Origin of the sequence: Maribacter litoralis (genome assembly GCF_003075045.1) — a bacterium.
In the GTDB taxonomy this organism is placed as follows: Bacteria; Bacteroidota; Bacteroidia; order Flavobacteriales; family Flavobacteriaceae; genus Maribacter; species Maribacter litoralis.
Window position 1 is genome coordinate 288356 of record NZ_QCZD01000002.1, and the last position, 57671, is coordinate 346026.

The 57671-nt window shown below is 36.0% G+C and carries 39 protein-coding genes and 1 pseudogene (2 of these 40 running past the window's edge); 19 read left to right on the forward strand and 21 right to left on the reverse strand.

The genetic code is table 11. The features are described 5' to 3' along the window. From DCS95_RS08530 to DCS95_RS08545, 4 genes are all read right to left on the reverse strand, one after another. A protein-coding gene (locus DCS95_RS08530; RefSeq protein ID WP_116770384.1) for a PAS domain-containing sensor histidine kinase crosses the window boundary here: on the reverse strand, window positions 1-2215 show its 5' portion. 1952 nt of this gene lie to the left of the window's left edge; 2215 of the gene's 4167 nt are visible here — the first part of the coding sequence; its start codon is at window positions 2213-2215; its stop codon lies beyond the left edge, outside the window. A 609-nt stretch (window positions 2216-2824) separates the two neighbouring features. Further along, entirely contained in the window at window positions 2825-4846 is a 2022-nt protein-coding gene (locus DCS95_RS08535; protein ID WP_116770385.1) for a M3 family metallopeptidase, read from the reverse strand. A 51-nt stretch (window positions 4847-4897) separates the two neighbouring features. Then, window positions 4898-5386, reverse strand: coding sequence for a 5-(carboxyamino)imidazole ribonucleotide mutase (gene purE / locus DCS95_RS08540; RefSeq protein ID WP_076547358.1), 489 nt, complete (start codon window positions 5384-5386; stop codon window positions 4898-4900). 5 nt (window positions 5387-5391) lie between these two features. Further along, window positions 5392-6546 (reverse strand): 5-(carboxyamino)imidazole ribonucleotide synthase, encoded by a 1155-nt coding sequence (locus DCS95_RS08545; protein ID WP_116770386.1) that lies wholly within the window; start codon window positions 6544-6546, stop codon window positions 5392-5394. A 136-nt stretch (window positions 6547-6682) separates the two neighbouring features. Here DCS95_RS08545 and DCS95_RS08550 point away from each other — a divergent pair, with 136 nt between their 5' ends. From DCS95_RS08550 to DCS95_RS08560, 3 genes are all read left to right on the forward strand, one after another. Beyond that, window positions 6683-7792: an adenylate kinase gene (locus DCS95_RS08550; RefSeq protein WP_116770387.1), complete on the forward strand. Its 1110-nt coding sequence runs from the start codon at window positions 6683-6685 to the stop codon at window positions 7790-7792. 55 nt (window positions 7793-7847) lie between these two features. Next, window positions 7848-8849, forward strand: a complete 1002-nt coding sequence (obgE, locus tag DCS95_RS08555) for a GTPase ObgE (RefSeq protein WP_116770388.1) — start codon at window positions 7848-7850, stop codon at window positions 8847-8849. Window positions 8850-8915: 66 nt separating this feature from the next. Further along, a complete protein-coding gene (locus DCS95_RS08560; RefSeq protein ID WP_116770389.1) occupies window positions 8916-9434 on the forward strand; it encodes a DUF4136 domain-containing protein in 519 nt (172 codons plus the stop codon). Window positions 9435-9436: 2 nt separating this feature from the next. Here the strand turns inward: DCS95_RS08560 and DCS95_RS08565 are convergent, their stop codons facing one another. Both DCS95_RS08565 and DCS95_RS08570 read right to left on the reverse strand, forming a co-directional pair. Continuing rightward, complete coding sequence (locus DCS95_RS08565; protein WP_116770390.1) at window positions 9437-10441, reverse strand: transglutaminase domain-containing protein; 1005 nt, start codon at window positions 10439-10441, stop codon at window positions 9437-9439. Further along, window positions 10438-11169, reverse strand: coding sequence for a carboxypeptidase-like regulatory domain-containing protein (locus DCS95_RS08570; protein WP_116770391.1), 732 nt, complete (start codon window positions 11167-11169; stop codon window positions 10438-10440). Before DCS95_RS08570 ends, DCS95_RS08565 begins: the two co-directional genes overlap by 4 nt. A 269-nt stretch (window positions 11170-11438) precedes the next feature. Here DCS95_RS08570 and DCS95_RS08575 point away from each other — a divergent pair, with 269 nt between their 5' ends. Then, the gene (locus DCS95_RS08575; RefSeq protein WP_116770392.1) at window positions 11439-13487 is read left to right on the forward strand and encodes a M13 family metallopeptidase; all 2049 of its coding nucleotides are present in this window, start codon (window positions 11439-11441) and stop codon (window positions 13485-13487) included. A 166-nt stretch (window positions 13488-13653) separates the two neighbouring features. Here DCS95_RS08575 and DCS95_RS08580 read toward each other — a convergent pair whose 3' ends face one another. Continuing rightward, entirely contained in the window at window positions 13654-19737 is a 6084-nt protein-coding gene (locus DCS95_RS08580; RefSeq protein ID WP_116770393.1) for an alpha-2-macroglobulin family protein, read from the reverse strand. Window positions 19738-19951: 214 nt separating this feature from the next. On the opposite strand from DCS95_RS08580, the gene DCS95_RS08585 reads away from it, so the two are divergent. Further along, window positions 19952-20881 carry a sensor histidine kinase gene (locus DCS95_RS08585; RefSeq protein ID WP_116770394.1) on the forward strand — a complete coding sequence of 310 codons (930 nt, stop codon included), beginning with the start codon at window positions 19952-19954 and terminating at the stop codon, window positions 20879-20881. A 191-nt stretch (window positions 20882-21072) separates the two neighbouring features. On the opposite strand, the gene DCS95_RS08590 is transcribed toward DCS95_RS08585, so the two are convergent. The 4 genes from DCS95_RS08590 to DCS95_RS08605 form a co-directional block, all read right to left on the reverse strand. Next, complete coding sequence (locus DCS95_RS08590) at window positions 21073-21933, reverse strand: SDR family oxidoreductase (protein ID WP_116770395.1); 861 nt, start codon at window positions 21931-21933, stop codon at window positions 21073-21075. Between the two features lie 55 nt (window positions 21934-21988). Further along, window positions 21989-22549, reverse strand: coding sequence for a TetR/AcrR family transcriptional regulator (locus DCS95_RS08595; protein ID WP_244178424.1), 561 nt, complete (start codon window positions 22547-22549; stop codon window positions 21989-21991). Window positions 22550-22697: 148 nt separating this feature from the next. After that, complete coding sequence (locus DCS95_RS08600) at window positions 22698-23834, reverse strand: esterase-like activity of phytase family protein (RefSeq protein ID WP_116770396.1); 1137 nt, start codon at window positions 23832-23834, stop codon at window positions 22698-22700. Between the two features lie 256 nt (window positions 23835-24090). Then, complete coding sequence (locus DCS95_RS08605) at window positions 24091-25239, reverse strand: histidine decarboxylase (RefSeq protein WP_116770397.1); 1149 nt, start codon at window positions 25237-25239, stop codon at window positions 24091-24093. A gap of 163 nt (window positions 25240-25402) precedes the next feature. Here DCS95_RS08605 and DCS95_RS08610 point away from each other — a divergent pair, with 163 nt between their 5' ends. From DCS95_RS08610 to DCS95_RS08625, 3 genes are all read left to right on the forward strand, one after another. Then, on the forward strand, window positions 25403-25855 hold the full coding sequence (locus DCS95_RS08610; protein WP_116770398.1) for an Lrp/AsnC family transcriptional regulator: 453 nt from the start codon (window positions 25403-25405) through the stop codon (window positions 25853-25855). A 251-nt stretch (window positions 25856-26106) separates the two neighbouring features. Continuing rightward, on the forward strand, window positions 26107-29670 hold the full coding sequence (locus DCS95_RS08615; protein ID WP_164674153.1) for a BamA/TamA family outer membrane protein: 3564 nt from the start codon (window positions 26107-26109) through the stop codon (window positions 29668-29670). A gap of 143 nt (window positions 29671-29813) precedes the next feature. After that, on the forward strand, window positions 29814-31427 hold the full coding sequence (locus DCS95_RS08625; RefSeq protein WP_164674154.1) for a choice-of-anchor I family protein: 1614 nt from the start codon (window positions 29814-29816) through the stop codon (window positions 31425-31427). A 131-nt stretch (window positions 31428-31558) separates the two neighbouring features. Here the strand turns inward: DCS95_RS08625 and DCS95_RS08630 are convergent, their stop codons facing one another. After that, window positions 31559-32044: a hypothetical protein gene (locus DCS95_RS08630; protein WP_116770402.1), complete on the reverse strand. Its 486-nt coding sequence runs from the start codon at window positions 32042-32044 to the stop codon at window positions 31559-31561. A 27-nt stretch (window positions 32045-32071) separates the two neighbouring features. Further along, complete coding sequence (locus DCS95_RS08635; protein WP_116770403.1) at window positions 32072-32833, reverse strand: DeoR/GlpR family DNA-binding transcription regulator; 762 nt, start codon at window positions 32831-32833, stop codon at window positions 32072-32074. 301 nt (window positions 32834-33134) lie between these two features. Between DCS95_RS08635 and DCS95_RS08640 the strand changes: the two genes are divergently transcribed. Genes DCS95_RS08640 through DCS95_RS08650 form a run of 3 tightly spaced genes read left to right on the forward strand, consistent with a single transcriptional unit; the run spans window position 33135 to window position 37005 of the window. Continuing rightward, entirely contained in the window at window positions 33135-34694 is a 1560-nt protein-coding gene (locus tag DCS95_RS08640; RefSeq protein WP_116770404.1) for a glycerol-3-phosphate dehydrogenase/oxidase, read from the forward strand. A gap of 56 nt (window positions 34695-34750) precedes the next feature. After that, window positions 34751-36247, forward strand: a complete 1497-nt coding sequence (gene glpK / locus DCS95_RS08645) for a glycerol kinase GlpK (RefSeq protein ID WP_116770405.1) — start codon at window positions 34751-34753, stop codon at window positions 36245-36247. 23 nt (window positions 36248-36270) lie between these two features. Next, a complete protein-coding gene (locus DCS95_RS08650; RefSeq protein ID WP_116770406.1) occupies window positions 36271-37005 on the forward strand; it encodes an MIP/aquaporin family protein in 735 nt (244 codons plus the stop codon). Window positions 37006-38119: 1114 nt separating this feature from the next. Here DCS95_RS08650 and DCS95_RS08660 read toward each other — a convergent pair. The 6 genes from DCS95_RS08660 to DCS95_RS08690 all read right to left on the reverse strand — a co-directional run bounded on the left by DCS95_RS08660 (window position 38120) and on the right by DCS95_RS08690 (window position 47936). After that, a complete protein-coding gene (locus DCS95_RS08660) occupies window positions 38120-40441 on the reverse strand; it encodes an alpha/beta hydrolase family protein (protein ID WP_164674155.1) in 2322 nt (773 codons plus the stop codon). A 250-nt stretch (window positions 40442-40691) separates the two neighbouring features. Continuing rightward, entirely contained in the window at window positions 40692-41477 is a 786-nt protein-coding gene (locus DCS95_RS08670) for an SDR family oxidoreductase (protein WP_116770409.1), read from the reverse strand. Window positions 41478-41531: 54 nt separating this feature from the next. After that, on the reverse strand, window positions 41532-41849 hold the full coding sequence (locus DCS95_RS08675; RefSeq protein WP_116770410.1) for a cupin domain-containing protein: 318 nt from the start codon (window positions 41847-41849) through the stop codon (window positions 41532-41534). Window positions 41850-41947: 98 nt separating this feature from the next. Further along, on the reverse strand, window positions 41948-44125 hold the full coding sequence (locus tag DCS95_RS08680; RefSeq protein ID WP_116770923.1) for an OmpA family protein: 2178 nt from the start codon (window positions 44123-44125) through the stop codon (window positions 41948-41950). 1 nt (window position 44126) lies between these two features. Next, entirely contained in the window at window positions 44127-45080 is a 954-nt protein-coding gene (locus tag DCS95_RS08685) for a PorP/SprF family type IX secretion system membrane protein (protein ID WP_116770411.1), read from the reverse strand. Between the two features lie 3 nt (window positions 45081-45083). Further along, entirely contained in the window at window positions 45084-47936 is a 2853-nt protein-coding gene (locus DCS95_RS08690) for a T9SS type B sorting domain-containing protein (RefSeq protein WP_116770412.1), read from the reverse strand. 252 nt (window positions 47937-48188) lie between these two features. On the opposite strand from DCS95_RS08690, the gene DCS95_RS08695 reads away from it, so the two are divergent. Continuing rightward, window positions 48189-49544, forward strand: coding sequence for a UDP-N-acetylmuramate--L-alanine ligase (locus tag DCS95_RS08695; RefSeq protein ID WP_116770413.1), 1356 nt, complete (start codon window positions 48189-48191; stop codon window positions 49542-49544). A 166-nt stretch (window positions 49545-49710) separates the two neighbouring features. Here the strand turns inward: DCS95_RS08695 and DCS95_RS08700 are convergent, their stop codons facing one another. Next, entirely contained in the window at window positions 49711-50154 is a 444-nt protein-coding gene (locus DCS95_RS08700; protein ID WP_116770414.1) for a DUF1569 domain-containing protein, read from the reverse strand. 57 nt (window positions 50155-50211) lie between these two features. Here DCS95_RS08700 and radC point away from each other — a divergent pair, with 57 nt between their 5' ends. From radC to DCS95_RS08730, 6 genes and pseudogenes are all read left to right on the forward strand, one after another. Further along, window positions 50212-50910 (forward strand): RadC family protein, encoded by a 699-nt coding sequence (gene radC, locus DCS95_RS08705; protein ID WP_116770415.1) that lies wholly within the window; start codon window positions 50212-50214, stop codon window positions 50908-50910. Beyond that, entirely contained in the window at window positions 50911-52206 is a 1296-nt protein-coding gene (locus DCS95_RS08710) for a polysaccharide deacetylase family protein (RefSeq protein ID WP_116770416.1), read from the forward strand. Continuing rightward, a pseudogene (locus DCS95_RS08715) lies at window positions 52199-52887 on the forward strand (YjjG family noncanonical pyrimidine nucleotidase). Before DCS95_RS08710 ends, DCS95_RS08715 begins: the two are co-directional and overlap by 8 nt. A gap of 50 nt (window positions 52888-52937) precedes the next feature. After that, on the forward strand, window positions 52938-53483 hold the full coding sequence (locus tag DCS95_RS08720) for a hypothetical protein (protein ID WP_116770417.1): 546 nt from the start codon (window positions 52938-52940) through the stop codon (window positions 53481-53483). Next, window positions 53480-54925 carry a DUF5723 family protein gene (locus DCS95_RS08725; protein WP_116770418.1) on the forward strand — a complete coding sequence of 482 codons (1446 nt, stop codon included), beginning with the start codon at window positions 53480-53482 and terminating at the stop codon, window positions 54923-54925. The genes DCS95_RS08720 and DCS95_RS08725 overlap by 4 nt, the downstream gene beginning before the upstream one ends. Window positions 54926-55002: 77 nt before the next feature. Then, window positions 55003-55908 (forward strand): hypothetical protein, encoded by a 906-nt coding sequence (locus tag DCS95_RS08730; protein ID WP_116770419.1) that lies wholly within the window; start codon window positions 55003-55005, stop codon window positions 55906-55908. On the opposite strand, the gene DCS95_RS08735 is transcribed toward DCS95_RS08730, so the two are convergent. Beyond that, the gene (locus DCS95_RS08735) at window positions 55905-57182 is read right to left on the reverse strand and encodes a replication-associated recombination protein A (protein WP_116770420.1); all 1278 of its coding nucleotides are present in this window, start codon (window positions 57180-57182) and stop codon (window positions 55905-55907) included. The genes DCS95_RS08730 and DCS95_RS08735 overlap by 4 nt on opposite strands. 139 nt (window positions 57183-57321) lie before the next feature. On the opposite strand from DCS95_RS08735, the gene DCS95_RS08740 reads away from it, so the two are divergent. Next, window positions 57322-57671, forward strand: partial view of a rhomboid family intramembrane serine protease gene (locus DCS95_RS08740; RefSeq protein ID WP_116770421.1) — the start only. The gene runs 397 nt beyond the window's last position; 350 of the gene's 747 nt are visible here — the first part of the coding sequence; the start codon lies at window positions 57322-57324; its stop codon lies off the right edge, out of view.

Sequence of the window (57671 nt, forward strand, 5' to 3'; positions counted from 1 at the left end):
CTCTAACCTCTAATGTCTTAATAGTATCTTTGTCTAATTGAATGCGATAATTTAAATGGTTGTGTTCTATTCCTTCTACTATTTCACTTGAAACTTGTTTAACTTTTTCTAAATCGGGTGGATAAATCTTTGCCAAAGATTTTTCTAAATCAATATGTTCCCCGGGTTCATAGCCATATATTCTGTAATGGTTATCAGACCATTTGAAAATTTCATTTTTGGGTTGCCATTGAAAAGAACCTAAATTGGCCATTTTTTCGGCTAAACTTAATTGATGGTTTTTGTGTATGAGCTCTAGTTCCCTATGTCTGGCTTCTGTGATATCTTGGCAAGTACCCGACATTTCAACAACTTCCCCTTTGCTGTTTCTTACAATTTTACCGATGGATTTTATTATCTTAATTGTACCGTCATCCAATTGAATTTTATACGTGGAACTAGGAAAATCACCCTCTTGCATAGCATTAGAGAGTTTTGTGGTAATTGTCTGGCGGTCGTCTTCGTGAATATAATTTATGTACGTCTCAAAAGTTAGCGGTTTGTTTTTGTCATGACCATATATGGCACGTAAATTATCTGACCAAAAAACTTCATTGGTCGCGGTATTCCACTGCCAATAACCGATCATCGCCATTTTTTCGGCGCTGTTCAATTGATGGTTTTTTTGCTCAAGTTCTAACTCTTTGGTTTGGTTTTCGGTAATGTCTAAACAGGTGCCTAAAAGTTCTTGTAGACCATCCTCATTGTTATACGTGACCTTTCCGATAATTTGAATGATTTTTATAACATTATTGTCCGTAATAATTCTGTGTGTAAAATTGTAGGGCTTGTGGTCGTTTCTAAATTGATCTATTTTTAATTTTGTGACCTCCCTGTCTTCTGGGTGAATTTTTTGAAAGTAAGTGTCAAAAGTTATCTTTTTGTGTTTTGGGTGGTCAAAAATGATATAAACGTTATCTGACCAAAACACTTCATCTGTGGCAGGTTTGTACCTCCAATACCCCATTGTGGTTAAATGTTCCGCAAAATTTAAAAGTTGATTTTTCCTCGTTAATTCTATTTCAATATCCAGTTTTTTAGTAATATCTTGAGTCGTACCAATTAACTCAATAACGTTACCGTTTAAATCTGTTATGGCATCGGAGACGACTCTTACCGTTTTAGTAGTGTTATTTTCTAACAGGACGCGATGTGTAAAAGTGTGAGATTTCTTTTCTCTCTTTATTTCTTCAAGTTTTTTATTTACGAGCTCAACATCGGCTGGATGAATGATTTTTTTGAATTTTTCAAAATTCATTGGAACACCTACTTCTAAGTCGAAAATGGTATAAAGATTATTTGACCATTTGAATTCTCCATTTACAAGTGAAAATTGCCATGAACCTGCTTGATTAATGCTTTCAGATAATTCTAATTGTTGTTTTTTTTCAAACAGCTCTTGTTCTTTTGCTACTTGCTCTGTAATATCTTGGCAAGTTCCCATTAGTGAAACAATATCATCTTCATCATTAATAATAACCTTGCCCGAAGATCTTAGGGTTTTAATAGTGCCGTTGGATAATTGAATACGGTAAACGGATTCTGGAAATATTTTATCTTTTAATGCACGTTCAAATTTTGCGGCAATTTTTTCTTTATCCTCTTGGTGAACATAATTTAAATAAACTTCAAAAGAGATTGGACTATTTGGGTCATGATCAAAAATGTTATAGAAATTATCGGACCATATTAATTTGTCGGTAATAAGATTCCATTTCCATGATCCGGAATTTGCCAGAATTTCTGCGGCATTTAATTGCTCTAGTTGCTGTACTGTTTCAACTTGTGAATTGTTAAACTGCGAAATTTCTATAGTGGCGCCATGAAGCCTAGTACAATATCCGTTTTTTAAAGCAGGTTGCACCGTAGTTCTTACTATACGTTTTTCACCTTTTTGGGTTAGAATACCGTAAGTTAGCTCAAATGGAATGCCTTCTTTTATTGCTTTCTTATGAGCTTTAGTAATTAAATCTTTCTGATTTAAGTTGTCGCAATTGCCATATAAATCTTCTGTTCGTGGTGTGAAATTCAAAGGTGCTTGGTGAATTTCTTTTAAATCGCTATTCCAATAAATATGGTTGGATTTGATATCTAGTTGAAATATACCAATGCATGGAACCTTATTGCTTGTTACTAATAGTTGATCATGATGTAAAAGAGTATTCCCTTTTTCCATAGTCAAAAGTGTTTAATGATTGACGCCAAAGGCAGAAAGAATAAACTACTAGTTGTAATGGTTTGTGCTGTAGTTATATTACTACAATATAATTAATAAATATTTGATTAGCAGAAGGTTTGTGAGTTAAATGAATTCTCAAGTCAGTTATTACAACGTTTATGCATTAAATCAACGTTGTACGTCAATGGACAATTCGAAGATGTTACCTTGGGTTTGTTGATGATTAGATTTTTATCCATTCTCCATTTGTTTTATGCCACCTAATTTTCAGTGCTTTAAGAATTTGTTTATGAAAATGGTCTTGATTGGTTACATCTATTACATGTAGTGCCTAATCATTTATATAGAGGCGAGTTAAAATTAATTCAAGAAAGATGATGAGCAGCCGTATAGAGATTGAAATTGTTATTTGCCACTTTATTTCTAAAAGGAATAAGTCCTGATAGTACGGTAATGGGGGTAGAGTTATAATATTATAATAAGTAAGTAGTTTCTTGAGCTTTGTACTAAATTAACCTGATATTGATTCTGAATCATATTCATAAATCAATATCAGGTTGTTTTTAATATTTATGTAGAATTACTAGGTTTTTTTTTGAAATTGAACTAGTTCAATAATCCTGCTCTTTCCAATAAAGCCTCTACTTTAGGTTCAGCACCTCTAAATCTTTTATAAAGTACCATAGGATTTTCAGTGCCACCTTGTGAAAGGACGTTGTCCTTGAACTTGGTTGCTACTTCTTTATTGAAAATTCCTTTTTCTTTAAAATAAGCAAATGCATCTGCATCCAACACTTCTGCCCATTTATAACTGTAGTACCCCGAAGAATAACCTCCTTGAAAGATATGTGAGAATGCCGTACTCATACAGGTTTCTGGAGTTTCTGGGTATAAACTTGTGTCTTTGAACGCTTCATCTTCATGGGCTTTTACATTGGTGATGCTCGTTGGGTCAATTCCGTGCCAAGACATATCCAATAATCCAAAACTCAACTGACGTAGCGTTTGCATTCCTTCTTGGAAAGTGGCGGATTCCTTTATTTTTTTAACCAATTCCATTGGTATGATTTCACCGGTTTCGTAATGTTTGGCAAATAGTTCCAATGCTTCTTTTTCATAACACCAGTTTTCTAAAACCTGACTAGGTAATTCTACGAAGTCCCAAAATACAGATGTACCAGATAGGCTAGGGTAAGTGGTGTTTGCCAGCATACCGTGCAAACCGTGTCCAAATTCATGGAATAGGGTCGTAACTTCATTAAAAGTCAATAATGAAGGTTTGCTTTTAGTGGACGGAGTAAAATTGCACACGTTTGATATATGCGGACGCACATTCTCGCCATTTCTTTTCCATTGACTTTTAAAAGAGGTCATCCAAGCGCCACCACGCTTGCCTGCTCTTGGGTGAAAATCAGCATAAAAGAGAGATATAAAATTCTTGTCGGTATCGTAAACTTTATAGGTTTTTACCTCGTCATGATATTTTTCGACATCGGTTACTTCTTCAAAATTTAAGTCGAATAAGTTTTCTGCTACTTTAAAAACTCCATTGATTACATTTTCAAGCTTGAAATATGGCTTCAGTTTTTCATCATCTAAATTAAAAAGTTCTTGCTTTAATTTTTCAGAGTAATAACTACTATCCCATTTTTCTAATTGGTCAATGCCATCAAGTTTTTTGGCAAAATCTTCTAGTTGTTTAAACTCACGTTCTGCGGCTGGTTTCGCTTTTTCTAGCAATTCACTTAAGAAAGAATGTACTTTTTCTGGCGTCTCTGCCATACGCTCTTCCAATACAAAATCGGCATGCGTTTTATAACCCAATAAGTTGGCTCTTTCAAAACGTAGTTTAGCAATTTCAAGAACATTTTCTTGATTGTCCAACTCATCATTATGAAACCCTTTGCTTCCAAAAGCCAATGAAAGCTTTTTTCGTAATGCTCTGTTTTTAGCATACTTCATAAAGGGTATATAGCTTGGGTAATCTAAGGTAATCATCCAACCATCTTCTTTCCCTTTTGAAATCGCCAATTGTGCGGCAGCTTCTTTTTCACCTTCAGGTAATCCGTCTAAATCTGCTTCATCCGTAAGGTGTAGTTGAAATTTATTGGTTTCGGCAAGTACGTTTTCGCCAAATGTTAGTTTTAACTTTGCCAGTTTAGCATCGATTTCACGTAAACGTGTCTTTTTCTCTTCGGATAAATTAGCTCCGTTTCTGCTAAAGCTCTTATATTTCTTATCTAAAAGGGTATTTTGCTCTACGGTAAGGTCTAAATCATCTTTTTGGTCATATACTGCTTTTACCCTCTTGAACAAATCTTCATTTAGGGTAATGTCATTACCAAATTCTGATAATAACGGAGAAATTTCTTGTGCAATTTTCTGAATCTCCTCATTGGTTTCGGCAGAATTCAAGTTAAAAAACACACTTGAAATTCGGTCTAATTGCTGACCTGAAAATTCTAATGCTTCAATGGTATTTTCAAAAGTAGGTGCTTCCGTATTATTCGTAATAGAATCTATTTCTGCTCTTGCATCTTCTATAGATTGTAAAAAAGCGGGTTTAAAATGCTCGTTTTTAATTTGTGAAAATGGAGCAGTATCAAAAGGGGATAACAATGGATTCATATTTCTAGTATTGAGAAATTAGATTTGAGAATTGAAATTTCTTGTAGATGACTATTTGCCATTTACAGCTTTAGCGCCATCGATAACTTTTTGCTTTAGACCTTCTTTATACAAAATCACCTTGTCTAAAACACATTTATCTGAGCTACCTATAATTTGAGCAGCCAAAATTCCTGCGTTTTTTGCTCCGTTCAATGCTACGGTAGCTACCGGTACACCACCTGGCATTTGAAGTATAGAGAGTACAGAGTCCCATCCGTCAATAGAATTGCTACTTTTTACAGGAACCCCAATAACGGGTAACGGAGACATTGATGCTACCATACCTGGCAAATGGGCTGCCCCACCGGCACCGGCAATAATGACCGAATAACCGTTGGTGTGTGCATTTTTACTGAAATCAAAAAGTTTTTCAGGTGTTCTGTGGGCAGATACAATATCTACATCTACCTCTATGTCAAAACCTTTTAAAATATCTATGGCGTCTTGCATTACGGGCATATCACTAGTGCTGCCCATTACTACGGCTACTTTACTCATGTTTATTATTTTGAAATCACTTGAATTGTTTCTTTTACTTTTTCGGCAATGGCTCTTGCCTTGCCTAAGTCATCGTTAACTATGGTTACATGACCCATTTTACGAAATGGTCTTGTTTGAGCTTTTCCATAAATATGCGGGGTAACACCTTCCATCGCTAAAATTTCATTAATGTTCTTGTAGACGACATTACCTGTATGTCCTTCGGCACCCACCAAGTTTACCATTACACCGGCAACCTTGCTATCTGTTCTTCCTAAAGGTAAGCCTAGAATACTACGTATGTGCTGTTCAAACTGGTTGGTGTAACTAGCTTCAATACTGTAGTGACCGCTATTGTGTGGTCTTGGCGCTACTTCGTTCACTAAAATTTGATCGTCTTCGGTTTGGAACATTTCAACGGCTAACAACCCGGTCAGTCCTATTTTATTCGCTACTTTTAATGCGAGTGCTCTTGCTTTTTCAGCCACTTTATCATCTATACGTGCCGGGCAAATTACATATTCCACTTGGTTGGCTTCTGGGTGAAATTCCATTTCTACAACGGGGTAGGTCTTAATTTCTCCTTCCGCATTTCTAGAAACAATTACGGCTAATTCGTTCTTGAACGGAATCATGGTTTCTGCAATACATTCGCCGGTAGGTAATCCTTCTAAATCGGCTAAATTACGAACCACTTTGACTCCTTGCCCGTCATACCCGAATTGTGCTACTTTCCAAACAAAAGGAAATTTTAATCCGCCGTTCGCAACACTATCCTCAATTTCGCTCAAATAGGCAAACCGCTGAAAATCTGCGGTAGGTATATCGTTATCAACATAAAACAATTTTTGCTTTGCCTTATTTTGAATAATGCGTAGCGCTTTAGGCTGCGGATACACTTTTACCCCTTCGTCTTCTAATTTTTCTAACGCATCTAAATTTACATTTTCAATCTCTATCGTTAGTATGTCTACATCTTTACCAAACTTATAGACCGTATCATAATCTAAAAGACTGCCCTGTACAAATTCATTGCATGACATGCTACTTGGTGCATCTGGTGATGCATCTAAAACTTTGGTGTAGACATCCCATTTTCGGGTTTCGTAAAGCATCATTTTGCCTAATTGACCACCTCCTAAGATGCCTAATTTAAAATCTGAAGAAAAATAATCCATATAATTGTTGCTTTTGGCAGTTGAAAAAATGCCTTAAGTGTTACAAAAATACGGTTAAATCTTAGAAACCAATTCCTTTCTATTCAAAAACACAAGGCAATACCTTATCTTTGCAAACCTTGATAATCCATGACAATTGATACAAATTCACGATAAGTTTTTTAAACCTTTTTTAAGCGAGTCTGAAATTCTACAGGCCGTAAAATCGGTTGCCGATAAAATAGCGGCAGACTATAAAGACGAGACACCTATTTTTGTTGGTGTATTGAACGGGTCTTTTATGTTTGTTTCAGATTTGTTAAAAGCTTATCAGCACCCTTGCGAAGTGTCATTTGTAAGATTGAGTTCATACCAAGGCCTTACATCAACGGGCATTGTTGAAACCTTGTTAGATGTACCAGAAAATATTGAAGGTCGCAGTGTTATTATTCTAGAGGATATCATTGATACTGGGCGTACCTTGCAACAACTTGTGCATCTATTCTCGAAGACGAAGGTGAAGGAGTTTAAAATAGCCAGTCTTTTTTATAAGCCAGATGTTTACAAAGGGGAATATGCCATAGATTATTTTGGACTTGCAATACCCGATAATTTTATTGTGGGTTACGGACTGGATTACAACGAACAGGGAAGAAATTTAAAAGAAGTATACCAATTAAACCAAAAACATATGATCAATCTTGTACTCTTTGGTAAGCCAGGAGCCGGCAAGGGCACGCAAGCACAATTCCTAAAGGAAAAATATAATTTAAAGCATATTTCTACTGGAGATGTCTTTAGATTCAACATCAAGAACGGTACGGAGCTAGGTACGCTAGCTAAGTCGTATATTGATAAAGGGGAGTTGGTTCCAGATGAGGTAACCATAAAAATGTTACAAGAAGAGGTGGAGAAGAATCCTGATGCGGACGGATTCATTTTTGACGGTTTTCCAAGAACGGCTGCACAGGCAGAAGCTCTAGATAATTTCTTGGAATCTAAGGATATGGGCGTTAATGCTACGATCGCTTTAGAGGCAAACGATGAAATTTTAATAGAACGTCTTTTGGAAAGAGGAAAAGTTAGTGGTAGAACAGATGATCAAGACGTAGCCAAAATCAGAAATCGTTTTGATGAGTACAATGAGAAAACTACTCCTGTTAAAGAATTTTATGAGGCTCAAAATAAGTTTTATAGTGTAAACGGTATCGGTACTATTGCCGAAATTACCGAACGCCTAACCGAAGTAATCGAAGGCTTAAAATAATATAAAGTTTGCTTCAACTAGTTTTGATGTAAATTTTTGAACTGAATAGAAAATAATGACCGAAGGGAATTTTGTAGACTACGTTAAGGTAAGTTTGGCTTCTGGTAAAGGAGGCAAGGGATCTGTGCATTTGCACCGTGAAAAATTTATTACCAAAGGTGGTCCTGATGGTGGAGATGGTGGTCGTGGAGGTCATATTATAGTTCGTGGTAATGAAAATCTGTGGACATTAGTAAACTTCAAATACAAGAAACATTTTAAGGCCGGTCATGGTGCGCACGGTAGTAAGAGCCGAAGTACCGGGGCAGATGGTGAAGATGTTTATTTAGATGTGCCGTTAGGTACCGTTGTAAAAGATTTTGAAACGAAAGAGGTTCTTTTTGAAATCACCGAACATGGTGAGGAAAAAATACTGCTTAAAGGTGGTATGGGCGGTAGAGGTAACTGGCATTTTAGAACGGCCACAAACCAAACACCACGATACGCACAACCTGGTATGGACGGTCTGGAAGGAGAGTTTCTTTTAGAACTTAAAGTACTGGCAGATGTTGGTCTTGTAGGTTTTCCAAATGCAGGTAAGTCCACGTTGCTAAGTGTAATTACTTCTGCAAAACCTAAAATTGCCGATTATGAATTTACAACCTTAAAACCGAACTTAGGTATTGTAGAATACCGAGATTTTAAGAGTTTTGTTATGGCAGATATTCCTGGTATTATAGAAGGTGCTGCAGAAGGTAAAGGTTTAGGTCATTATTTTTTAAGACATATTGAGCGTAATGCCAATTTGTTGTTTTTAATTCCTGCGGATAGTAAGGATATCAGTAAAGAATATGAGATTTTGTTAGATGAACTACGCCGTTATAACCCCGAATTGTTAGATAAGGAACGACTTATTTGTATATCAAAAAGTGATATGCTAGACGAGGAACTTATGGATGAAATGAAGGCAGAGCTCAATAGTGAGTTTGGCGATACTCCGTTTATGTTCATATCTTCAGTTGCCCAAATGGGTATAGTAGAACTAAAAGATAAACTTTGGGCTATGCTAAACGCTTAGTCGAATACCTTTGTAAAAACATAGTTTACTCTTATATTTTCTTTAATTTTAAGAAAATACGTTGTTATGAGAACATTTTTAATTGGTGCTTTGTTGGTTGTATTGTCTTCTTGCGGTGTGGCAAGGGTCAATTATGATTATGATAGCAAAACCGATTTCTCTTCTTACTCCACTTTTAATTATTATGCCGATATGGAAACCGGTCTAAGTGAATTGGACGAGAAAAGACTTATGGATGCCCTAGATGCCACTCTTGGAGAGAAGGGATATATGTTTGCCGAAGAGCCCGATCTTTTCATTAATATTAAAAGCACGGTTTTTCAATCTCAAGGAGGTAATAATGTTGGAGTAGGACTCGGTGGTGGCGGAGGTAATGTTGGTGGCGGAGTATCAATTGGTATTCCTGTTGGCGGACCTAAATTGACTCGTGAACTCCAAATTGATTTTGTAGATGCCAATAAAGACATGCTTATATGGCAAGCCATAAGCGAAAGCCCATTTCGTGAAGGGGATACTCCACAAGAAAAATCGGAAAAGCTAAGAGCTGTAGTTGATAAAATTTTTAGTAAATACCCACCTGAATAGTTTTACTTTACTTTAATGACATAAGTGGCTATAAGATGGTCTTTGGTTGAAATATGAACATCATAAAGTCCTTTTTTAGTAAACTTTTGCGCTAAGCTAATCTCGTTCTTTTTTCTACTATTTTTAGGGGTAACCACTTTTTGACCGCCTCCCTTATTTAGTAATAAATAAATTTCATCATTGAACGAATCAGGGACTTTTAATTTGAACGTTACCGCAATTCCTTTTGTAATTTGATGATGCATGCGCTCTGGGGCTATAGGAACAATAGGCGCTAAAAATGCTTCCTTATAAACTACCGGTGCATTGATAAACGTTTTAAATGCATCATCGTTAGCGCTATGGGTGGTATCTTTCTCAGTTGGAAAATGGTTCTTTGCAAATAGTGCGGGATCCGCAAGAAAATAGCCATCAAAGTAATCTGCATTGAACATGGGCTCACCGTTTAAGATGACAGTTTCTCCTGCAGACCAAGTTGCATCGCACCAGTACCAAGTATCGTTTATTTTTATTCTGTTCCAAGAATGATTGGGTGCACTATCTTCTTTTAAACGTAATGTAGGTGTTCGTCCGTAACCATCTACAATATCACACTCAAATCCTGCTAAATTTATCATTTCCTTTACCAAGTAGGCATAGCCTGTACAAGCCGTTTTTTTATTTTCCAGTAAAGCTTTAAATACCTTCGGAGTTCTGGCTGTATTCCAATTCAAAAAAGCTTGCCGGTCTTTAGCAAGCCTTTTTCTTTTGTGGCTTATTTTTTGGTAAGACGAATAATCATTTTCAATGTTAGTGCCGATCCAAGTATAAATAGCCCTTATTTTTTCAACATCGGTTGGTAACGATGCTGTTAGATTATAGGTAAGCACAGGTAAGTTTGTTAGGCTTGCACCTGTATAATACTGTGCAATACTATCCGCTTTTTTAAAATCTATTTCAGAGAAATCTGATCGTTGGGCAAAACAGGAAATTGAAAGTAATAATGTTGCTAAGAGAACAATTTTCATTTTTTAAAAATGTCTGCGATTTTTTGAAAAATGTTTCTTTTGCTGGTGTAAGCTCCTGTAATTACAACTTCGCCCATTAACTCCACATCGTAAGTGTCAAAGGAAATATTGATATCAATGTTTGAATTTCCACTTGCTTCTACCTTGTATGTTTTGGTTTCGTAACCAATGAAGCTAAAGACTAAAATGTCATTTTCTGCCAATTGTTGGGGAAATTCAAACTTACCATCAAAATCGGTTTGGGTACCAACGGCTGTTCCTTTTAAAACAACATTTACACCGGGTAAGGGTTCGTTCGCCTCATCTACAATGCTACCTGTTACAGTGTATTTTTCCTGTACGGTTTCAACATACGAGATATCACCCATAATATTAGAAGAGGTTATCTCAATCGGTGTTTCAGTGTTTACTATTTCTTGTGCTGTTACATAAGTCGCGCAAAGTGCCAATAATGAAAAGCCCATCATTGCTATTCCTTTGTGTAGTATAGAATTGTTCATAGTGTGTAATGCGTTAGTTTCATACGTTTTAAGTTGTGATGCCTTGAACATGCCACATGTATTTTTATTAGAGCTCAAATGCTTTATAAGCCCAGGGTCAGATAACTTGGAGAAATCTATAACTTCCTTTTCACAGCTTTGGCAAAAGCCTCCTTTTTCGGTTTTACTAAAATTACTAAATTTTTCTTTGCATGGTTCTTTTACGGCAAGGGTGAATGTACTTTTCATAATATTATGGTTTTATATCTATACCTCTAAAGTATGTTGGAACCCGGTCTTTTAAAATGAACAATGAGTGTAGGAGTAGTTTCAGTGAGTTAACAACATATAGTGCTGTTTTATTAATCAATTATTTTGGATACAAATGATTAAATATCAGAGGTTAAGAATGGTGGTAAATAGTGAAATAAATATGTTTAGAATTAAATCATGTTATTTTTGTAACAAAACTCAAAACGAGCGTCATATAGACCGACACGTTTAAAATTAACTCACAAATGAAAAAAGTTTATTTATTGGCTGCCGGTTTGGTAGCCTTGGCTTCTTGTAAAGAAGAGGCTAAACCAACTGCCGAGGCAGAAAAAATTCCTGGTATCGTTCTCGCCAATATGGATACCACTCAAAACCCGAAATCAGATTTCTATAATTATGTGAATGGAAATTGGATGAAGTTTACAGAAATACCAGATGATAGAACCAGTTGGGGAGGTTTTAGCGTACTTCGTAAATCTACAGATGACGATGTATTGAAGATTTTGGCTACGGCAAAGGAAAGTGGTAATTACGCCGCAGATACCGATCAAGCCAAGGCATTGGCAATTTTTGATACGAAATTGGATACTGCTGCTAGAAATAAAGCAGGTGTTGCTCCGTTAGATGAGGCTTTTGATGCTATCGCTTCTGTTAAAAATTTGAATGACCTACAAACTGTTATCGCTAAAAATGCTGCAGTTTCTACACCGTTTATAAGTATTGGTGCAGGTGCAGATTTAAATAACAGTAGCATGAACGCCGTGTATTTAGGTGCGAACGGATTAGGATTGCCAGATCGTGATTTCTACTTTGATGAAGATGAAAAATCTGTAGAAATTCGTGAAGAATACAAGAAGCACGTATCTAGAATGTTGCAGAAACTTGGAGATTCTGAAGCAGAGGCTACTAAGGCAGCCGATAAAATTCTTGCTTTGGAAACACAATTGGCAGAACCACGTTTAAACAAGGTTGAGCGTAGAGATGCTAGAAATTACAACAACCCAAGAACTATTGCCGAGGTTGATAAAATGTTGTCTACCATTGATATGAATAAGTTGATTTCTGACCTGGGAATCACTAAAAAATTCGATACGCTTTTGGTAACGCAATTGAGATATACGGAGTATTTGGACAAGTTCTTAAAAACAACTCCGATCGAGGATATTAAAACTTTGGTTAGATGGGATACGTTCAACAATGCTGCCGGTAGATTAACTACAGATATTGAAACTGCCAATTGGGAGTTTTATAGTAAGTTCTTAAGAGGTGCTAAAGAACAACGCCCAGCAGACGAGCGTGCGTTGGCTACGGTAAATGGTACTGTAGGTGAGGCACTTGGACAGTTGTATGTTGATGCCAAGTTTCCGCCAGAAGCAAAGGCAAAGGCAGAGCTGATGATCTCTAATGTAATAGATGCTTTTAAGGAACGTATTTCTGTTTTGGATTGGATGAGCGATTCTACAAAAACAAAAGCAATTGAAAAGTTAGATAAGTTTACCGTGAAAATTGCATATCCCGATAAATGGGAAGATTATTCTACTATGGAAGTATCTGGAGATAAGTCTTATTTTGAAAATATGACTGCAGTAGATAAATGGGGAGAGTTGAAAAATTTTGCTGAAATAGGTGAGCCTGTTGATAAAACTAAATGGGGAATGTCTCCACAGACCGTAAATGCATATTTTAACCCATTGAACAACGAGATTGTTTTTCCTGCAGCAATTTTGCAACCTCCTTTCTATAACTATACCGCTGATGAAGCTGTAAATTATGGAGGTATAGGTGCTGTTATCGGTCATGAAATTTCTCATGCTTTTGATGACAGTGGCTCTCGTTTTGATGCTGATGGAAATCTTAAAAACTGGTGGACAGAAGAAGATTTAAAAGCTTTTACAGAAAGAGCTGATGCTTTAGCCGTACAATACGATAGTGTTATGGTATTGCCTGATGTTTACGTGAACGGTAAATTTACCTTAGGTGAGAATATTGGTGACTTAGGCGGATTGTTAGGTGCTTATGATGGGTTACAAAAGTACTATGAAGAAAACGGTCGTCCGGAGGATATTGATGGTTTTACCGCAGAACAGCGTTTCTTTATGTCTTGGGCTACGGTTTGGAGAACAAAAAGTAGAGACGAGGCTTTGAGAACACAGATCAAAACTGATCCGCATTCTCCTGGTATGGTAAGAGCTACACAGCCATTATTGAACATTCAAGCGTTTTACGATGCTTTTGATATCAAAGAAGGTGATGAAATGTACCTTGCTCCAGAAAAGAGAGTTCATATTTGGTAAACTATTTTTAGTATAATAGAAAAGGGCGCTACAATGTAGCGCCCTTTTTTTGTTTTAGTTCGTCATTGCGAGGAGTTTTTCGCGACGAAGCAATTTGTCTGTTCATGTTTGCGAGTTGATTTTAGTTGGTTAACAAACAGATTACTTCACTACGTTCGTAATGATGTTAATTTTCTACAGAAACTCGTACTCCTTCACTATGACTAGTAAATTCTGGAGCGTACATGCTTTCAATTGTTGTAATACCGTTACTGAAATTACCTGCATTGTTTACCCGTACATCATATTCAAAGACATAGACGCCTTTGGGTAAATAGTCAAAAAAGAAATTGGTGCTGGCATCTTTCGTGCTTTCGTAATACCCCAATCCGTCTTGCCATTTATATCTAGAAATTACGTTAACGGGCTCAAAACCTGCCGCTCTCATATCTTTCATATGTATAAACTCCATACCTCTGTCCGATCGTAGCTCAATTCTTATTTTAACCAAATCCCCCACTTTTAAAGTAGTATTATCCGTTACTTCGGAAATCACTTCGCCAGTATCGGTATTCTTCTTCAAAAAGATTTTTTTCTTTAATTGTAGTGGAGTCTCGGCACTGGTTATTTTGTCCAAATCCTCAAAATATTGCCAGTACAATGCGCCCCAAGCTATACCGTTTCCTTTTTTACTTATTTGTACTTCGCCCATTTTAGGGGTTACTTCGGCAGTATTCCAAGAAGTTTTAAAATATCCTGTACCTGCTTCAACTTTAACATCCTCTAATGTAGAAGACTCTAATTGTTCCCCTCCAATCAAGACATCGACTGCATCGGTTACCGATAACCAATCGCTTCCTTGCAATAGCAATGCATACACCGCTTCGGTAGTTGCTTTGGTGGTGCTCCATTGGTTGGTCTGCTTATTTTTTAATAACCAGATTTTAAGATTATCTATAGTCTCAATATCGGTAGGTCGAATTTCAGAAAATGCTTCAATCAATAAAGCTTGTGTTTCTATAGGTGCTTGATACCAAAACCAAGAACTGGTATTACTTTTCCAGTACATGCCCAATTCATCATTGGTAATGCTATTTTCTTCTAAAGCCTGAATTATTTTTGAAGCTGTTTTTGTATCATCCGTTCTTTGTAATATTAATGCTAACATTCCTTGGGCATACAAACTTCTTTTTGGCCAGTACTTTTTGGCTTGTTCAATATAATAAGCAATGATTTTGTCCACTTTTTTAGACGCTTCAATATCTTTAAAGAAGCTTCTCATGTATAAATAATGAACCTGATTTGCACTTAGGTGGTCATCATTTATATTAGAGGTATGTTTCTTCATCTCTTCATATTCCTTTACGAATTCGTTATCGAGATAGTCAATTGCTTTTTTAATCATTTCTGATTTTGAATTGAATGAAATTGACAAATCATCTGTATTGGTGTCTTCAGAGGTAGTTAATTTGTTCAAATGCCCCATGCCGGTAACGATATGTTGGGTAATATATCTGTTATCTGGTCCACCGTTGAACCATGCCCAAGCTCCGTTTGAATTCTGATTCTGAATAAGCTTGTTCAAAGCCGATTGCTGCTCGTTTTTCATTTTGTTCATATTGAACAACAAGCCTATTCTTTTCTTTTGCTCGCTTTCAGATTGTGCATCTCGTAACCAAGGTGTTTCTTGAATTAATAAAGACTTTAATTCTTCATTCTTTTCAAGATTGCTCAATAAAGCATCAGAACTTGCCCATTGATCGAACACTTCTTGTATTCTTGGGTTACTATTGGCTATATAACTTGCTAGTGAATTAGCATAGTATCTTGAGAACGTTTGCTCGTTGCAATCATAAGGGTACTCCATTAAGTAAGGCAAGGCTTGTACTGCATACCACGCAGGATTGGAAGTCATCTCCAAAGTCAGTTTGTGATGTTTTAAAGACGCTGAATTCGTGTTCTTCAATTTATCAAGAGTGAAGGTTTTGGTTTGATTACTTCGAACCCACATGGGTAAGGTTTCGGTTACTAATGTTCTGTTAGACAAAACGGGCAACATATTTTGTTCACCATCGGAGAAATCACCAGCTTTTGCAATGACTTTGTATTGAACAGTTTGCAACCTTTCAGGTATTTTAAGACGCCAAGAAACTTGGGTGTTTCCCATAGTGTCTACTTCAAAGGATTTTGCTTCAAGAATATCTGACGATTCCATCAATTCTTTAGTAATATCTGTACCTGTTAGTCCATCTGTCAGTTCTAACTTTGCCTGACCGGATAATAATTTTTGTGTTAAATTGGAAATTTTGGTGCTTATGGTAATGGTGTCCCCTTCACGTAAAAAGCGAGGAGCATTTGGTATGACCATTAACTCTTTCTGGGTTACTGTATTCAGGTTGGTAATGCTACTTTCCAGTTCTTTGGTATGCGCCAAAAGTTGTACGTTCCAACGGGTCAATGCTTCGGGAGAAGTGAAGCTGAACGAAACATTTCCTTCTTTATCAGTCTTTAATTGTGGAAAGAAAAAAGCGGTTTCTTGAAGATTCTTTCTAATTTTCACTGATTCAAAATCTGTTTGTACTGTTTCTTCTGTTTCTGCTTCGGGATCCGTAATTTCAACCCCCGCAACTTTTCCGGATAACTCACTTTCAATATCATTAGCTCCATAACCAACAGTAACCACTTCATCTAACATGGCATTATCCGTCATCATAGCCGTTGGTGCGGCTGTTTTATACAATCTTCGTGATTCATTGAAATATCCAAAACTCCCAAAATTTAGTCCGAACATATCGAAGGCATCAAATTGTATATTTGGGTAGTTATGGTTGGTATTTTGTGTAAATGTTTGAAAGTCAATAGTGGAAAAACTTCTATTGGCATTAGCTCTTCTTTGCGTATAATAATTTGGTTTGCTTAACGGATTAAAATACCAAGCGTGGGGTTTAAACTGGTCTAAAGAAGCATCATACATGCTTGCTAATAGTTCGGCACTTACTTTTTCGCCTTCAGGTCCTTTTATTTTAAATGACCAAGTTTCTTCTGCACCAGGGGCAATTTTGTCCCTAAATGTCATGGTTTCTATTTGAAGATCGCTAGAAGGGTAGGGCACGGCAACCATATAATTGCTCGCCTCAAAGTCATTGGCAAATGCATAGCTATAGGACACCAAGAATCCGCCTAAATCATTTTCTGTAACAGGTACAGTAATTGTTTGGGAATTATCGTTGAGTGTAATTACTTTCTCTTTATAAACCTTATGGTCTTTTTCTACCACAACGGTAATATTCAGATTATCGGCACTGGAAAGAAAGGTTACCTGTGCCTTGTCTCCAACTTGGTATTGCTGCTTATCCGTTTTTATCTGGAACAATTGATTATCTGCCAGGATATTTTCATTACCGGTAAAGGTAATGATGGCAACATCTTTCACTATTTGTCCAAATTTATCTTTTGAGGTCAGTTCTAGCTTGTATTTTCCAGACTCCCAATTTTTGGTTTTCCCAAAACTCATTTCTCTTGATTCGCCTGTATCAAATTTAGATGACCAGACCATTTTTCCTTTTTTCCACTGGTTAGGTTCGTCTTCATTATTAAAAGCGTCATGTGGGTAAAGAGTTTTGAACTCTTTTTGGGTAAAACCGGCATAGTCTGGTGCTGCCCAAGGTCTTTGGCGTAAAACCTGATCTGGTGCCTGTAGCTTGTATAAACTTACTTCGCCAATGGCTGCCACAAGTTGTCCATTTAAATTTGTACTCTCAATGTTGAAACCGGTATTTTTTAGAGTTTTGTCTATTGTATTGGGGACTATTACATCTACGTTCAATGCATGATAACCTACGGCTACATTGGTAACGGTGCTTCGTGTTTCGCCATTGATATCGATAATATCGGCGGTAACTTCGTAGTTGAAAGTGGGTAGGTGTTCTTTTTCGATACTATTGTCAGATATCGCCTTAAAAGTGATTTCGTAATTACCGGATGCATCTGTAACGGTTTCCCCTTGCACAATTTCTTGAGAAGAACCATTAAAATATGGTCTGGACCAATGATACCAGCGAGGTAAATTCACCACACGTTTTACACGATAAACTACTTTGGCATCTGAAATAACACTGCCTGCATATGCTGTTGCTTTACCGTTTACACTGATACTGTCGTTTACTTTGTATGTCTCTGTAATCGGCTCAAAATTCGTTTCAAATTTTGGTCGTTTATACTCTTCTACAGATATATTGGTATATCCGTTAACATTTAATTTATTTGAATATGCGCGAATTGAAAACTGACCTGTTAGTCCGGAAGTTGGGAGCATGAATTCACCTGAAACAGAACCATATTCGTTGGTCATTAATTGAAGTGTTTCAATTTTTTGACCGTTTACATCATTCAATGTTACTTGAACATTGGTATTTTTTAAAATACTGGATTTCCCGTTATTTTGACTAATGGCTATTCCTTTAAAAAATACGGGTTGACCTGGTCTATAAATACTGCGGTCGGTAAATAGAAAACAAGAATAATTTATGTTGGCTCTATTTTGTTCGTAGCTTCTTCTGATATAGTAATCGCCAAAAAATGCAGTGTTTTTATCTTTTTTGACAATGATGTTTACGTTGTTCCAATTGTTATTCTTTTTTTCAATTGAAATAAATCCTGTTTTATCAGATACAAAAGATTCACTTTTTAATCCGTCTTGATAGTTTTTACGGTAGCTTAATTGTATGGCGGCATTGGCAATAGGTTTTCCATTGTTTCTATCGATTACCTGGTAATATTGATGTGTATTGGTTTGGGTTTCCACAATTGCGAAATCAGTTGCTTGTACCGTAGTGTAGCTAAAAACCGGTTTTTTCTCATTTGTAGATTCAGCTGCCAATATGTATACTCCGTTTTCTAGAGCAGGAAGCTTGATCTCTGTACTATGTAATTGGTAATCATGCGATGTTTTTAAGTCTGCAGACCATGATTTGGATACCGGTAGTTTTTTGATAAAGGATTCCCTTTTGGCGTTGGGATACAACTCATTTAGTGATTTAAGTTGCTTCTGTGTGATTTTGTACGCATTTAAACTCAGGTTTTCAATATTCTTGTAATTGACCAAAAGCCTGCTGGTAGTTTGTGTTGGTATATGTTCTTCCGCTTTTAGATGTATTGATACTTCTTGAATTTGAGATTTTAAAGCCATACATTTTTCAGCTCCTAAACTTTTGGGAAAACGTGCAATGACGCCATCGCAAAGATTAACGGCTTCTTTAAGTTTCCATTGATGGTCGGTTTGGGTTAAAGGCTCATAAGTTTGCCCTAATTTTTGGTAGTATTTAGCAATTTCATAGGTGTATAACCCAGAAAGCGGACTATGCTTAATGTTTTCTGCGGAGTTTTCAAGTACCTCTAAAAACAGGCTGTCCTTATTACTAAATGTTGCATTACTATGAATGAAATTTAGCCTTTCAATATCAACGAATACCAAAGGATTCATATCTGGATTGCCAAAGTGAAATGCTACTAATTCTTGGTAAATATTTAATGCTTTTGCTTGTAGCGATAGTGTTTTCGTTTTATCAATTCTTAAAAAACTAGCGGTATATGCTTCACATAAAATCGCTTCGTCTTCAATTTCAAAAGCATCGGCAGCTTTGTTGATACTGTTTTCGCTAGTGGTATAAAATTCTAAAGCGGTATGTGCCAATAGATCATATAGAGTAGGTCTGTATAATCTGCTTTCTTCTTCGAGATATAGTATATCATCAAAATCTGAAATAGGTAAACTTTGGGTTTTCTCCGCATTATCTAACGATGCAGAAAAATGTACGTCTATTTCCTTAAATAATGTATGTAGGTCCCAGGTTCTGAAATCTACGGAATCTACCTTGTTTTCTGTAATTGTTCTATTGTAAAACCTATACCTGTTGTTTTGAAAATGTTGCCAGTATAAATTAGCTAAATGACTGTGTAGAATTTGTTTGGTAGGTGAATCTGCAATTTCAATTTCAGATTTGAATTCATTGATGATATTTAATTTGGCATTCTCTACAAGCGTCATGGCGTAGTTAGACTTGTAAAGTAAGGCCTTAATGGTCTGTACACTGTTGCTCTCTTCTTTTGCCTGGGTAAATATATTTTTTACCAGTTTTAAGGCAGATTTGGTTCTTTTTTCCTGCTCATGTGCATCAACTTGCTTCCAAAGTTGATCATAAGAATCATTTTGCTGGGCATTACCAAATTGTGAAAACATGAATACGGTTAAAATTAAATATAGTTTTTTCATCATAGTAAAATTACAATACAAAACTGTGCCAAGGTAATTTTATATACAATGAAAAATGAGTGTAATCTACTTTTCGGTTAGTGAGAACAGGTAAGTTTATGGTATACTTGGTGGTTTTTTGAAGAATTGAGTCAATGTCATATTTCATTTACGCATTATTTTCTATTTTGCATGGCTATGCGATTAATTTTAGTGTTTTGAAACATAATATATAATGCCTAAACCAATAGAAAAATTAGAAAATTTATTAAGTAAACCACATAGAATAGTTGTTGTTGCCGTTTTGATGGCAGTTCTTCTGTTTTTAATTTCTTCCTTCTTTTTTAAGGTTGCCAATTTTGGATACGGTTTAGGTATGTCTATAATACTACCCATTATCATATCTTATCCCATATCATTGGTTGTAATTGGTTACACGCAAAAAATTAAGAAACAAAAGCAAGAACTTGTTAAGTTGGATACAATCAATAAAAAGCTCTTCACTTTGATTTCTCATGATATAAGAAGTCCTATTGCAACATTGCAGAGTTTGGTATATTCTATGGCTTTCAATGATTTTGATAGAAAAACCGAAAAGGAATATTTAGGGCAGTTATCTAAACATATTGCCAATCTCGATATGTTTTTGACAGATTTACTACAGTGGTCTCAAGATCAAATTCAGAATAAACCGGTTAATTTCACCCTTTTTAAATGCAATGATATACTAACTCAAGTAGGAGGTTTGTTTGAAGGCTTGTTGATGGAAAAACAAATTGATTTTACTATTGGCGATTTGGACAGTGCTATATATGCCGATAAACAGAATTACGCCTTTGTAATTCGTAATCTTCTGCACAATGCAATTAAATTTACTCCTAAAAATGGAAAAATCCATATTTGTTTAAAAGTTAAGGGAAACGAGGTACATACAATTGTAAAAGATACCGGTGTGGGACTCACCAAGGAAGAAATAGATACCATATTTGAGGGAGAAAAACTTTTTACCCAATTAGGAACGTCCGACGAAAAAGGCACGGGATTTGGCTTAAATGCTTGTATTGATTACTTGAAGAAAAACAACGGCAGGTTAAGTATAGAAAGTACACCAGGCAAGGGTACTAAGTTTTCAGTGATTCTTCCTAATTCCTCCACGGCTTTTTAGGGCTGATTTTTATTATTTGGGATTAAAAAAGTAGTTGGCAAAATGTTTAAATTCAACGGAGTTTTACTATAAAGCCTTTTCTTAGAATTTTTAAAATTATCAGATATAGTACACGAGTATAATTTATATCTTAAAAGCACAGACCAAAACGGTCTGTGCTTTTTGTTATATAATTTTTAACCAGGGAGAGATTAAAGGAAAGATTCCTTAATCTGTTGTACTAGTTTTGTGCCATCTGGATCTGCTTTTGTTTTTAGTTCGCAGAAATCTTCTGCCCATTGAGAAGTACGTATACGTAAAGGCGGATTTTCATTTTTAGCAACGTCTAGAACTACTTGAGCAACTTCTAGACCGGTTTGGTAAACAGGTTCTTTGCTTTCGCTTGCACGTTTTTGGTTGCCTGCCATATATCTTTCAAATATGGGTAAGTATTCTCCTGTTGCAAACTGACCTTCTACGGCTGTTTTTTCTATAGCTGAGGTCATGAATTCAGTAGATATCCCCCCGGGTTCTACACAACTAATTTTAATATTAAAGGCATCGCTTACATAGGTAGCAAGCCCTTCCATAAAGCCTTCTACTGCAAATTTGGCTCCGCAATATAATTCATTGAATGGTTGGCCAACTAGACCACCAACTGAAGTTATACTAATAATTTGTCCGCTCTTTTGCTTCCTCATATAAGGTAATACCGCTTGAGTACAAAAAACTACACCGTGGTAGTTTACTTCGGTTACCCACCTGATTTCTTCTTCACTAGCTTGTTCGGTGGTTTTTGCAAAACCTGCACCGGCATTGTTGATCAATACATCTAATTTTCCATCTTTTGCGATAATAGTCTCCACAGCAGATTTAATGGAATCTATTTTTGTAACATCTAGCGATAAAATCTCTATATCAAGGCTTTCTTGAACTATTCTCTCTTTCAGTTTATCCGCTTTGTTAAGATTACGCATGGTAGCATATACCTTATAATTGTTGTTGGCGAATAAGATGGAACTTTCAAAGCCTACTCCTGTTGAGGTTCCGGTAATTAATACATTTTTTTTCATGATATCGAATTATTTTTTGGAGTGAATGTTCATTCCAATTTTTTAATAAATTTTTTTATTCTTTGATAGCATCCCAAACCATTTTCATTTGGTGATTTGGAGATGTGTTTTGCGACTGATTAAAATAATAACGTAAATAAGAAAGAATAGCTCCGCCAATGAACATTAGTAATTCTTCTACCTCAATGTCTTTAATAATGCGATCTTGCTTGCCTTTTTCTAAAAGTTCAACAACCTGTGCTATCGCAATTTTACCTACTTCTTTACTTTCGGCGGTAATTATAGGTGAAGCCTGTAATTGCTCCATAAATTGAAAATATGAGGGGTTTTGTACAAAAAAAGCAATGACTGAAGTAAAATAGTTTTCGAATTGAGTTTTGATAGGATTTCCCGATTCAAAATTCAAAAAGACATTTTTTTCTTCGTTTTTAATTTTAGTGTATATATCATTGATCAAAGCATCCTTGTTGGGAAAGTAGTTGTAAATAGTTCCCATTCCCGTACCCGAAGCTTTTGCGATGGCTGACATTGGCGTATTGTGTACTCCTTTTTCAGTTAGCAATAGTAAAGCTGATGATATGATAGATTCCTTTTTATTCACAATGCAAATGTACATTGATTGGAATGTTTGTTCCAAATTTTGTTTGCATTATTTTATAAAGTTTCATTGTATTGAAAAAATCGAATTGACCACCAATTAAAAAGTTTAGTGCTTGGGTAAAAAATGCCATGAATTACCATGGCATTTTTATTATTAATCGATATTAGTTTATCAATTCTAGCAATATGAATTGATTTAACTGTGGTCCAAAAGCACTAAAGTTATTATCGGCCACCAACACCAAAGAACGGTTTCCGTTTTCCAATACCGGACCTAAGGTGATCCCTTCGATATTGTCAACAATACCGTCGGTCAGTTCTCCTCGAATAGATTCAAAATCGAATAGAAGTTCTTTTGTAGCCTCTATATATGTTTCTCCTTCCAAAGAATCCATATTCCTTACATTGGTAGCATTGGATGCGTCAACCTTGTAAATCTTTACATTGTTTCCTCCATCTGTAAATCCGGTAGAGAATGATCTTTCTAAGAATAAGAATTGATCTGTGCTGTATTCCAGTATTTCAACAACACCATTTATGGTAAATGAAGTTTCCGATGCTTTTCTTACTACTGGATCTAATTCATATACAAACTCCTTTCCAAATGTTCCGTTTTGAGAGAGGTATGAAATTCTTATGGGAGATTCGGTATCTTCAATAGTTGGCTCAACACCATCTTGTTTTAAGGGCAATTCCATATTGACCCAATATCCGTTGCTACCGTAAGCCTTGCATAATCCTTCAAAAGTTCCGTTGTGCACAGGTCCAACATTCTCATTTGTGTTGAACTTATACTTGGGGGCAACTAAAGCTTCAGATAGAAAATTACCTGCTTGGTCAGAAAATCTTATGAATGGATCTATACCGTTGTTGATATTGCCTTCGCTGGTCCATACAATGGTTCCGTTAGCTGCTACACGTATTGCTTCGGGGTCAACAGAGCCTTCTGAGAAAGAATAGCCAGTTTTATCTTTTAATTCAGTAACACCGTTGATAGATACATCTCTAAAGCCACTTTCGTTAAATTCAATATTAGCGGTATAAAAACGAATTGGTGCAGTGGGGTCATCACTTATTAAATACCACTTTCCGTTTTCATAGTCAATTCCAGATAAACCTCCGATCAAAGTATTTTCAAAGAGCGTTCCATCGGCAATTACGAATTCGTCAATAAAGGAAATTTCTTTTATTTGGTTGGGGTCGTTACCAATGTTGCCGCCTGTATATTCTTCTAAAAATTCACATGAGCAAAAGATTGCACATAGTAATAGACCTATCATTTTAATTGCATTTTTTTTCATCTTAACTAGTGTTTTGGTTGAACTAGCAAGATGAAGTGTTTAATTTTTTACGGTATTAATCTACTGTTATTTATAGATTAATTCAATATCAAACTTATAAATTTGTTGTGGCACTTACTTACCTATATATCGTTTATCGTTGATGGCAATATGCGATTTTTTATTATTTAGAAAGCAGAAGAATTCAATAAAAAAATCACCCTATCTTCATTACTTATTAAGATAGGGTAATTAAAAATAATCTTCTAATTACTTTTTATTCTTGTAACTGAAGTTCTTTGTATTCTGTGTTTAGATTCGCTTGTTCTTTCTCTTCAATGATGTCTTTAATAAATTCATCGATTTGAGACTTCGTAACATTGGGCATACAGATTACGTGTGTAATATCATCTGTAGCCAATTGCCATTTCTCTTTGATGCGATTTGCGACCTTAGGTAAAACTACGGTGATAGCCCCTGGGTTAGTCCATGCTTTGATACCGATTTTTTGCAGTTCTGTTTTGCAATATTCAGCGGTCTCCAAACTATGGCGGTATCGTTCCTCTAATCCTTTAACTCCCATTTTCTTAACGGCGTACCATAAAAATAAAGGACTATGGCCGTTTCTAGAACCGGTTATGGTGGTGTCTAAAGAACCAATATAAGATATGCCTCGTGCAATTCTATCCCTTAAGGAACGCTTTGCAATAATTACTCCTGAAGGAAATGGCGACCCAATAAATTTGTGGCCGCTAATGGAAATACTATCTGCCCCGTCTTGAAAATCGAAGGGAATACGCGGTTCAATAAATGGTCCATAAGAACCTGCCAAGGCAGCATCACAATGAATATAGTGATTTTGAATAGCCAGTTTTTTTAAAATTCTTTTTACTTCAGATACATCATCTTTTGCCTCTGTCATTGTAGTGCCAAATGTGGTCAATATAATGGCGGGTTTGTCTCTGTTTAATTGTAAGGTGTTCTCTAGGTCTTCATAATCTAGCTCTCCGTTTTCTTGGGCTCTTATGGTTATACTTGGTAGGTTAAGCAAGTGTATGTTTTTCTTTACGCTATAATGGGTAGATTCAGAAAAATAGACCATGGCTTTTGGGTGAGATTCTCTAGCTAGGTACAGACCATATAAATTACTCTCAGATCCACCATTGGTAACGTAGCCCCAAAAATCGGTAGGGTCTGCCCTATAAAGTTTTGCAAAAAAGTCAACTACTTCGCGCTCCATTTCATGGGTTTGTACCTTATATGTATTGTCTTCATAAGGGTCGCCAACATTATTTATAGGATGCTTTAAAAACTCGTATAGTCTTGAATAATCAAAATCCTTCGCAACCGGATAACCAATAACTCTGTCTTTTTCCTGAATTAGTTTGGTTAGCAGCTCATCTATCTTTTGTTCGTTATTCATCATATTGTAATTTAAAAGGTATTTTTGAACTGTAAAATTACGATTAATGATAATTTTTTACTTTATTTTTAATAATTACAGTATATAAATCTATTTTAATAGAAATATTGGTTCGATAATACTGTTTTAGTCTTAATTATCTGATAAATTAGAATAATAATCTACTATGGATGCAACTGATGGAAAAATTTTAATGCAATTGCAACGTAATGCCAAACAGAATACAAAGGAAATTGCAGCAAAAGTGGGGCTGAGTGTTACCCCAACTTATGAAAGGATCAGAAAATTAGAGCAGCAAAAAATTATAAGATCATATGTTGCCCTAGTCGATAGAACCAAAATAGGAAAAGAGCTTATTGCCTATTGTCAAGTAACGCTTTCGAAGCAACAAAAAAAGCTTGCCGACAATTTTAAAAAGGAGATAATGTTATTGCCAGATATTATGGAATGTCATCAGGTATCCGGTAATTTTGATTATTTATTAAAGATAGCGGTAAATGACATAGCAGGATTTCATGAGTTTATCAATGAAAAGCTATCTATTATTGATGGAATTTCTACCATACACAGCTCTTTTGTACTCGATTCTGTTAAAGATAGTACTGCATTTAACGTTTGATAAATGCGTTGAACTATTGAAAACGGCACACATAACAGATTTTTAAAGTCATTTAAATGATGTTTTGGGTTATCATGGTAATAGTCAATACCTACCTTTGTTCTTGAGTAAACTAACTCCGAAATTCTATAGTTTTCGGATTTTTTTTGATGTTGTTTAAAACCCCGTTTCCTTTTTTAATCGTGCTATGTTTTAAGGGGAAATATATTCTAAAATTCAAATCTTACAGAGTGCAAACAAAACAAGTATACATGCGTTCATTAATATTGCTATCCTTAATTTTATGTTGTTATACCTATTCCTATTCACAATTGTCTGGGAATGAAAAATCTAAGGCGAAAAAAGAGGTTTCGCATTCATTTTATATTACTTCAAATGTTGGTAATGCTCCTTTTGAAGATGCAAAAAAGATTATAGAACAAATGAATAGTGCTTCAGTAAATGATGCTGAGGCTACATTGTTATTGATCGGTAATGTGTTGAACAAAGAAGGGTTTTCTTCTAAAGATAAAAAGCAAGATAAGGTAAAGGATAATCTAAGACCATTGATGGAGTTATGGGACAATTTTAACGGCAACGTAATTTTGACCCCTGGAAAAAATGAGTGGCTTAAAGATGCACCGCAGAGCATAGATGATTTAGAGTCTTTTTTGCAAGATAACAGTAAAGCTAAATTTTGGCCCAATGATGGATGCCCCTTAGAACGGGAAACTATAAATGATGAGGTGGTACTTGAAATGGTTGACTCTCAATGGTTTTTAGAAGATTGGGACGATCACCCATATATTAATGAAAAATGTGAACACAAAACCAGGGATCAATTTTTGGCGGAATTTAAGGATGATTTAAAGGACAGCCAGGGGAAAACCGTAGTCGTTGCGGTCTACCAACCTGTAATGAGTAATTCAAAAGTTTCCGTAATTGACAAAATGGGCGGTTTTGAACAAGAATCGTATCAAAATAAGCAGAATAGACAACTGCGTGGTAGAATGGAGACCATAGCTAGCCAATTCGAAGATGTCATTTTTGTGTCTGGCAAAGACCGAAATCTACAGTATTTAGAAGATGATGGAATTCCACAGATCATTAGTGGGTCAATTGGTAAAACAGAGAAAGCTAGAGCTCCAAAAGAAGAGCATTTTGAGAGTGAAAAACAAGGGTATGCAAAATTGACGGTCTTTAAAGACGGTAGTTCGCAAGTGGAATATTTTGAAGTGACGGGCAATGCTGCTGTGTCAATCTTTACTAAGAGCATTAAAAGGGATCGACTATCCTTAGATGAGATATCCTATCCGAAGAAAACATATGGAGCTACTACTAAAGCGTCGATCTATACCGAAGAAGAAACAGATAAAACAGGTTTTTACAAATTCTTGTGGGGCGATCATTATAGAAGTCTTTACAGCAAAGAAATTACGGCTCCGGTTTTGGACATAGAGCAATTGCCCGATAATGTAAAACCCATTTCAGAAGGTGGTGGTACGCAGTCTAGATCATTACGGTTGATCGATGATAATGAACATGAATATACGTTAAGGGCGTTACGTAAAAGTGCAGTTCGTTTTCTGCAGACAAATGCGATAGATAACCATTATGTTGTAGATTATCTTAAAAATACCATTGCCGAGCGGTATTTACTCGATTTTTATACAACTGCACACCCATATGCACAATTTTCTATGAACGAGCTTTCTGAGTCATTGGGCGTGCTCCACGCAAATCCTAAAATATATTATGTGCCCAAACAAAAGGGATTGGGTATTTATAATGAAGATTATGGTGATGCACTTTTTATGCTTGAGGAACATGTGGGCGATGAAAATAAAAGTTTCGAAACTTTTGGGAGCCCCAACGATATTTTAAGTACTACCGATCTTCGAATGGAACTTAGGGAGTCTAAAGATGCATATGTTGACGAAGCTAGTTTTATTCGTGCTCGGTTATTTGATATGTTGGTGGGTAACTGGGATCGGCACCAAGATCAATGGCGCTGGGCAGAATTTAAAACGGCCGATGGTAAAAAAAGATATGAAGCTATACCGCGCGATTGGGATCAAGCTTTCCCAAAGTATGACGGACCAATAATCTCGTTATTAAAATTTAGTTTTCCGCTACTTCGAAAGATGGAAAGCTATGATGCCGATATCAAAAATGTGAAATGGTTTAATTTTTCAGGATATCCGCTGGATAAAACCTTCATTAAAAAAGCAAATTGGGAAGATTGGAAGGCACAGGTAGATTTTATTCAAGAAAACCTATCTGATGCTGATATTGACTCGGCATTTAAATCTTTACCCAAAGAAGCTCAGGATAGCAGTATAGAAAAGATAAAAAAGAACCTGAGATTACGTCGTGACGGACTGGCATCTATTGCCAAATCATATTATGATTATTTGAACAATTTTGAGGTGGTTCTCGGTACTGAAGATGATGATGAGTTCTTGATCACCCGAAAGCCTAACGGCATTACCGAAATATCGATATCAAAAGATACGGTGGTTTTTGAAAATTCATATGACACCAAGCAAACCGATGAAATTTGGATTTATGGGCTTGATGGTAATGATACGTTTACGGTAATGGGTAATGGTGATAAGCCTATAGATGTCAAAATAATGGGGGGTAAGAAAAATGATACCTATGATTTTAAAAATACTAAAAAGGTGAAACTCTATGATCATAAGAGTAAGAACAATACTATCGTAAATCCGAAATCTAGAAAGTGGCTTACCGACTCTTATGATGTCAATAATTATGATTATCAAAAAAGAAAATACCATGAAAACATTGTATTTCCGAGTATAGGGTATGATGCCGATACAGGGTTTAGATTCGGGATAAAAAATCGTTTTACCACATATGGTTTGGTCAATAATCCTTTTGAGGCGCAGCATACCATAGGAGCCGAATACTTTTTTGCAACCAATGGTTTTGCAATCGATTATAATGCAGAATTTGGCCAAGTATTCTATAACTGGAACTTAGGTTTTGATCTACGCTATGCCAGTCCTAATTTTACAATGAATTATTTTGGTACGGGTAACGATTCTGAATATGATAGCGACCTTGATCGCGATAATAACAGGGTTCGCATACGCCAATGGAAATTTTCTCCTTATTTGGTACATAAGCATGCAGGTAATAGCGTCTATTTAAGAGCGGCGATTGAATCTTTTGATGTGTCAAATGACGATGATCGTTTTGTGGGGCAGGCATTTGCACCAGATAATGATGTTTACGAAGATCAACTGTACGCTACCGCTGAGTTAGGTTACAATTATAAAAATCAGAATGATCCTGCTTTTCCCAATAGGGCAATGGAAGCAGACTTGGTTGCTGGTTATAAATCGAATATTGATCGTTATGATAATCGTTTTGGTTACGTTAAACCCACTTTAAAATTTATATACCCACTTCACCCTAGTGGTATTGCTGTAATCGCTACCAAAATTGCTGGCGAAACGCTAATAGGTAATGATTATGAGTTTTATCATGGTGCAGTTTTGGGTGGTAACCAAAGTTTGCGAGCTTATAGAAATGAACGGTTTAATGGTAAGTCTGCCTTTTATCAAAGTACAGATTTAAGAGTAGGTATTACTAGATTCAAAACGAACTTTATTCCGCTGCAATTAGGTGTAAGTGCAGGCTTTGATTATGGTCGTGTGTGGACAGATAACGATAATTCTTCTCAATGGCATAATGATTATGGCGGTTCGGTTTGGGTGTCGGGCTTTAGCGCACTTACGGGTAACTTAGGTTTTTACCATGGGGAAGATGGTAACCGTGTCATTTTCAGTGTAGGATTCAATTTTTAAGCACAGCATATTTTTTAATTTTACATAGTAAAAGCATTAGTTTACAAGAACTTAATGCGTTCGTAATAATTATTTCCGACACAGTTAACCCCAACTTTACATTCATTCTTTTGTTTTGATACTTAAAACCAAACTGTATTAAAATGAAAAATGTATTACGACCTTTTTGTGTGTCAATTCTTGCGATTTCTATTCTGTTTACCTCTTGTGCCGATGATGGTATCGATGGTGTAGACGGAGTCGATGGTGTTGATGGTGTTGACGGTGCTGATGGTGCCAACGGGGCAGATGGAGCTGACGGTGCCGATGGCATGGATGCTGAATTCCCAATAACTATTGATCAGCTTAGCTTTTCTAAAATTGGATCTTTCACTAACGGTAATGATGAAGCCTTTGCTGAAATATCTGCCTTTGATGCGATTACGAGCAAGTTGTTCATTGTTAACCCAGAAGAAGATGAAATTTCAGTTTTAGATCTAACGGATGCGACCAACCCCGTAAAAGGATCTTCCATTGCTTTAACGGGAAGTCCGAACTCTGTTGCGGTACATAACGGTATTTTAGCTGTTGCCGTAGAAAATACCGATAAACAGGCAAATGGTACAATTGAGACTTTTGATACCGATACGCAAGTTTTGATCAAGTCATATGTTGCGGGCGCATTACCAGATATGGTTGCCTTTTCTCCAGATGGCGAATATATTGTTTCTGCAAACGAAGGTGAGCCAAACGACGACTACTCTGTTGATCCAGAAGGTTCCATAACGGTTATTGAAGTAGCTTCGGAAACTGCCACGCAAATTTCCTTTACCGGTCAAATGGATCCTGGAAACGGTTTCAGGGTATTTGGTAATGATGGTACTTCTACTTTTGTACAAGATGTGGAACCGGAGTATGTTACCATATCAGATGATTCTAGCACGGCGTATATTGGTTTGCAAGAAAATAATGGTATGGCGATAGTTGACTTGACTACTAAAACGATTACGGGTCTTGTTGGTCTTGGAACTAAAAACCATAATGTATCCGGTAACGAAATTGATGCGTCTAATGAAGACGGAATTGCTGGAAATCTAAAAAACTGGAATGTATTAGGGTTCTATATGCCCGATGCAATAGACTATTTCACGGCAAACGGAAGCGGTTATATCGTTTCTGCCAATGAAGGCGATTCAAGGGACTATGATGGGTATTCTGAAGAAGTACGGGTTAAGGATTTGGATTTAGACCCTACTTTTTATCCTGATTTTGAGGAATTGCAAGAAGATGAAAATCTAGGTCGATTAAAAACGACAACGGCAAACGGAGACGAAGATAACGATGGATTCTATGAGCAAATCTATTCGTATGGTGCTCGTTCTTTTTCTATTTGGGATACTAACGGACAATTGGTGTATGATTCCGGTTCTGAAATTTCAAGAAGAACATTGGCACTGGCTCCCTCTATTTTTAATCAAGATGAAGGTGAAGTAGATGGTAGATCAGATGATAAAGGTGCTGAGCCAGAAGCTGTGAAAACATTAAAAGTAGGTGATGAAACTTTGTTGTTCGTAGGATTGGAAAGAACAAGCGGAATTTTAGCTTATAATGTTACCAACCCGTATAACCCTGTTTTTGTTACTTGGATCTACGATGCTACCGATATTTCTCCAGAAGGTATTATTGTGGTCGATAAAGAGGATAGCCCTACAGGAAATTATTTAATGATCGCAACTCATGAAGTCTCTAGCACAATTGCTATTTATGAGATGAAATAAATTTGAATATCATTATTTCAGAGAATATGTGAAACGAAAACGCCAAATAATTTAATTTGGCGTTTTTTAGTTTTAAGTAAATTACTTTAATGTTGTTATCAGTGTCGCCATTTTTTTTGAATATGAAATCGCTATACGGTCAACATTTTCTTTAGCTCTGTAATGGTGCTATCTTTTTCTAGATTAAACCCTAAATGTGGTATTCCAAAAACTAGCAATAATAAACCGATAGGAACTAGAATAAAGTACGCTTCAATTTTTTGGTATGACGCTAAATATATGGTGGCAAATATTGCGCATATAATGAAGGCGTAAAATAAGATTAAGAATATGCTGACAAATGAGTCTATTTTTAAGGTAGTCGCTACTTTGGTACCTGTTGGCTCTTCATAAAATATACCGGTTACCTGAGGTAAAAATGAATTTCGTTGGTAGGTGAATTTTTTGCATTTGAAATGGCCTGGGAAGACCGTGCCTACAAAATACTTGTTTGATTTTTTTATTGATCCGATTTTATAACTCCTGTGTTTTTGAATGTTTTCCTTCAGGTGTTCTTCTAATTCTGCTACAGAAAAGGAGGTGGTCAATTCTAATTTTTCTGAAGGTATAAGTTTCATGGTAACGGTTATAATTTTGTTGTTCGTTTAAACAATAGTGAGCTCTACACCAAGTTCTATTAATCTTTCTTTTGTTTTCTCATCGATACCGGCATCGGTAATAATGTGGTCTACTTCATCTATTCCGCATATTCTGCCAAAACCTTTTTTGCTGAATTTAGATGAATCTGCCAGTACAATTATTTTATGTGCAGCTTTGATCATTTGTTTGTTCAAAGAGGCTTCCATAGAACTGGTGGTTGTGAGTCCGAATTCAAGGTCAATGCCATCAACACCTAAAAACAATTTGGTAAAGGTGAATTCTGTAAGCATTTTTTCTGCAATAGGTCCTACAACAGACGAGGAGCTAGATCTTACATTTCCGCCCAGTTGCATCACATCGATTTCGTTATGTTCCGCTAGAATAATGGCAGTATTCAATGACGCTGTTAAAACGGTAAGTCCTTCAATAGGTTTTATATGCCTTGCAAATTCAATGACAGAAGTACCTGAAGCAATGATAATGCAATCATGAGGTTCTAATGTGGCTGCTGCAGCAATGGCTATTTTGTTTTTTTCCTGCGGATGTATCTTCTCCTTAATGTTTACAGAATTCTCTGCGATATACGGATTTGCCGGAATGGCTTTTCCGTGAGATCTAAAAAGTAATTTTCGCTCTTCAAGTAATTTAAGGTCCTTTCTTATGGTGACCAACGAAACATTGAATTCCTGACTTAGTTCATTGACTTTTACAAAGCCTTCTTCTTCTAGCTTTTTTAAAATAAGCTTATGTCGATCTACAATGTTCAACTTTTTGAGGTTTCGTTTCTACAAATATAGGAGATAAACCATCAATATGGGTGGTTTTTAGCTTGTGTAATTATAATTCGTAATAAAACGAAACTATAAAAATGATAATAATCTAATTATTACAATACCTCTAAAAGCTGAATATAACTGATGATTTCTAAATTATTGTATTAGTTTATTAAAGCCTATGTTAATTTATTAAACCAAAAAGAAAGAAATAACAATATTTAGGTTTTGAAATGTTTCGATATTTTGTAGTTTTGATGAAAAATTTAGAAAAGCGTAATAAAAAGAAGCTTTTATGGAAAGAAAAGAAATGATCAGTAAGCTGAAGAATACTACTGAAGCTTATGATTTTATAATAATAGGTGGTGGTGCTACCGGTATCGGTATTGCCTTAGAAGCATCTGCTAGAGGGTATTCCGTTGTTTTGTTGGAAAAATCAGATTTTACGAAATCTACTTCTAGTAAAGCAACTAAATTGGTACATGGTGGGGTTAGATATTTAGCTCAAGGCAATGTAGGTTTGGTTCGTGAAGCAGTGGTAGAAAGAGGTTTGTTGTTGAAAAATGCTCCCCATATCACCAAAACCCAGTCATTTGTGATACCTACCCATGGTTTGTGGGACGAAATTCTATACACGGTAGGGTTAACGTTTTATGATCTGTTAGCGGGTAGACTAAGCTTGGGTAGGTCCAAAAGAATTTCAAAGGCAAAAACGCTAAAACGTATTTCTTTGATTAATCCAGATAAAATTTCTGCGGGTGTGGTGTATTATGACGGTCAGTTCGATGATTCGCGATTAGCTATCAACACCCTGCAAAGTTCAGCTGAATTAGGAGCCGTCGTAGCCAACTATTGTACTGTAAAAGGATTATTGAAAGATAGCGACGGAAAAATAACCGGTGTTAAGGTCCATGATAAGGATGGAAATGAATCTTTTGAAATAAAAGGTAAGCAAGTGGTTAATGCTACCGGCGTATTTGCAGATGATGTATTGCAGATGGATGCACTTGGTTCTAAAAAAACTATAGCGCCAAGCCAAGGTGTACACCTAATGCTTGATAAATCATTTCTACCCGGTGATGATGCCATTACGATACCAAAAACGGATGACGGAAGAGTGTTGTTTTTAGTGCCTTGGCATAATAAGGTTATTGTGGGTACTACAGATACTCCCGTAGAAAAAGAATCATTAGAACCTGTAGCCTTGGAGGAAGAAATAGGATTTATTTTAAATACTGCAAGCAGGTATTTAACAAAAGCACCCAAGAGAAGCGATGTGTTAAGTGTTTATGCTGGGTTACGGCCTTTGGCCGCACCAAGTGAAGATGGTAGTAAAACAAAAGAGATATCCCGTAGTCATAAAATCTATACTTCTGAATCTGGTTTATTGACTATCGTTGGCGGTAAATGGACCACTTTTAGAAAAATGGGTGAAGACTTGGTAAATAAAGCCGAGAAGAACAATGCTTGGAAACACATACCGACCCAAACCAAAAACTTGAAAATACATGGGTATAAGACGGATGTTGATCTTAGCGACCCTCTATATTTTTATGGTAGCGATGAAGAGCCGTTGGTAAATCTATCCCAAGAAAATGGATGGAATACTTCAATAAGTGACTCTTTAGGTGTTATTGAAGGTCAGGTTGTATGGGCAGTTCGTAATGAAATGGCATTGAATGTGGAAGATTTTCTGGCCCGTAGAACCCGTTGTCAGTTATTGGATGCCAAAGAAAGTGTTCGTATGGCGCCAAAAGTAGCAGAAATTATGGCAACTGTGCTTGGTAAAGATGCTGTATGGCAGGCTGAACAAGTGGAAGATTATACTAAAGTCACCTCAAATTATATTTTATAGACAACAAATTTAATTGTCCTCAACTAGCAATTAAACTAACTTAAATCAACTACTCAATGAATTCAAAATTAATTTTAGCATTAGATCAGGGCACAACTTCTTCACGTGCCATTTTATTTAATCATAACGGAGAAATAGTAAGGGTTTCGCAAAAACCTTTCGAACAGATTTTTCCGAAGCCGGGTTGGGTAGAACATGATCCCAATGAAATTTGGTCTTCTCAAATATCGGTAGCGGCTGAGGTTATTGCCCAACAAGGCATTACAGGAGATAATGTGGCTGCAATTGGTATTACCAATCAACGCGAAACCGTGGTGGTTTGGGACCGTGAGACAAGTGAACCTATTTATAATGCAATTGTTTGGCAAGATAGAAGAACAGCCAAATATTGTGATGAGCTAAAGGATGCCGGACATATAGATGTAATAAAAAAGAAAACCGGCTTGGTTATCGATGCTTATTTTTCGGCGACCAAGCTAAAATGGATTCTTGACAATGTGGAAGGAGCTAGAGAAAAGGCAGAAGCCGGTAAACTGTGTTTTGGTACGGTAGATACTTGGCTAATATGGAAACTTACCCGTGGTAAAATGTTTATTACCGATGTGTCTAACGCAAGTAGAACCATGTTGTATAATATTCACACCTTAGAATGGGATGACGAGTTGTTGAACTTGTTCAATATACCAAAAGCCCTACTGCCAGAAGTTAAAGAAAGCAGTGAAGTTTATGGTACTACGGCTACTACATTGTTTTCTACTAAAATCCCTATAGCAGGTATTGCAGGTGATCAGCAAGCAGCCCTGTTCGGGCAAATGTGTACCAAGCCAGGTATGGTCAAAAACACCTATGGTACGGGCTGTTTTCTGCTTATGAATACCGGAGATAAAGCGGTGTATTCCGAGAATAATCTTTTGACCACCATTGGATGGAAAATTAACGGAGAAATAACCTATGCCCTTGAGGGCAGCGTATTTGTAGGTGGAGCAGCCATACAATGGTTGCGCGACGGAGCTAAAATGGTAAAAACAGCACCGGGAATAAATCATTTGGCAGAAACAGTAGAGGATAACGGAGGTGTATATTTTGTTCCGGCATTGACCGGTTTGGGTGCTCCGCATTGGGATCAATATGCACGTGGTGCCATGTTGGGTATTACCCGTGGTACTACAGATGCCCATATTGCAAGAGCTACTATTGAAGGTGTTGCTTTTCAGGTGTACGATATTGTAAAAGCTATGGAAGCGGACGCTGGTGAAGAGAGCATTGAACTACGTGTAGACGGTGGTGCCAGTGCCAGTAATTTATTAATGCAAATACAGTCTGATTTATTCGGATTTAAGATTATTAGACCTAAGACATTAGAGACTACTGCAATGGGTGCTGCTTACCTGGCAGGTTTGGCGGTTGGTTATTGGGACAGTATAGATGACATACAATCACAGTGGAGTATAGATAAAGAATTTTATCCAGAAGCTCCTAAAGAGAAAGTGGAAAATATGCTCTATTACTGGAACAAGGCGGTTAAATGCGCACAGCATTGGATCGAAGAATAACTAACTAACAACCAACTTAAATTATGTCAATTTTTATAGCAGAATTATTGGGCACCATGCTACTCATTCTTTTGGGTAATGGTGTCGTGGCCAATGTGGTCTTGAAAGATAACAAAGGAAACGGTTCGGGGTGGATCGTAATTACAACGGGCTGGGCCCTAGCAGTATTCGTAGGTGTGGTAGTCGCAGGGCCGTATAGCGGGGCACATTTAAATCCTGCAGTTACAATTGCTTTAGCGGTCGCCGGTAAAATATCATGGGATATTGTGCCGGAATATTTGGCAGGAGAACTGATCGGTGCCATGCTCGGTGCGTTTTTGGTATGGTTGTTTTATAAAGATCATTTTAAAATTACCGATGATGAAGGGGGTAAGTTGGCTTGTTTTAGTACGGGGCCAGCAATAAAGAATACCTTTTCTAATTTGATCAGTGAAATTATAGGCACTTTCGTTCTGGTCTTTGTCATATTTTATTTCGCCGGTCCTGAGCTTGATATTATTGGCGATGTAGATTCGCGGGCAATTATCGGTTTGGGGTCTATTGGTGCGTTACCCGTAGCATTTCTTGTATGGGTAATCGGCTTATCATTGGGTGGTACCACAGGTTATGCCATCAACCCCGCCCGAGATTTGGGACCACGGATCATGCACGCGCTACTTCCGGTAAAAGGTAATAGTGATTGGGGTTATGCTTGGATTCCTGTTGTGGGACCTATTATTGGGTGTCTATTGGCTGCTTTTCTTTATCTGGTCCTATAGCATTTTAAAACTGCCATTCTAATTTATCATGACCAATTTTATAAATATTTCCGAAACCGTTTAGTGGACTATTAGAAAATTATTTTAGTTCATTAATGTTATTAAATCTTTTGTTGTCAGTTAATTTTCTTTCTCTTGAAAAATAAAAATCACTTGTTTTCCAATCAATAAATGGACAATAATCTAATTTATCAGAATTGATTAATTCGCCTAAATTCTCTGATTTTGTTCAATTACCTAAACTATCTTTACGGCTTATATACAAATTTCCTCCACCAAAAACATCAGGTCATGTAAATGAACTAAATATAATCAGGTTTTCTTCTAGATTCACATAGGCATTAATCCCATATGAACTTGTATTTATTTCAATAGGTAATGGTTTGGGAGATTGAAATTTACCATTCGTTAATATAGATATATAAATATCTTCTCTTCCTATGCCATCATTCCTTGTCGCTGTAAAAACAAATTTCCCTTATTACTCAATGAAGGGAAAAATTCTGCGTTTTCGGTATTAACAATTGAATCTAACGCTATAGGTTCAGACCATTTACCTTTAATACGATTACTATACCAAATATTGTAATCAGTTTTTGTTTCATCAACATATATAGGTCTATTTGACGCAAAATATAGCCGATTTCCATCGGTACTATAATATGGTTCAATATCTTGATATTCTCATGATATTTTTAAAATTTAGGGATCTGTCCAATTTCCATTTTCCTTGGTTAGGGAAACGCGACATCTTCTAATTTGTTTATAGTCACCTAACGTATAGATAAGTTCATCACCTTGAAATGAAATGGCCTTATCTCTTTCATATAAAGGGGGAAAAAACTTTATTTTTTCCAAATAGCGTTAAACGTTCTGCTATAGTATTAAGGTCTACGGAATATGTTTTTAGTTGTTCGGTAGAAGTGTGAATTTAATAGAATAAAGGGGTAGTACATATATTAGCCTGAATTGCATTTTGCGAATTTAAATGACTTATAATAGATAATTCGGATCAGTATAAACTAAATATATTTGTTTTATTATTGGAAGATGAAGTAAATCTGAATAATGCTAATTGATAAAGATGAGTTTTTGTGAATAGTTTATATAGGATTTATAATTTTTTTATAAATCCTATATTATCAATTACTACAACTCCTGTATCATTTTTGTCAAAAATAAATTTTATATTCTCTATTTGAGTCAGGTTTAAACTTGGATTAAACTTTAAATATTCCTTTATTGGGAAATAAAAAGTTTGAAATACTTTTTCTGATTGACTGCTATTGTTAAAAAAATCTGATTTCATAAGTTTAACTTCAATTTCCTCCTGAAGAAACGAAAATTCACATAAAGGGAATGAAATATTTTGACCATCAGTATCGGTTAATTGAATAGTAAAATTTATTAGTTCATTAACTTCTACATTGTTTTGTATATTATCTTTTTTTTTCTTTTGCTTTGCTGTTTTGTCGGTTATTATTTCTTGTGTAATTTTAATTGCTGATTCTTTGGATTCTGCCATGGAAAATACTAACGCAGTAGTGGAATCGATTTCCATTGAAGGAAAATTAATATTATAGCTAGCAATCAGGGAATCAGGGATTGATTCAAATGCGATATTTACGTCGTTATAATTCCAACCAAGAAAAAGAGCCTTGCTTCCCTTTTTTTGCCATTTAAGTTGAATTTCTTGTTCACGCCAGACAGATAAGTTTTTGGTGTTGATTATTCCGTCAGTACATGTGGTAGTTGAAACATCAAAATCTTCATCAAAATTGCTAATTACCTGTAAGTTTGAATCTTCGAATTGGTTCAGAAAAATAGTTTCAGGTAACCACTTACTGCCCTTCCTTGCATCTACAAATAAAGGCAAATACTCTTTTTTGTTTTTTAATGTAATGTCTATGAATGCACTAATATAGACCTGGGTAATTTTCTTTTGATTTTCTGAAGTGATCAGTTGATTGAGGTTAAGTAGCCCTGTAAAAGGATTATCTGTATCATTTTCCCCCCAACTTTCATTAAATTGACCATGATTTGCTCCATAAATATAAAGTCCGGCTTTAAAATGATAAAGACTGTCCTTAAAGGATATTCGTTCATATTGTTGAGAACCCATATAAGAGCTGACATCTGCGTCATGTGATCCATGTATAACAAAATAATTAATATCCTCTAAATAAGTTTTACTATTTCCTGGTTTATACTGACCATCTACGGGTGCGATTGCGGCAATTGATTTAATATTATAATTGTAATTAAACTTAACAGTAGCATCATCAGGATAGTAAGGTAATTTGTTAAATAATGCAGCATGTGCAACGGCTTCACCTCCTCTTGAATGACCTATTAAAGCTAAGTTTGAAGTATCTAATTTTTTATAAAATGGATTATCTTTCATATTGTTCCAATTGTGCCATACTTTTAAATGCTCTAACAAAATCCATCCACGTGCATCATTTTCATTGGTTAAACCCCCAATTTTATTTGACCATGATTCATTTAAAAAATTTTCGTCAACCGACGCAACGATAATTCCTTTGGACGCAAGCAATTCTCCAAGATAATTATAGCCAGAATCAGAATAGTCTTGCATATCGTGATTTCCATGGACGATAAGTGTTAAAGGAAAAGGTCCTATGCCTTCTGGATACCAAACACGTGCATTTATTGGCAAAGATTTAGAATCGAAACCGAAATGGTTTTTGCGCCACCAGCCTCCAAATCCAGTCCAATTATTTATGAAGGGCGTACCATTAACAGCTTCTGTTTTAATGTCAACTTCAATTCCGAATTCTGATTGATTTAAATCTTTACCACTACCATAAGTTAATTTTTTAACTAAGAATGAACCTTCTTTAGACGGGGATATAGCATTTATATGTTGGATATTTATCTTAGATGATTTTGACGCATTATTTAGTTGGTTCACATGAAAACCATCTTGGAAATATAAAACTCCTAATCCGGTTAGTCCACCAAATCCTAATAGTAATCCAAAAGCAGTGATTGTTTTTTTTGTTTTTGATAAGCTTTGGAATTTAGTTCTTTTTAAAATCAAGATGACAGCTCCGCAGAGCGAAGTAAAAAAAAGAATTAATACAGGAGCAATCAAAGTAAAACTCATAAAACTTAACAAAGGAAAAGATATTAAAACTGCCAAAAAGTACTTAGATGGAATCTTGTTTAGAACTATTAGGGACCATTTAATTAATACAGAAAAAATCATCGTAGTAAAAACAATGATTAGACTTATCAAGAATATCCAAGGATCATTAAGTTTTTTATAAATGTTTATAGAATAGATAGTCCATAAAACGGCTGTTATAATTAATATACCTACTGAAGCACCTTTTATAGCAGTCTTTCCAAGTGTTGTAGCTTTTAATCGGAAACTAATCCACTTTAAAATTGAATTATAAATTTTCAGCATTGTACAATTTTAATTTTTATAATATTAGTGGCATGGTCTATATACTAGTAGTTTTTTTATTGTCATTGTGACATTTTTTATTTAACAAATAAGATCTATGCTCTAGTTGTAAATTGAAAAATATAATGAGAACTGTCATTTTTTGAGAAATCTATAAGATTATTAATATTAAGTTTTCAAATTTAATACTTGGGAGTTTTTTATTGAATTCAATACATCTATATTATTAAATAGCTATAGTTCTATTTATCTATAGCGATTTTAATAACCCACCATCTATAGGAATATTGGTGCCCGTAATATAGGCTGCATTGTCTGAAGCTAAAAAAGCAGCTAGAAAGCCGTATTCTTCAGGTTCACCAATTCTTTTTACTGCTACCCTAGATTCCATTTCATTGAGGACTTCGCTTTGGTCTATGCCAAGTTGTTCAGCTTTCTTCGCATTTAATTGTGCTATACGGTTCGTATTAAAATATCCTGTTAATACACTATTTACCGTAATATTATGCTTACCGACATCTGTAGCTAAAGTTTTTGCCCAGGTTACTACTGCCGCTCGTATAGAATTGGATAAGGCCAAGTAAGCTAAAGGCTCTTTTACAGAAACCGATGCCACATTGATAATTCGCCCCCAATTATTTTCCATCATCGATTTTAACGCCAGTTCTGTGGTGAATACCACGGTCTTGAATAAAAGGTCAAATGCATTTTGGTAGTCGTCTATATTTTTTTCGGTGGCACTACCAGCAGCAGGTCCTTGGGTATTATTCACCAAAATATCAACTGAATTGTTTTCAAAATAGGCGCTGATTACTTTTTTGTAGTCTTTGAAGTTACTAAAATCTACAGCCAAATATTGGAGTTGTTGACCTTGATCTGTTGGTAGTTCATTTACGATATGATGAAGTTTCTCCTCACTATGGGACATTAAGGTAACGCTGGCTCCACTAGCTGCAAGTTGTTGGGCAATTGCTTTTCCGATACCACCGCTACTACCACCTACCAATGCTTTTCTATTTTTTAAAGATATATTCATTTCTTATGTTTTAAGATTAGGTAACTGTGCGTAGCTTTTGTTAACAACCATCCTCTACCTGTATTCTTCTCTTGTAGGGCTAAAAACATCTAATAATTTACATGGGGTCAAGGCAATGCCACTATGTTTTTTATGCGGGGCAATGACCACAATGTCGCCCGGGTAGTATATTTGGGTGTCACCATCTAGGGTAAATTGAAATTCACCTTCCATAACATGCATTATCTGCTCGTTCATATGAGCGTGTTCAGGTACTTCGGCACCTTTTTCCACATCCCAAAATGCCATACTCATATGCTCGGAATGCACCAATTTACCGTGTAGCCCGGGCATTATTTCTTTTGAGGTAATAGTTGTAAGATTCAATTTCATAATACCTTTGGTTTAAAAACTAAAGATACTGGAAACACTTACAATTTTAAAAAGCTCTTATAAAAAATTTACTAGGGTGTAAAATCTGAATTTGTTGGTTATTTGCTCTCATAGTTCCAACCTACCACAATAAATTCGCAACGTCGGTTCCACTCATGATCTTCTTCTGAACATGCATTTTCGGTTGGGCAAACAACTATTGGTTTAGATTCGCCATATCCTTTTGAAACTATTCTGCCAGAATCAATGCCGTTTTTAATCAAATAGTCTTTTGCTGAATCTGCACGTTTTTGAGACAGTCCTTTGTTATAGCCGCTATTACCTCTAATATCGGTATGTGTGCCAATCTCTATGATCATACCAGGATTCTTTTTCATGACATCTATAACGGTCTGTAAACGTTCTCTAGATTCTCGACGTAAGTACCACAGGCTATAATCAAAGTGAATTTCTTCGGTTTTTATTATGGTTCGGTCAGTTTCTTTTACCAATGCTTCTTCGGTCTGTATGGCATCTTCCACTTTCTTTGCCAATGCTTTTTCAGATTCCGCTTTTTTGGCTATCCTCTCTTGCTCAATACGTTTCGCCTTTTCGGCAGATTGTTTTGCTGCAAGAGCTGCTGCTTTTTTGTCGGCTACCAATTTTTTAATGGCTTCTTGTTCTGCCCTAAGTTTTTCTGCTTCTTGTTTTTGTTGTAATACTAATGCCGCTGCTTTTTCCTTTTCTTTTAAGGAATATAAGTTCATCGATGCATCATGTTCTGCACTCCTTTCTTTTGTACTACGGATAGATTTTGAATTGCCCTCATAACCATCTTTAGTCGCTTTCACTTTATAAAACGTTGCACAGTCAATATTAAAATCGAACGCTCCATTTTGTTTTGTAATGCAGGTAGATATCACCTCATTTTTTGGGTTTATTAAAGTTACCGTTGCATTTGCTAAGGGAAGGGTAGTGGTACGATCCGTTATAATTCCAGTAATGAATTGATGACAATCTTCTATTACTAATTCTTTTGTTTCTTTAAAACTGTAGATATCATCACTTCCTTTACCAGACGGTCTATTACTTGCAAAATAGCCAGATGTGTTATCGGTATTCAATACATATGAGAAGTCATCATAACCACTGTTTACTGGTAAACCTAAATTATCCGGTTGCTGAAATGTCCCGTTCTCTTTTTTAGAGATAAAGACATCTAAGAGCCCGAAACCCGGGTGACCGTTAGATGAAAAATAAAGAGAATTATCCGACGAGATAAAAGGGAACTGTTCCTTCTTATCCGTGTTTATGATACTGCCTAAATTTACGGGTGTGCTAAATGTATTATCTGCCTGTATATTCACTTCATAAATATCAAAAGAACCAAATCCGCCAGGTCTATCCGAAGAGAAATATAATTTTGTGCCATCTGCATTCAAAGCCGGGTGTTCATTAGAAAAATCATCGCTGTTAAATGGCAGTTCTATAATGTTTCTCCATTCCCCATCTACCAAATTGGCACTGTAAATTTTTAAATTGGAAACTTTTTTATCGTCTGTTTTTCGTTTTCCGCTATTCGAGTTGTTACGTGTAAAGTACATGGTATTACCGTCAGCTGAAACTGTAAATGCTCCCTCATGTAGTTTTGTATTTATTTGTTTTGATAGACTAGTACTTAGACTGTCACCATATTGTTCTTTATCGATGGCATGGGTGTAAATATCTAAGTAATGCTGATTGTTCCATCTATAGGTTTTGGCGGTAGCGTTTTTGTGCGTTGCGGTATACCAAAGCGTATTGCGCACTTGCATTGCTCCAAATTCTGATGTTGTCGTATTCAGCTTGCTGTTTTCTATGGCAAAACGGTCACCGATAGCGCTTACATTTTCTAGATAAGTTATGTCCTTTCTTAGTTGCTGTAAACGGGAGACATTTTCCTCTTTTGTATAATAATCTATAAGTATATTATTTGCCTCTTCATACTCACCAATAGCTTTCAAAGATTGGTTCAGTCTAAAATAGTATAGCTCGTTAACCGTGTCGCCATAATTTGAAATTAAATAACGATACCAGCGAGCTGCAGATTTTAAGTCGAAGGTATGGTAGTAACTGTCTGCCAAATTTTTTATTACCTGACTACTTTTATTGCTAGGTAAGGCTGTTTCATATAAAGCTATGGCATCTGCATAGTAAGATTTTTCAAAAAGGTCGTTGGCACGCTTTAGATCTTGCTGTGTCCACCCTGTTTGAAATACACCGATAAATAAGATGAGATATAGTTGTAACTTTTTCATTTTAGTAGAATCTAGGAGATTTGTCATAACCTTTTTTAAGTCCCCAAAGGTCTAGGTCGAACAACACGAATATCTCGTGAGATCCATTATTGAAAGCACCCAAATTTGATAAGGTGTAATCATAGGCATAGCCAATTCGTAATGATGGTATCACCGCTATATTGAACATAGCATTTACCGAATCATCTAAGCGATACGAAACACCGCCTTCAAATCGGTTATTGAATAGAGCATTAAAAGAAACGTCTGCCGTAATGGGTGCGCCAGAAACCATTTTTGTTAAAATGGAAGGTTTTAGTTTTAGATTGGAATTCACATCAAAAACATAGCCTGCCATACCGAAAAGATGAATTTCTTCTGATCCTATTCTGGTAATGCCGTCTTTATTATCCAAATGTTTTGAGGTTAATAAATTAGGAATGGATAACCCTGCATAAAATTTATCTCTGTTGTAAAATGCTCCAATACCAATGTTAGGGTAAGTATTGTTCATATTCTCATTGAAAGCGGGGTCATCTTGAACCTCTGGTAGTCTGAATCCGTTAAAGTTGGTCTCAAACGTAGTGATACCTCCTTTTAGCCCCAAACTTAAATTGCTCTGTTCATTTAGTTTTAAAATATAGGCGAAGTCTACGTATATATTGTTTTCTTTCAAAGAACCGTCACCAATATCATCTGAAATGATAGATGCACCCATTTCAATTTTTTCTGAAAGGGGAGTGTGGGCAAAAAAGGTTAGGGTCTTTGGTGCGCCCACGGCATTTTCCCATTGGGTTCTGTATAATGTACCAAAATTGAGCATGCCCGGTTCATTTGTGGTATACGCAGGGTTTACCACGTTCATGTTATACATGTACTGTGTATACTGCGGATCTTGTTGTCCTTGCAGTTTCATTAAGAACAAAAGCATAACTATGCAGATGCCCCAAGTTGTGTTTGTAATTTTTTTATGCATGGGTTATCTGTTTAAGTATAAGCGACCTTGAATAGGTTCTGCATTGTCCTTATTGTAATTTATGATATAGAAATAGACTCCGTTCGGTGCTGTGACAGAACCATTTCTACCATTCCAAGCGGGGTTGTTTATGTCTCCTTTGAACAATGACGTACCGTATCTATTCAATATTTCTAATGTGAAATTCGGGAATATGGTTTCTATGTTCGGTATGAAAAACGTATCGTTTCTACCATCGTCATTCGGTGAGAACCCATCTGGAATAAAAAAGTCATAATTCTCGGGGTCGCAATCACTAAAATCAATGGTCACAGGGACCCTTGTAGCAGAAGAGCATCCGGTAAGCAGATTGTAATTTTCTGCGTAGTAAGTAGTATTCTGTATTAGAAGAGCATCATCTGTCAACGCGGTACCGTCAGTTTCTGTCATAAACCAATGTACATCGTTGTCGGTTTCATTTTCCAAAATACGAAGGGCCGCAATCGTAGGGTTATCCAGTCCGCAGACCTGTAACATATCCGATGATAACGATGTAGGAGCAACGGTAATTACTGTTGGTGTTACTTCTAAGCGATTAGTACTGGTACAACCATTGTTGTTAGTTGCTGCAAAATACGATTGATTGTCAACCAATACGGTTGATGCATCCAATTCACTTCCGCCTGTAGCTGCATCGAACCAAGTAACCGAACTGCCAGTAGAAACATCAATAGCTATATTCGCCAATGTCGGAATCGCTTCGGCACAAAACTGCGGATTTACAGTACTCGCTGTAGGTGCATTAGGGTCACTAAAACTAACCGTAATTTGAACGCGATCGGTACCTTCACAATTTGTTAGAGGGTCGCTATTGGTTACAAAATAATCTTCACCGTCGACCAATGCCGTCGAAATAGGCAAGATGCTGTAATCGGTTTCTGTATCGTAGAATAATAAATCGCCGTCAGCAGTAACCTCAATGTCCATTAAGGTAGGTGAGCCCGGGTAGTTACTCAAACAAAATATTTGACTGGCATCTGCCTGTGGAGCTTCTGGCACACCGCCTCTGGAGAAATTTTCACTTTCTTCGAACTCAAAATCTAATCGGCAAGGGGTAGTGTCGTTTTGTATACTGCGTACGCTCGCCGTGTAATTACCGATCGGTAAGGCATCTACATCTATTTGATAAGCAGCGGTACCGCCCGTAAAGTTGATCGTATTTGTAGTTAATACGGTATTGGAACCTAATTCAGTTACGTCGTAGGTTATCGTGTATGTTCCGTTTGGCAAAATTGGCGCATCGACTAAAACATCAATTTGTGTAGCATCACAATTATTGTCCACAATGAGGTCTAATTGAATAGCATCGGGTAACGGTGTAACGTTAATCGTATTAGCTAATGGACAGTTTGTTGCAAACGTATCTGATATTGATGGGCGAACTTCATATTCCCCACCATTTAAAAAATTGCTACCAGGTATGGAAAACGTAGCATTACCGTTCGTGAACTCTAATTCGAAGGACGCTGAAGTTGTAGTACTGGCATCTGGTTGTGTTAATTCATAAGTTGTTGTAAAATTACCGTTCGCTAAATTTCCGTCAGCATCAAGAATATCAATAACCTGCACCGTGGCTTCAGTCTGTACACAAATATCTTGTACTACCGTAGTTGAACTAGCCACTATAAAAGTGGTAGGAGGAACCACTACCGTAGGGCATACATCACGTATAGGCGTAACACCTGTTAATGCCGTTATTTCAAGAGTAACCGTTTCATTTAAAGGTACTAACTCAGGGTCAATGATAAAATTTCCGCTACCATCAGATAATGCTGTAGCTGAAACTCCATCAACACCATTAACGGTATACCCAATTAAAAATGAGCCATTATGTAAAAGGGTAGGGTCGTAAACCAAGTCAACCACATAATCTTGTCCAAAACAAATGTTATCTGCGGCAATGTCACCGTCTAAAACAGGTAAAATATCTATAACAACAGATACTTCTCTTTTTTCACAAACAGGATGAGATGGGTAAACAGTATAGGTAAACGTGAATGAATGGTACCCAAAATTGTCATATAATTCTTGAATATTGATAACAGAATCGTTGAGGTCACTTAGTTGGTTGGTGCCATCTTCTGTCCATGTTCCATTGGGGTCTTCACCTGTCAACTGTCCGTTAAGGTCAAAATTGGTATATGCTGAAAAATCGTCGTTTGCACAGAAAGTAACACTGTTTGCAAAACCGGCATTTGGTGGTGGGTGTACTTCTAAAACTACCGTAGCCGTTCTGCCTACACATGTATTTACATCGGGTACGGTGTATGTAAAAATATAAATTCCCGGTCCCGCGGCTTGTGCATCGAATATATTATCTTCTAATTGACCTGTAAAGGTGCTTGGGTCTTCTTCCCAAAGACCATTGAAATCTTGTACTTTTCCATCGACATTACTGCCAAGAAATCCGTGGAGGTTTACGTTACTGTCATCACCGCAGGCATTGGCACTACCATCTATATTATCTTCGCCAGGATATCCACCAAGCTCAATGGTTACCGTAGCACTTTGGTTACAATCTGTGTTGGTATATACAAAAGAATGCGTACCGTAATTATTGATACGCCACAGATCTACGATACCTGTACTTTGGTTTAAAGCATAAAAATTTTCAGGATTTGTTGTGGCCCATGTACCACCTGTAATAGGTGATCCACCAAGTTGTGCAAATAGGTCGAAGTTTCGATATGCACTATCGGCATCTTTTTCACAAATTTCAATAGTTGCGTTTTCACCGGCACATTGTGCCTGAATAAAGTTTGAAATACCGATTAAGAAAAACAAAAAGGTAAAGAGCCTAAGTTTTGTATTATTCATTCATAGGGGGTTGGTTGCAGTATGCATTTTGATACGGGCTAAGATATTTTTGTTAACATTTGTAAGAAATTATATGTTGTAAAAGCATTAAAATGTAAGGTGAATACTACTAAATTTGATAAGAACTGTTAAAATTTATCGTTTTTCATCGATATAAACGTTGGTTATTAATGGCTTTATAGCTTTCTTACACGGTGTAAACTCAATTTTTTTAATTGGACAATACGTATCTTTGATACCTAAAATTTAGGAATGCGAATACATTTTATTGCGATAGGCGGAAGTGCCATGCACAATTTAGCCCTGGCATTGGAACATAAAGGTTATGCTATTACTGGTAGTGATGATGTTATTTTTGAACCTTCTAAATCTAGATTGGCGGCTAAAGGATTGTTACCTGATGAATTTGGCTGGTTCCCAGAAAAAATAACAAATAATCTTGATGCAATCGTACTAGGAATGCATGCTAAAGCAGATAATCCTGAATTATTAAAAGCGCAAGAACTAGGTATAGTTATTTATTCTTACCCTGAATTTTTATACGAACAATCTAAAAACAAAACTAGGGTTGTTATTGGCGGTAGTCATGGTAAAACGACTATTACCTCTATGATTTTACATGTACTCAACTTTCATGATATTGAAGTGGATTATATGGTAGGTGCCCAATTAGATGGCTTTGACAGAATGGTTCATTTAACCGAGGACAACGATTTTATCGTATTAGAGGGCGATGAGTATTTGTCATCACCAATAGATAGAAGACCTAAATTTCATTTATATCAACCTAACATTGCTTTGCTAAGTGGTATAGCTTGGGATCATATCAATGTATTTCCCACTTTTGAGAATTACGTAGAGCAGTTTAAAATATTTGTGGATAGCATAGTAAATGGTGGTTCTATCACCTATAACATTGAAGATACCGCAGTAAAGGAAGTAGTAGAAGCATCGGAAAATGCGATTAGAAAATTACCATATACTACACCTGAATATACCGTTGAAGACGGAGAAACCTTGTTAGAAACTAATGAAGGACCAATGCCAATTGAAGTTTTTGGGAGCCATAACCTAAGCAATTTGGCAGGTGCAAAATGGATCTGTCAAAACATGGGTGTTGATGAAGATGATTTTTATGAGGCAATAGCCACTTTTAAAGGGGCATCTAAACGGTTGGAAAAAATTGCAGAAGGGAGTTCGAGTATCGCCTACAAAGATTTTGCGCACTCACCTAGTAAGGTAGCCGCAACAACAAAGGCGGTAAAAGAGCAATACCCTAATAGAAAGCTTATTGCTTGCTTAGAATTACATACCTATAGTAGTTTTAATCCTGAGTTTTTAAAGGAATATAAAGGTGCTTTAGATGCTGCCGATGAAGCGGTTATTTTCTTCTTACCTGAATCTGTAGCTATTAAAAAGTTAGAAGCGGTTACTCCAGAGCAAATTTCAGAAGCTTTTCAAAGAGACGATTTAAAAATATTTACGGACGCGGCTTCATTTCATGAGTATTTGGAAAGTCAGCCATATGATAACACCACATTGTTACTCATGAGTTCAGGAAATTATGGCGGATTCGATTTGAAAAAATTTGAAGAGTTGTTGAGTTAAGGTGGAAGTACACAGTATTAAGTGAAAAGTACTAGGTACAAAGTTGGAATAGAGAAAATAGATAATAGAGTAAAGAGTATTAAGAAAAAAGTATTAAGTCTTTTTTGAACTTGAACTTGAACTTGATTCTTGAATTTGAACTTGAGTTTTTTTGCCAACAACAAAGTTAAACTCCAAATTGCTTTAAATGATGGTCTAGGTGCTTGTATTGAACTTGCCCCCATTGTTCTTTGGTAAATGGTCCAAAAGCTGGGTGTGGGTACCATTCTTCACGGTCTCTTACGGCATAAAAATCGTTCACCAAATTTTTCAGAAGCGTATGCTCGGTTTTAAAGACCTTTTCTTCCTTGGCTTTTAATTGGGGAGCGGTAGGTAAATTTTTTCTCCACGGTTTATCATTGTACAATGATTTTTTAAAGAAAGTTTTTACGAACCAATTGCCTTTAGATGTATTGGGTTTGTTTTTAATGGCCAATTGTAATGGGTATTGACAATGCCAACACATTTGACCTACGCTCATTTTACCCCAACCTCTTTCTGAATTTTCGGTAAGTTGCTCAATTCTTTGATTGATTTCCTCGTAGGCTTCTTTTGTTAAAAGTGATTTCATGGTTTTTAATTGATGTATAAATTTAGCATAAAATAATTAGTTCTGTATCTTTAGCCAATGCAGGATAAATCGGTTTCGTTCTCCATAAAAAATTGGTCAGATGATGACAAGCCAAGGGAAAAGCTAGTAAATAAGGGTCGTTCGGTTCTGTCGGATGCTGAATTGATCGCTATTTTAATCGGTTCTGGTAGCAGGTCTGAAAGTGCTGTTGAACTTTCAAAACGTATTTTGGCATCGGTAGACAATAATTTGAATGAATTAGGGAGGTTGTCCATTAAACAGTTAATGGCATTTAAAGGTATTGGCGAAGCTAAAGCTGTAAGCATTGCCGCAGCTTTAGAGGTCGGTAGAAGAAGAAGGGGTGAAGATGCCCTTAAAATAGAGAAAATAGGGAGCAGTAAAGATGCGTACGATATTTTGCAGCCTATGTTGGGTGAATTGGAGCATGAAGAGTTTTGGATTCTTTTTCTGAATAACTCTAACAAGGTTTTACATAAGGCACAATTAAGCAAAGGTGGTATAACGGGAACCTTGGTAGATGTAAGGATCGTAATGAAACAGGCTTTAGAATTAGGAGCCGTTGCCATAATTTTGGCGCATAACCATCCTTCCGGTACCTTACGACCTAGCGGTGCAGATAAACAGATTACCCAAAAAATAAAGACGGCGAGCGAAACTTTAGATATTAAAGTATTGGATCATTTGATTATTACCCAAAAAAGTTACTATAGCTTTGCAGATGAAAATATGCTATAAATGTTATTGATCTATACACATAAAATAACTCCGCGCCTTACATATGTTATGAGGCATATCTTTGTGGGTATATTGGGTGTTGAAATAGATTTTACCACTAAGGTAGAAGACTTTATAAAACATACCGGAGCTAAAATCACATATACAAAACAACCCTTGCAGAACGAATTTTTTGTTCGTAGTAATGAATTGTTATTTGAGCAGGGTATTAATGATATTCAATTAAATATTGGGGATTGGGAAGGTACGCCTTGTTTTTTTCAGACAGGTGAGAAAAGTACGTTGCCTTTTGACATATTTGCTGCCAGCTTCTTTATGCTATCAAGGTACGAAGAGTATTTGCCCCACGTAAAGGATATTCATGGCAGGTTTTCTCCAAAAGATAGTATAGCATATCAAAACGGATTTTTGCAAAAGCCTGTAGTTGATATTTGGGCCTATAAATTGCTTGAAGCACTAAAAGAGCGTTTTGAAGATTTGGAATACAAGCACAAAACGTACGATTTTATTTCGGTAATCGATGTAGCTACTTCTCATTGTTATGCAAATCGAGGTGTTGTGCGTGGTTTGGTAGGCATGTTAATGGATTTGGGCACTTTTAAATTCAAACGGGTTTACGAACGTATTGCCGTAGGCTTAAACAAACAAAAAGATCCATATGATAATTATGGCGAGCTAATTGATTTACATAAGAAGTATAAGATAAAATGTAATTTCTTTTTTCAGTTTGCAGATTATTCCAAATACGATAAAAACGTTTCTACAAATAGTATAAAATTTAAGTCGTTAATAAAGCATGTAGCTGATTATGTGCCAGTTTCCATGGCAGCGAGTTACAGTTCTTTTTCAGATTTAGAATTGTTAAAGAAGGAAAAGGCGAACTTAGAAGAAGTCATTAAAAGACCTGTAAATAATTCTAAAATGCGCTATAATAGGGTAGATGTACCACAAACGTATCGGAATTTAATTGCTGCCGAATTTACAAATGACTATACCATGGGATATACTTTTGAACTTGGTTTTAGGGCAGGTACTTGCACTGCTTTTCAATTTTACGATATTCCCTTAGAAGTAAAGCAACCTATAAAAGTACATCCGTTTGCCATACATGATATTTCATTATCGAAAATTAAAAAAGACGCTGATGTTTTAAGGCAAGTAAAGGCTATTACCACTGAGGTTAAAAAAGTAAATGGTACGCTAATAGCTATGTTCTCAAATGAAGTTTTGGGAAATAAAGAAGATAGGGATTGGATGGCCGTTTACTCAGACATTATAAAACAGCAACATGTTTAAAAATAAGGTTACCGATGTTTTTTTTGATCTGGATCACACGTTATGGGATTTTGATAAAAACTCTGCCCATACGTTTCAAAAAATATTTATTGATCAAAAAATCAATGTTGAACTAAATGATTTTTTAAAGGTATACGTACCGGCAAACCTTAAATTCTGGAAGTTGTACCGTGAAGAGAAGATAACCAAAAAAGAATTGCGTTATCAACGGTTAAAATCTGTATTCGATGAAATGAAATATCCGGCTACAGATGATATAATTCACGTATTGTCAGAAGAATATATTAATCATTTATCTTCTTTTAATTCATTGTTTCCTAATACTATTGAAGTTTTAAACTATCTGCGACCTAATTATAAATTGCATATTATTACCAATGGTTTTCAAGAGGTACAGGAAAAGAAACTGAGAAATTCTGGAATTCATGGTTTTTTGATCAAATCATAGATTCTGAAATGGCTGGGGTCAAAAAGCCAAATCCTATCATTTTTAATTTGGCATTAAACAAGGCAGGTGCTAAACCAGAACGTTCTTTAATGATTGGTGATAGTTTAGAAGCAGATATACTAGGTGCAAAATCTTTAGGTTTTCACACTATACATTTTAATGCGCATAGAGAAAACAGCCATGATCTTGCACCAATTATTTATGATTTAGAAGAAATAAAATCGTTTTTATAGAGTTACTACTAGTACAGACAACTGTGTTATTTTAAAACATTGAAGGAACGATGAAAGGGTTACGCATTATATGTATGTTTTTGTTAGGCTTCCTAATGGTAATCTCTTGTTCTGAAAATCAAGACTTTGATCAAATAGATGATTTGGCGATTGTTCCAAGTTATGAAACCAGTATTTTTTATGTTAAGGCGCAAGAAACCTTGATCAATAGAGTAGCCGGACTCAACTTTTTTACCCAAGATTTTAATTTTGATGCATTTGAAGAGCCTTTTTTTACCGAAAGGGTAATATCTGGTGTATTGACCTATGAGCTGGAAAATACCACAAGCAAACCTATAGAGATCGTACTTGAATTCTTGGATACCAATGAAAATGTAATAGATACCGAAGTGTTTAGTATGGACCCAGCGCCCACCTCTGTTTTAAGTAGAGATGTAGCATATGGACCTACCGGTAAAAGTTTGGATATTATTAGAACAACATCAAAAATAAGACTGACAGCTGTAAATTTAGGAGATAACAGTAGCGAATCAAATATTCCCGACTCAGCTATAGAGCTTCGTTCTAGCGCGCAATTTACATTAGAATTGCAATGAGATTATCGCAATGCTTATTTATAATCAGCATGTTATTTGCTCTTGGGTTAAAATCTCAAAACAAGCAAATACTCTACGATTTTAATGAAATTCCCCAATCATTGTCTTTGAACCCAGGTGTAGAATCAGATTTTAAATGGTTTGCAGGTATACCACTATTATCTGGAGTTTATGGCAATTTTGGAACTAATGGTATTTCTGTTCATGATCTTTTTGCAGATGATGGTTTGGATATTAATGTGAAATTCAGGGAACGAGCCTTAAACGAACTATCGCCAAGAGATGAGTTTAGCTCTACGATTCAACTGGAGTATCTTACAGGAGGTTTTAGAGGTAGAAATTCAAATATGTTTTATTCATTTGGGGGCTATTTTGAATTTGATAATATTACCTATTGGCCACAAGACTATGCTTTTTTAATATTTGATGGAAATGCCGACCAATTGGGTAGACGGTATGATTTGGGTGATTTTAAAACCCGTGGTTCTTTAGTGAACGTTTTACACTTTGGCATAAATAAAAAAGTTGACCGTAACTTAACTATTGGTGCTAGAGGTAAAATTTATTCTGGTATCGTTGATTATAGTTCAACACGTAACAGTGGTTTTCTACGGAATGTAGAAGGGCAAAACAATAGAATTGCCTCCACTTTAAATGCAGATGTACTTTTGCAAACCTCTGGACTTCAAGATTTGGATGATGCCAATGATAATGATATGCTTACTAATGAAATTATAAGTAGGGCATTTTTTGGTGGAGATTTAGGTGTAGGTGCAGATGTTGGCTTTACGTACCACTTGTCTGAAAGAACTACCATTACCGGTAGCTTATTGGATGTAGGTTTTATTTATCATACCAGTGACCCAAAAAGTTATAGTCTTGATGGGAATACTACGGTTGAAGGTATTGAGATAGACATTCTAGAAAATTTTGCCAGTCTTGATAGGGATTTTTGGCAAGACTTGGTAGATGAGGTGGAAACTGCCGTACCTTTTGATTCGGATACCAAAAGCTATATTACGTTTAGGCCTACAAAGTTATATGCATCCATTAGAAATGATTTTGGTGAACCCGTAGGCAAGAGTAGTGGTATACAAAATTGTGATTGTACCGCAGGATCTTCGGGTGGGGGAGAATTAAGAACCAAATATAGAAATTCGTTTGGAGGGCAGGTTTATGTAATTAATAGACCACGGGGTCCGCAAATGGCCTTAACCGGTTTTTACACGCGTAGATTTGGAAATGGTTTGGCATTTAAAGGTACTTATACCGTAGATAAATTTAGTTATACCAATGTTGGTCTGGGAATGAACCTACAAGCCGGACCGGTTAATTTTTACATCATGGCAGATAACTTATTGTCTTATAATAATATTGCCGATTCTCACTATGCTTCGTTTCAATTTGGCTTAAATATCATTTCTTGGGGGCGTAGAAAATAGTAAATCTTCTTACCTCAATTTTAAATTTTTGGCATGCTTTTTTCATATATTACCATGAATTTAAATTTTATATCGTTTTGAAAACTGTTATTACCATACTACTTACATTTATAGGATACGCAACTTTTGCCCAAGCAAACTTGAACGATTATAAATATATCATCGTTCCAAAAAAGTTTGATGCTTTCAAGAATATGAATGAACACCAAACAAGCACATTAATAAAATATCTTTTTACAGGTAAAGGTTTTACCACGGTATATGACGATCAATTACCCGAAGATTTAAAATTTAATAGATGTTTAGGGGTAATTGCGGATTTACAAGATGATAGCACTATGTTCTCTACTAAAACAACTATAAACCTAATTGATTGCAACGATAATATTGTGTATAGTAGTATGCAAGGTATTAGTAAAGAGAAACAGTATAAAGAGGCCTATAATGAAGCTATTAGAGAGTCTATGCGTACATTCAATGGTGTTAATTATACTTACAATGGTAAAAATGATAAGAAAGATGCAGTTACCATTAGTTTTAAAAATGATGTAAAAAAGTTGGATGCTTCTAAAGCGGATAAAGTAGTGCAGGCGGAAAAGGAAATGGAAGCTGCCACACCAATAAAAAAAGAGCCAGCCGTTATCTCTAAAGAAACAGAAAAGACACAGTATTATAAAGATAATACTCCTGTGAAATCTAACATAGAAAAGGTAACAGCGGAAAAACCTGCTTTTAAAAGCTTAGAAGTAAACAAGTCTGCTATTAAGGATATTTGGTATGCGCAAGCCACCGAAACCGGGTATCAATTGGTAGATAGTTCACCAAAGGTTAGAATGAACTTGATGAAAAGTTCTGCCGATAACGTCTATATGGCCAAGACCGATACTAAAAATGGTATGGTATATCAAAAAAATGGTAACTGGATATTTGAATATTATGAAAATGATACTTTAGTTCAAGAAGAACTGAATATCAAATTTTAAAAATCATATTTTTCTTTCCACCTGTTTTTTAGAAAATCGCTAAGGGCTTTTTCCCTCGCATTGTTTCCAGGTTTATAGAAAGTAGTTCCGGTAAGTTCGTCCGGTAAAAATTCTGCATCTACAAAATTGTTTTGATAATCGTGGGCATATTTATATTCTTGTCCGTAACCAAGATCCTTCATTAATTTAGTAGGCGCATTTCTTAAAGGTAGCGGTACAGTTAAATTGCCCGTTTGCTTTACGGCTTGCTGGGCTTTCCCAATTGCCATGTAGCTGGCATTACTCTTTGCCGAGGTAGCCAAGTATATTGCACATTGACTAAGCACTATTCTGGCTTCTGGATAGCCAATAGTCGTTACCGCTTGAAAAGTGGTATTCGCCATAACAAGTGCTGTAGGGTTTGCTAAGCCAATATCTTCAGAGGCTGATATAAGCATTCTACGTGCAATGAACTTTACATCTTCTCCACCTTCGATCATTCTAGCCAACCAATAAACGGCTCCGTTTGGGTCACTACCGCGTATAGATTTGATAAATGCAGAAACAATATCGTAATGTTGTTCTCCGGTTTTATCGTACAAAACTGTGTTCTTTTGAACTTTAGATAATACTAAATCATCGGTAATGACAATTGTGTCACTTTCTTCTGAATTTACGACCAGTTCAAAAACATTCAATAGTTTTCTTCCATCACCCCCTGATATACGCAATAAAGCTTCCGTTTCTTTAAGATCTATTTTTTTTGATTTAAGCAATGAATCCTTTTCCATTGCCCTTTTGATCAGGTTTTCTAAATCGGTTTTTCCGAAGGCATTTAAAATATAGACCTGACAGCGCGAAAGTAGGGCCGGTATAACTTCAAAACTCGGATTTTCGGTGGTAGCACCGATCAAAGTGACCCATCCTTTTTCTACAGCTGCTAAGAGCGAATCTTGTTGAGACTTACTAAAACGGTGTATCTCATCTATAAATAATATGGGGTTTTTGGCCGTAAATAGACCTCCAGCTTGTTTTGCCTTATCAATAACTTCACGAATGTCTTTAACCCCACTGTTAATTGCACTAAGTACGTAAAAAGGTCTCTTACTTTCTTCTGCAATAATATTGGCCAAGGTTGTTTTTCCGGTGCCAGGTGGTCCCCATAGTATTAAAGAGGGAATAATACCCTTTTTAATCTGATGCGTAAGCGAGCCCTTTTCGCCCACCAAATGATGTTGACTTATGTACTCGTCTAATGTTTTTGGTCGTACCCGTTCTGCTAAAGGTTCATTCATAATACAAAAGTATGATAATCTTAAAAGAGATAAGAAAAGTAAGATGCCAATTGATTGTTAAGTAAGGATTAGAGTGACAATATGACCAATTTGAATAGAATGGTAGTATAATTGTAATTGATAATGTCAAAAGAAGCTCATGTCGGAAATAGGACATTTTAAGTTTTCTAATAAGGTTGTAGCTATACCTCTTTTAGCTATGATACTTATATGGGCGGTATATTGGTTAGAGCTTTCTTTAGGAATTAATTTTAATGAATTTGGCGTTATGCCAAGAACTGTTACAGGTTTACGTGGTATAATATTAAGTCCGTTTATTCATGGTTCTCTTGAGCATTTGTATAACAATACCATTCCTTTAGCAATTTTACTTTCAGCGTTGTGGTATTTTTATAGGGATGTCGCTTTAAAAGTTGTTGTTTATGGTGTTTTGTTATCTGGAATTATAACTTGGTTCATCGGTAGAACTTCGTATCATATTGGAGCAAG

What these genes read in the sequence shown, in the direction of transcription:
- DCS95_RS08535 (WP_116770385.1), bottom strand. Translation starts at nt 4,846, where the DNA reads ATGAATCCATTGTTATCCCCTTTTGATACTGCTCCATTTTCACAAATT.
- purE (WP_076547358.1), bottom strand. Translation starts at nt 5,386, where the DNA reads ATGAGTAAAGTAGCCGTAGTAATGGGCAGCACTAGTGATATGCCCGTA.
- DCS95_RS08545 (WP_116770386.1), bottom strand. Translation starts at nt 6,546, where the DNA reads ATGGATTATTTTTCTTCAGATTTTAAATTAGGCATCTTAGGAGGTGGT.
- obgE (WP_116770388.1), top strand. Translation starts at nt 7,848, where the DNA reads ATGACCGAAGGGAATTTTGTAGACTACGTTAAGGTAAGTTTGGCTTCT.
- DCS95_RS08560 (WP_116770389.1), top strand. Translation starts at nt 8,916, where the DNA reads ATGAGAACATTTTTAATTGGTGCTTTGTTGGTTGTATTGTCTTCTTGC.
- DCS95_RS08565 (WP_116770390.1), bottom strand. Translation starts at nt 10,441, where the DNA reads ATGAAAATTGTTCTCTTAGCAACATTATTACTTTCAATTTCCTGTTTT.
- DCS95_RS08570 (WP_116770391.1), bottom strand. Translation starts at nt 11,169, where the DNA reads ATGAAAAGTACATTCACCCTTGCCGTAAAAGAACCATGCAAAGAAAAA.
- DCS95_RS08575 (WP_116770392.1), top strand. Translation starts at nt 11,439, where the DNA reads ATGAAAAAAGTTTATTTATTGGCTGCCGGTTTGGTAGCCTTGGCTTCT.
- DCS95_RS08580 (WP_116770393.1), bottom strand. Translation starts at nt 19,737, where the DNA reads ATGAAAAAACTATATTTAATTTTAACCGTATTCATGTTTTCACAATTT.
- DCS95_RS08585 (WP_116770394.1), top strand. Translation starts at nt 19,952, where the DNA reads ATGCCTAAACCAATAGAAAAATTAGAAAATTTATTAAGTAAACCACAT.
- DCS95_RS08590 (WP_116770395.1), bottom strand. Translation starts at nt 21,933, where the DNA reads ATGAAAAAAAATGTATTAATTACCGGAACCTCAACAGGAGTAGGCTTT.
- DCS95_RS08595 (WP_244178424.1), bottom strand. Translation starts at nt 22,549, where the DNA reads ATGTACATTTGCATTGTGAATAAAAAGGAATCTATCATATCATCAGCT.
- DCS95_RS08600 (WP_116770396.1), bottom strand. Translation starts at nt 23,834, where the DNA reads ATGAAAAAAAATGCAATTAAAATGATAGGTCTATTACTATGTGCAATC.
- DCS95_RS08605 (WP_116770397.1), bottom strand. Translation starts at nt 25,239, where the DNA reads ATGATGAATAACGAACAAAAGATAGATGAGCTGCTAACCAAACTAATT.
- DCS95_RS08610 (WP_116770398.1), top strand. Translation starts at nt 25,403, where the DNA reads ATGGATGCAACTGATGGAAAAATTTTAATGCAATTGCAACGTAATGCC.
- DCS95_RS08615 (WP_164674153.1), top strand. Translation starts at nt 26,107, where the DNA reads ATGCGTTCATTAATATTGCTATCCTTAATTTTATGTTGTTATACCTAT.
- DCS95_RS08625 (WP_164674154.1), top strand. Translation starts at nt 29,814, where the DNA reads ATGAAAAATGTATTACGACCTTTTTGTGTGTCAATTCTTGCGATTTCT.
- DCS95_RS08630 (WP_116770402.1), bottom strand. Translation starts at nt 32,044, where the DNA reads ATGAAACTTATACCTTCAGAAAAATTAGAATTGACCACCTCCTTTTCT.
- DCS95_RS08640 (WP_116770404.1), top strand. Translation starts at nt 33,135, where the DNA reads ATGGAAAGAAAAGAAATGATCAGTAAGCTGAAGAATACTACTGAAGCT.
- glpK (WP_116770405.1), top strand. Translation starts at nt 34,751, where the DNA reads ATGAATTCAAAATTAATTTTAGCATTAGATCAGGGCACAACTTCTTCA.
- DCS95_RS08650 (WP_116770406.1), top strand. Translation starts at nt 36,271, where the DNA reads ATGTCAATTTTTATAGCAGAATTATTGGGCACCATGCTACTCATTCTT.
- DCS95_RS08660 (WP_164674155.1), bottom strand. Translation starts at nt 40,441, where the DNA reads ATGCTGAAAATTTATAATTCAATTTTAAAGTGGATTAGTTTCCGATTA.
- DCS95_RS08670 (WP_116770409.1), bottom strand. Translation starts at nt 41,477, where the DNA reads ATGAATATATCTTTAAAAAATAGAAAAGCATTGGTAGGTGGTAGTAGC.
- DCS95_RS08675 (WP_116770410.1), bottom strand. Translation starts at nt 41,849, where the DNA reads ATGAAATTGAATCTTACAACTATTACCTCAAAAGAAATAATGCCCGGG.
- DCS95_RS08680 (WP_116770923.1), bottom strand. Translation starts at nt 44,125, where the DNA reads ATGAAAAAGTTACAACTATATCTCATCTTATTTATCGGTGTATTTCAA.
- DCS95_RS08685 (WP_116770411.1), bottom strand. Translation starts at nt 45,080, where the DNA reads ATGCATAAAAAAATTACAAACACAACTTGGGGCATCTGCATAGTTATG.
- DCS95_RS08690 (WP_116770412.1), bottom strand. Translation starts at nt 47,936, where the DNA reads ATGAATAATACAAAACTTAGGCTCTTTACCTTTTTGTTTTTCTTAATC.
- DCS95_RS08695 (WP_116770413.1), top strand. Translation starts at nt 48,189, where the DNA reads ATGCGAATACATTTTATTGCGATAGGCGGAAGTGCCATGCACAATTTA.
- DCS95_RS08700 (WP_116770414.1), bottom strand. Translation starts at nt 50,154, where the DNA reads ATGAAATCACTTTTAACAAAAGAAGCCTACGAGGAAATCAATCAAAGA.
- radC (WP_116770415.1), top strand. Translation starts at nt 50,212, where the DNA reads ATGCAGGATAAATCGGTTTCGTTCTCCATAAAAAATTGGTCAGATGAT.
- DCS95_RS08710 (WP_116770416.1), top strand. Translation starts at nt 50,911, where the DNA reads ATGTTATTGATCTATACACATAAAATAACTCCGCGCCTTACATATGTT.
- DCS95_RS08720 (WP_116770417.1), top strand. Translation starts at nt 52,938, where the DNA reads ATGAAAGGGTTACGCATTATATGTATGTTTTTGTTAGGCTTCCTAATG.
- DCS95_RS08725 (WP_116770418.1), top strand. Translation starts at nt 53,480, where the DNA reads ATGAGATTATCGCAATGCTTATTTATAATCAGCATGTTATTTGCTCTT.
- DCS95_RS08735 (WP_116770420.1), bottom strand. Translation starts at nt 57,182, where the DNA reads ATGAATGAACCTTTAGCAGAACGGGTACGACCAAAAACATTAGACGAG.